Annotated in this window: 60 protein-coding genes (2 of these 60 only partly in view); 31 read left to right on the top strand and 29 right to left on the bottom strand. The window is 62.4% G+C overall.

Annotated features, from left to right (window positions below; genetic code table 11):
* A protein-coding gene (locus O3306_RS07810; RefSeq protein WP_272005342.1) for an oxidoreductase crosses the window boundary here: on the top strand, positions 1–1,315 show its 3' portion. 752 nt of this gene lie to the left of the window's left edge; 1,315 of the gene's 2,067 nt are visible here — the last part of the coding sequence; its start codon lies beyond the left edge, outside the window; it ends in the stop codon at positions 1,313–1,315.
* Positions 1,312–1,536 (top strand): hypothetical protein, encoded by a 225-nt coding sequence (locus tag O3306_RS07805; RefSeq protein WP_272005340.1) that lies wholly within the window; start codon positions 1,312–1,314, stop codon positions 1,534–1,536. The genes O3306_RS07810 and O3306_RS07805 overlap by 4 nt, the downstream gene beginning before the upstream one ends.
* Here the strand turns inward: O3306_RS07805 and O3306_RS07800 are convergent.
* The 6 genes from O3306_RS07800 to O3306_RS07775 all read right to left on the bottom strand — a co-directional run bounded on the left by O3306_RS07800 (position 1,533) and on the right by O3306_RS07775 (position 7,004).
* Positions 1,533–2,327 (bottom strand): LamB/YcsF family protein, encoded by a 795-nt coding sequence (locus tag O3306_RS07800; protein WP_272005338.1) that lies wholly within the window; start codon positions 2,325–2,327, stop codon positions 1,533–1,535. The genes O3306_RS07805 and O3306_RS07800 overlap by 4 nt on opposite strands.
* Positions 2,328–2,362: 35 nt before the next feature.
* Entirely contained in the window at positions 2,363–3,379 is a 1,017-nt protein-coding gene (locus O3306_RS07795) for a biotin-dependent carboxyltransferase family protein (protein ID WP_272005336.1), read from the bottom strand.
* Entirely contained in the window at positions 3,376–4,095 is a 720-nt protein-coding gene (locus O3306_RS07790) for a 5-oxoprolinase subunit B family protein (protein WP_272005568.1), read from the bottom strand. Before O3306_RS07790 ends, O3306_RS07795 begins: the two co-directional genes overlap by 4 nt.
* 20 nt (positions 4,096–4,115) lie before the next feature.
* Positions 4,116–5,411: a TRAP transporter large permease gene (locus O3306_RS07785; protein WP_272005331.1), complete on the bottom strand. Its 1,296-nt coding sequence runs from the start codon at positions 5,409–5,411 to the stop codon at positions 4,116–4,118.
* A gap of 10 nt (positions 5,412–5,421) precedes the next feature.
* Complete coding sequence (locus O3306_RS07780) at positions 5,422–5,970, bottom strand: TRAP transporter small permease (protein ID WP_272005328.1); 549 nt, start codon at positions 5,968–5,970, stop codon at positions 5,422–5,424.
* A gap of 62 nt (positions 5,971–6,032) precedes the next feature.
* A complete protein-coding gene (locus tag O3306_RS07775; protein ID WP_272005325.1) occupies positions 6,033–7,004 on the bottom strand; it encodes a TRAP transporter substrate-binding protein in 972 nt (323 codons plus the stop codon).
* Positions 7,005–7,247: 243 nt separating this feature from the next.
* Here O3306_RS07775 and O3306_RS07770 point away from each other — a divergent pair, with 243 nt between their 5' ends.
* Together O3306_RS07770 and O3306_RS07765 are read left to right on the top strand one after the other, a co-directional pair.
* A complete protein-coding gene (locus tag O3306_RS07770) occupies positions 7,248–7,781 on the top strand; it encodes a winged helix DNA-binding protein (RefSeq protein WP_272005323.1) in 534 nt (177 codons plus the stop codon).
* A 534-nt stretch (positions 7,782–8,315) separates the two neighbouring features.
* Complete coding sequence (locus O3306_RS07765; protein ID WP_272005320.1) at positions 8,316–9,023, top strand: VPLPA-CTERM sorting domain-containing protein; 708 nt, start codon at positions 8,316–8,318, stop codon at positions 9,021–9,023.
* 273 nt (positions 9,024–9,296) lie between these two features.
* Here O3306_RS07765 and O3306_RS07760 read toward each other — a convergent pair whose 3' ends face one another.
* Complete coding sequence (locus tag O3306_RS07760; protein ID WP_272005318.1) at positions 9,297–9,569, bottom strand: hypothetical protein; 273 nt, start codon at positions 9,567–9,569, stop codon at positions 9,297–9,299.
* On the opposite strand from O3306_RS07760, the gene O3306_RS07755 reads away from it, so the two are divergent.
* Complete coding sequence (locus O3306_RS07755; protein WP_272005315.1) at positions 9,531–10,244, top strand: type 1 glutamine amidotransferase; 714 nt, start codon at positions 9,531–9,533, stop codon at positions 10,242–10,244. The two genes, O3306_RS07760 and O3306_RS07755, sit on opposite strands and share 39 nt — an antisense overlap.
* Before the next feature lie 13 nt (positions 10,245–10,257).
* On the opposite strand, the gene O3306_RS07750 is transcribed toward O3306_RS07755, so the two are convergent.
* Positions 10,258–12,288: an oxidoreductase gene (locus O3306_RS07750; RefSeq protein WP_272005313.1), complete on the bottom strand. Its 2,031-nt coding sequence runs from the start codon at positions 12,286–12,288 to the stop codon at positions 10,258–10,260.
* A gap of 138 nt (positions 12,289–12,426) precedes the next feature.
* Between O3306_RS07750 and O3306_RS07745 the strand changes: the two genes are divergently transcribed.
* From O3306_RS07745 to O3306_RS07735, 3 genes are read left to right on the top strand one after another with little or no spacing between them, the layout of a single operon-like run.
* Positions 12,427–13,371, top strand: coding sequence for an ornithine cyclodeaminase family protein (locus O3306_RS07745; protein ID WP_272005309.1), 945 nt, complete (start codon positions 12,427–12,429; stop codon positions 13,369–13,371).
* A 60-nt stretch (positions 13,372–13,431) separates the two neighbouring features.
* Positions 13,432–14,346: an AAA family ATPase gene (locus O3306_RS07740; RefSeq protein ID WP_272005306.1), complete on the top strand. Its 915-nt coding sequence runs from the start codon at positions 13,432–13,434 to the stop codon at positions 14,344–14,346.
* A 1-nt stretch (position 14,347) separates the two neighbouring features.
* A complete protein-coding gene (locus O3306_RS07735; RefSeq protein ID WP_272005303.1) occupies positions 14,348–15,580 on the top strand; it encodes a vWA domain-containing protein in 1,233 nt (410 codons plus the stop codon).
* A gap of 14 nt (positions 15,581–15,594) precedes the next feature.
* On the opposite strand, the gene O3306_RS07730 is transcribed toward O3306_RS07735, so the two are convergent.
* From O3306_RS07730 to O3306_RS07680, 11 genes are all read right to left on the bottom strand, one after another.
* On the bottom strand, positions 15,595–16,434 hold the full coding sequence (locus tag O3306_RS07730; RefSeq protein WP_272005300.1) for a metal ABC transporter permease: 840 nt from the start codon (positions 16,432–16,434) through the stop codon (positions 15,595–15,597).
* Positions 16,434–17,315, bottom strand: coding sequence for a metal ABC transporter permease (locus O3306_RS07725; RefSeq protein ID WP_272005566.1), 882 nt, complete (start codon positions 17,313–17,315; stop codon positions 16,434–16,436). The genes O3306_RS07730 and O3306_RS07725 overlap by 1 nt, the downstream gene beginning before the upstream one ends.
* Positions 17,315–18,214: a manganese/iron ABC transporter ATP-binding protein gene (locus O3306_RS07720; protein ID WP_272005297.1), complete on the bottom strand. Its 900-nt coding sequence runs from the start codon at positions 18,212–18,214 to the stop codon at positions 17,315–17,317. Before O3306_RS07720 ends, O3306_RS07725 begins: the two co-directional genes overlap by 1 nt.
* Positions 18,215–18,242: 28 nt before the next feature.
* On the bottom strand, positions 18,243–19,142 hold the full coding sequence (locus O3306_RS07715; protein WP_272005294.1) for a metal ABC transporter substrate-binding protein: 900 nt from the start codon (positions 19,140–19,142) through the stop codon (positions 18,243–18,245).
* A gap of 637 nt (positions 19,143–19,779) precedes the next feature.
* Positions 19,780–19,920, bottom strand: coding sequence for a hypothetical protein (locus O3306_RS07710; protein ID WP_272005292.1), 141 nt, complete (start codon positions 19,918–19,920; stop codon positions 19,780–19,782).
* Positions 19,917–20,201, bottom strand: a complete 285-nt coding sequence (locus O3306_RS07705) for a cupin domain-containing protein (protein ID WP_272005288.1) — start codon at positions 20,199–20,201, stop codon at positions 19,917–19,919. The genes O3306_RS07710 and O3306_RS07705 overlap by 4 nt, the downstream gene beginning before the upstream one ends.
* Positions 20,198–20,605 (bottom strand): enolase C-terminal domain-like protein, encoded by a 408-nt coding sequence (locus tag O3306_RS07700; RefSeq protein ID WP_272005286.1) that lies wholly within the window; start codon positions 20,603–20,605, stop codon positions 20,198–20,200. Before O3306_RS07700 ends, O3306_RS07705 begins: the two co-directional genes overlap by 4 nt.
* Positions 20,589–21,245: a mandelate racemase/muconate lactonizing enzyme family protein gene (locus O3306_RS07695; RefSeq protein ID WP_272005283.1), complete on the bottom strand. Its 657-nt coding sequence runs from the start codon at positions 21,243–21,245 to the stop codon at positions 20,589–20,591. The genes O3306_RS07700 and O3306_RS07695 overlap by 17 nt, the downstream gene beginning before the upstream one ends.
* Before the next feature lie 15 nt (positions 21,246–21,260).
* Positions 21,261–21,863 carry a dimethylsulfonioproprionate lyase family protein gene (locus O3306_RS07690; RefSeq protein ID WP_272005280.1) on the bottom strand — a complete coding sequence of 201 codons (603 nt, stop codon included), beginning with the start codon at positions 21,861–21,863 and terminating at the stop codon, positions 21,261–21,263.
* Positions 21,860–22,945 carry a zinc-binding dehydrogenase gene (locus O3306_RS07685; RefSeq protein WP_272005277.1) on the bottom strand — a complete coding sequence of 362 codons (1,086 nt, stop codon included), beginning with the start codon at positions 22,943–22,945 and terminating at the stop codon, positions 21,860–21,862. The genes O3306_RS07690 and O3306_RS07685 overlap by 4 nt, the downstream gene beginning before the upstream one ends.
* A gap of 40 nt (positions 22,946–22,985) precedes the next feature.
* Entirely contained in the window at positions 22,986–23,195 is a 210-nt protein-coding gene (locus O3306_RS07680; protein ID WP_272005274.1) for a glycine cleavage T C-terminal barrel domain-containing protein, read from the bottom strand.
* Between the two features lie 271 nt (positions 23,196–23,466).
* Between O3306_RS07680 and O3306_RS07675 the strand changes: the two genes are divergently transcribed.
* From O3306_RS07675 to O3306_RS07650, 6 genes are all read left to right on the top strand, one after another.
* A complete protein-coding gene (locus tag O3306_RS07675; protein WP_272005271.1) occupies positions 23,467–23,595 on the top strand; it encodes a hypothetical protein in 129 nt (42 codons plus the stop codon).
* Positions 23,596–23,714: 119 nt separating this feature from the next.
* A complete protein-coding gene (locus O3306_RS07670; RefSeq protein ID WP_272005268.1) occupies positions 23,715–24,194 on the top strand; it encodes a hypothetical protein in 480 nt (159 codons plus the stop codon).
* Positions 24,195–24,390: 196 nt separating this feature from the next.
* The gene (gene gmd, locus O3306_RS07665) at positions 24,391–25,509 is read left to right on the top strand and encodes a GDP-mannose 4,6-dehydratase (RefSeq protein WP_272005265.1); all 1,119 of its coding nucleotides are present in this window, start codon (positions 24,391–24,393) and stop codon (positions 25,507–25,509) included.
* A gap of 14 nt (positions 25,510–25,523) precedes the next feature.
* A complete protein-coding gene (gene fcl, locus O3306_RS07660) occupies positions 25,524–26,489 on the top strand; it encodes a GDP-L-fucose synthase (RefSeq protein ID WP_272005262.1) in 966 nt (321 codons plus the stop codon).
* A gap of 36 nt (positions 26,490–26,525) precedes the next feature.
* On the top strand, positions 26,526–27,962 hold the full coding sequence (locus tag O3306_RS07655; RefSeq protein ID WP_272005260.1) for a mannose-1-phosphate guanylyltransferase/mannose-6-phosphate isomerase: 1,437 nt from the start codon (positions 26,526–26,528) through the stop codon (positions 27,960–27,962).
* Complete coding sequence (locus O3306_RS07650) at positions 27,949–28,836, top strand: NAD-dependent epimerase/dehydratase family protein (protein ID WP_272005257.1); 888 nt, start codon at positions 27,949–27,951, stop codon at positions 28,834–28,836. Before O3306_RS07655 ends, O3306_RS07650 begins: the two co-directional genes overlap by 14 nt.
* Before the next feature lie 113 nt (positions 28,837–28,949).
* Here the strand turns inward: O3306_RS07650 and O3306_RS07645 are convergent, their stop codons facing one another.
* The 4 genes from O3306_RS07645 to O3306_RS07630 all read right to left on the bottom strand — a co-directional run bounded on the left by O3306_RS07645 (position 28,950) and on the right by O3306_RS07630 (position 33,971).
* A complete protein-coding gene (locus tag O3306_RS07645) occupies positions 28,950–29,390 on the bottom strand; it encodes a universal stress protein (protein WP_272005254.1) in 441 nt (146 codons plus the stop codon).
* Entirely contained in the window at positions 29,387–31,996 is a 2,610-nt protein-coding gene (locus O3306_RS07640) for a TRAP transporter permease (RefSeq protein WP_272005251.1), read from the bottom strand. Before O3306_RS07640 ends, O3306_RS07645 begins: the two co-directional genes overlap by 4 nt.
* 124 nt (positions 31,997–32,120) lie before the next feature.
* The gene (locus tag O3306_RS07635) at positions 32,121–33,089 is read right to left on the bottom strand and encodes a TAXI family TRAP transporter solute-binding subunit (protein WP_272005248.1); all 969 of its coding nucleotides are present in this window, start codon (positions 33,087–33,089) and stop codon (positions 32,121–32,123) included.
* A gap of 27 nt (positions 33,090–33,116) precedes the next feature.
* Positions 33,117–33,971 (bottom strand): MurR/RpiR family transcriptional regulator, encoded by an 855-nt coding sequence (locus tag O3306_RS07630; RefSeq protein ID WP_272005245.1) that lies wholly within the window; start codon positions 33,969–33,971, stop codon positions 33,117–33,119.
* A 164-nt stretch (positions 33,972–34,135) separates the two neighbouring features.
* Between O3306_RS07630 and O3306_RS07625 the strand changes: the two genes are divergently transcribed.
* Both O3306_RS07625 and O3306_RS07620 read left to right on the top strand, forming a co-directional pair.
* Complete coding sequence (locus O3306_RS07625) at positions 34,136–35,458, top strand: aspartate aminotransferase family protein (RefSeq protein WP_272005242.1); 1,323 nt, start codon at positions 34,136–34,138, stop codon at positions 35,456–35,458.
* Positions 35,455–36,234 (top strand): 3-keto-5-aminohexanoate cleavage protein, encoded by a 780-nt coding sequence (locus O3306_RS07620; protein ID WP_272005239.1) that lies wholly within the window; start codon positions 35,455–35,457, stop codon positions 36,232–36,234. The genes O3306_RS07625 and O3306_RS07620 overlap by 4 nt, the downstream gene beginning before the upstream one ends.
* A gap of 45 nt (positions 36,235–36,279) precedes the next feature.
* Here the strand turns inward: O3306_RS07620 and O3306_RS07615 are convergent, their stop codons facing one another.
* Complete coding sequence (locus tag O3306_RS07615; RefSeq protein ID WP_272005236.1) at positions 36,280–36,666, bottom strand: RidA family protein; 387 nt, start codon at positions 36,664–36,666, stop codon at positions 36,280–36,282.
* Positions 36,667–36,846: 180 nt separating this feature from the next.
* Between O3306_RS07615 and O3306_RS07610 the strand changes: the two genes are divergently transcribed.
* The 8 genes from O3306_RS07610 (at position 36,847) to O3306_RS07575 (ending at position 44,475) form a co-directional block, all read left to right on the top strand.
* The gene (locus tag O3306_RS07610) at positions 36,847–37,383 is read left to right on the top strand and encodes a hypothetical protein (RefSeq protein WP_272005233.1); all 537 of its coding nucleotides are present in this window, start codon (positions 36,847–36,849) and stop codon (positions 37,381–37,383) included.
* A 130-nt stretch (positions 37,384–37,513) separates the two neighbouring features.
* A complete protein-coding gene (locus tag O3306_RS07605; RefSeq protein ID WP_272005231.1) occupies positions 37,514–38,806 on the top strand; it encodes an aspartate aminotransferase family protein in 1,293 nt (430 codons plus the stop codon).
* Entirely contained in the window at positions 38,803–39,588 is a 786-nt protein-coding gene (locus tag O3306_RS07600; RefSeq protein ID WP_272005228.1) for a GntR family transcriptional regulator, read from the top strand. Before O3306_RS07605 ends, O3306_RS07600 begins: the two co-directional genes overlap by 4 nt.
* Positions 39,589–39,700: 112 nt before the next feature.
* Positions 39,701–40,777 carry a hypothetical protein gene (locus O3306_RS07595; RefSeq protein ID WP_272005225.1) on the top strand — a complete coding sequence of 359 codons (1,077 nt, stop codon included), beginning with the start codon at positions 39,701–39,703 and terminating at the stop codon, positions 40,775–40,777.
* A 62-nt stretch (positions 40,778–40,839) separates the two neighbouring features.
* On the top strand, positions 40,840–41,964 hold the full coding sequence (locus O3306_RS07590; protein WP_272005222.1) for a hypothetical protein: 1,125 nt from the start codon (positions 40,840–40,842) through the stop codon (positions 41,962–41,964).
* A 73-nt stretch (positions 41,965–42,037) separates the two neighbouring features.
* Positions 42,038–43,972, top strand: a complete 1,935-nt coding sequence (locus O3306_RS07585) for an AAA family ATPase (RefSeq protein ID WP_272005219.1) — start codon at positions 42,038–42,040, stop codon at positions 43,970–43,972.
* A 124-nt stretch (positions 43,973–44,096) separates the two neighbouring features.
* A complete protein-coding gene (locus O3306_RS07580) occupies positions 44,097–44,309 on the top strand; it encodes a hypothetical protein (RefSeq protein WP_272005216.1) in 213 nt (70 codons plus the stop codon).
* Entirely contained in the window at positions 44,290–44,475 is a 186-nt protein-coding gene (locus tag O3306_RS07575; RefSeq protein WP_272005213.1) for a 2-hydroxymuconate tautomerase, read from the top strand. The genes O3306_RS07580 and O3306_RS07575 overlap by 20 nt, the downstream gene beginning before the upstream one ends.
* Before the next feature lie 138 nt (positions 44,476–44,613).
* Here the strand turns inward: O3306_RS07575 and O3306_RS07570 are convergent, their stop codons facing one another.
* A complete protein-coding gene (locus O3306_RS07570; protein ID WP_272005210.1) occupies positions 44,614–45,801 on the bottom strand; it encodes a M24 family metallopeptidase in 1,188 nt (395 codons plus the stop codon).
* A gap of 296 nt (positions 45,802–46,097) precedes the next feature.
* Between O3306_RS07570 and O3306_RS07565 the strand changes: the two genes are divergently transcribed.
* From O3306_RS07565 to O3306_RS07550, 4 genes are all read left to right on the top strand, one after another.
* A complete protein-coding gene (locus O3306_RS07565; protein ID WP_272005209.1) occupies positions 46,098–47,573 on the top strand; it encodes an NAD-dependent succinate-semialdehyde dehydrogenase in 1,476 nt (491 codons plus the stop codon).
* A gap of 803 nt (positions 47,574–48,376) precedes the next feature.
* Positions 48,377–48,925: a hypothetical protein gene (locus tag O3306_RS07560; protein WP_272005206.1), complete on the top strand. Its 549-nt coding sequence runs from the start codon at positions 48,377–48,379 to the stop codon at positions 48,923–48,925.
* Between the two features lie 64 nt (positions 48,926–48,989).
* Positions 48,990–49,571: a hypothetical protein gene (locus O3306_RS07555; RefSeq protein ID WP_272005203.1), complete on the top strand. Its 582-nt coding sequence runs from the start codon at positions 48,990–48,992 to the stop codon at positions 49,569–49,571.
* 21 nt (positions 49,572–49,592) lie between these two features.
* Positions 49,593–50,081: a DUF3592 domain-containing protein gene (locus tag O3306_RS07550; RefSeq protein ID WP_272005200.1), complete on the top strand. Its 489-nt coding sequence runs from the start codon at positions 49,593–49,595 to the stop codon at positions 50,079–50,081.
* Between the two features lie 36 nt (positions 50,082–50,117).
* Here O3306_RS07550 and O3306_RS07545 read toward each other — a convergent pair whose 3' ends face one another.
* Positions 50,118–50,444 (bottom strand): hypothetical protein, encoded by a 327-nt coding sequence (locus tag O3306_RS07545; RefSeq protein ID WP_272005197.1) that lies wholly within the window; start codon positions 50,442–50,444, stop codon positions 50,118–50,120.
* Between the two features lie 161 nt (positions 50,445–50,605).
* On the opposite strand from O3306_RS07545, the gene dusA reads away from it, so the two are divergent.
* From dusA to O3306_RS07530, 3 genes are all read left to right on the top strand, one after another.
* Positions 50,606–51,628 carry a tRNA dihydrouridine(20/20a) synthase DusA gene (dusA, locus tag O3306_RS07540; protein WP_272005194.1) on the top strand — a complete coding sequence of 341 codons (1,023 nt, stop codon included), beginning with the start codon at positions 50,606–50,608 and terminating at the stop codon, positions 51,626–51,628.
* 176 nt (positions 51,629–51,804) lie between these two features.
* Positions 51,805–52,629 (top strand): sulfite exporter TauE/SafE family protein, encoded by an 825-nt coding sequence (locus O3306_RS07535; protein ID WP_272005191.1) that lies wholly within the window; start codon positions 51,805–51,807, stop codon positions 52,627–52,629.
* A complete protein-coding gene (locus O3306_RS07530) occupies positions 52,623–53,411 on the top strand; it encodes a hypothetical protein (protein WP_272005188.1) in 789 nt (262 codons plus the stop codon). Before O3306_RS07535 ends, O3306_RS07530 begins: the two co-directional genes overlap by 7 nt.
* Before the next feature lie 40 nt (positions 53,412–53,451).
* On the opposite strand, the gene O3306_RS07525 is transcribed toward O3306_RS07530, so the two are convergent.
* The 3 genes in view from O3306_RS07525 to ccmI are tightly spaced (each overlapping or abutting the next) and all read right to left on the bottom strand, a layout consistent with a single transcriptional unit that may run on beyond the window.
* Complete coding sequence (locus O3306_RS07525) at positions 53,452–53,718, bottom strand: DUF1289 domain-containing protein (RefSeq protein ID WP_272005186.1); 267 nt, start codon at positions 53,716–53,718, stop codon at positions 53,452–53,454.
* Positions 53,715–54,191, bottom strand: coding sequence for a Holliday junction resolvase RuvX (gene ruvX / locus O3306_RS07520; protein WP_272005183.1), 477 nt, complete (start codon positions 54,189–54,191; stop codon positions 53,715–53,717). Before ruvX ends, O3306_RS07525 begins: the two co-directional genes overlap by 4 nt.
* Positions 54,188–55,099, bottom strand: the 3' portion of a protein-coding gene (gene ccmI / locus O3306_RS07515) for a c-type cytochrome biogenesis protein CcmI (RefSeq protein ID WP_272005180.1). The gene runs 318 nt beyond the window's last position; 912 of the gene's 1,230 nt are visible here — the last part of the coding sequence; its start codon lies beyond the right edge, outside the window — the gene reads right to left on this strand; its stop codon occupies positions 54,188–54,190. Before ccmI ends, ruvX begins: the two co-directional genes overlap by 4 nt.

Here is a 55,099-nt window from a genome sequence, read left to right as displayed (position 1 = left end):
GCCGGACCTGTGGGACATCAATATCGCTGATTATTCCCTGGAAATGGGCGTCTCGCGCTTCGTCAAGGAGGCTCCGCTGGAACCCTACATGTCATGGGTAAAGTCCGTCACGGACAAGCCTGTGGTGACGGTGGGCCGTTTTACCTCGCCTGATACGATGGTGTCCCAAATCCGGCGTGGCGTCACCGATTTTATCGGCGCGGCGCGCCCGTCCATCGCTGACCCGTTCCTGCCGCGCAAGATCGAAGAGGGCCGCCCGGAGGACATACGCGAATGCATCGGCTGCAACATTTGCTATGCCGGTGACAGTCTGAGCGCCCCGATCCGTTGCACCCAGAATCCGACAATGGGCGAGGAATGGCGACGCGGCTGGCACCCCGAGATCATTGCCGAGAAGCCGACCGAGGGCCGGGTGCTGGTGGTCGGCGCCGGCCCCGCGGGGCTGGAGGCCGCGCGCGCACTTGGCCAGCGCGGCTACGAGGTGATGCTGGCCGAAGCAGGCCGCGAGATCGGTGGGCGGGTGACGCGCGAAGCGGCGCTGCCGGGGATGTCCGAGTATATCCGCGTACGCGACTACCGCGAACAGCAACTGCTGGTCATGCCTAACGTGGATATCTTCCGCGAAAGCGTGATGGGCGTGGCCGATGTGATGGCGGTCGAGGCCGATCACGTGGCTATCGCCACGGGCGCGCGCTGGCGCAAGGAGATGTTCGATGACGAGGTGTTCCATCAGATTGCCACGGGGGACGCGGCCACCCGGGTGCTGACGCCCGACGATATCATGGAGGGCACCCTGCCGGACGGGCCGACACTGGTTTATGACGGCGACGGCTATTACATGGGCGGCGTCATCGCCGAGAGGCTGCATCAGGCGGGGCTGGACGTGACCTATTGCACGCCGTCTGACAGCGTGTCGCGCTGGGCCGCGAATACCTCTGAGCGGTGGCGCATTCGCACCCACATGATGACCCTCGGGATCGGGATCGAAACGGCGCATGTCATCGCTGGTTTCGACGGGCAAGAGGTGCAACTGGCCTGCGCCTATACCGGTGCCGAACGCAGGCTGCCCGCTCGCCACGTGGTGATGGTGACCGCGCGCAGGCCAGTCGATACTCTCTTTCACGACCTGCGGGCGGGGGAAGGGGCCGAAGGGCTGCCATTCACCTTGCACCGTATCGGAGATTGCGAGGCGCCAGCGATCATCGCCTCGGCGGTCTATGCCGGGCATCGCTACGCGCGAGAATTGGGCACGGTGGTCGAGATGGACGAACCGCTGCGCCATGACCGGATTGATGTCGGATCGGAGGCGCGATGATGGGGTTTTTACTGGCGGCGTTGCTCGTGCTTGCAGAGCCGGTGGGCGGGCAGGGGACCATTCCTGACAGGCCCGAATGCGATGTCTGCGCCGCGCGCAAAGGCAGCATGCAGAAGATCCACGCGGCCCGAAAGGCCAAGGCATGCGAAGCGGCCCTGGCCAAGGGGGAGGCGCTGGACGGCTGTTCGCTGTTGCCGCCCGAACCCGCGCCCACGAATTAGGCAGAATAGGGCGCGTATCCCCCCGGTGCGCCCGAGAACTGCGCCAGCGTCACGCCGTTACCTTCCAGCGCGCGGCGCACTTCGCCTGCGATCTTCACTGCGGTGGGCGTGTCGCCATGCAGGCAGATCGTGTCGATGCGCGTCTCGATGCGTTTGCCGCTGGCTGTGATGATCGCTCCTTCACGGACCATCTCGGCTATGCGCGGGCCTGCCACGTCAGGGTCGTGGATCACCGCGCCGGGCAGGGAACGGTCCACCAGCGTTGCATCGTCGTTATAGGCGCGATCCGCGAAAATCTCGCAGGCCATGCCACAGCCCAGATCGGTCGCCGCGCGCTGTTGCGCGGTGCCTGCAAGCACCATGATGATGATATCCGGCGCCACCGACAGCGCCGCTTCGTAGCAGGCCCGCGCCATTGCCTCATCCTCGGACGTCATGTTGGCCAGCGCGCCGTGCAGTTTCAGATGACGCACCGCGCCGCCCGCTGCGCGGGCCATCGCCTGCGCTGCACCAACCTGATAGCGCACCAGGTTTTGCAGCGACGGCAGCGGCAGATTCATGCGGTTGCGGCCGAACCCGTGCAGATCGGGAAAGCCGGGATGCGCGCCGATCCCGACACCGTTCTGCACCGCGGCCGCCATGGTGCGCGCCATCACATTCCAGTCGCCCGCATGCATGCCGCAGGCGATGTTGGCCGAGGTGACGATTTTCAGCAGTGCGGCATCGTCGCCGATGTCCCACGCGCCATAGCCTTCGCCCATATCGGCGTTCAGGTCGACAGATCTGGTCATTTGAGGTCTCCTTCGTGGTCGTTCCAGAGGGTGTTTTACGGGTCGTCTTCGGTGCCACTGACGACACCGCTGATCAGTTGATAGGACAGCAGGTCGGTCATCATGTGCGGGTCGCGTATCAGCGCGCGCAGACGCTGCGGCAGCGTTGCCAGCATCTTGCGATCCGCGCGCTCCAGCTCGACGGCTTCCGCCAGCGTGACAAAGCGGAACCGTAGCCGCGCGCCGGGGGCTGCCTGTGCCACGCGGCGCAGATCGCAGGGCAGAACCGTGCCGATACGCGGATAGCCGCCCGTGGTCTGGCACTCGGTCATCAGCACGAAGGGCGTGCCATCGCCGGTGACCTGGATATCGCCGGGCATGACCACCTCTGATACGACAGTACGCCCGCTTTCCGCGTGAAAGCCGTCACCGTCAGGTTCCAGCCGGATGCCCATGCGGTTGCCGCGCGGGTCGCGGCGCAGCTCGGTGGCCTCCAGTCGGGTCAGTTCCTCTTGGGCAAAGAGCTTGGTCTGAAAACTGGCGACGATGCGGATCTCGCCACCGCCAAAGCGGTCCTCCACATCCAGCGTCATACCCGTGGCACCACCCCGGTCAGGGCCGATCTTCAGAACGGTGTCGGAGTCCAGTGCCGCACCGACGCCTGCTGCAATATGGGCCGAGCGCGCGCCCAGGTGCTCGGGCGTGTCGATGCCGCCACCGACATGCAGATATCCGTAATTGCCGGTCTGCGCCGCGCCGATGCTCAGCCGCGCGCCCGCGGGCAGAAGGTGGCTGGCATTCCAGGCCAAGCTTGTGCCAGCGATGCTGGCTTTCATCGGTGCGCCGGTCAGCGCGATGCGCATATCCTCTGACGCTTCGAACTCTCCGCCCATCGCGGCCATTTCAATGGCCGTATGCGTGCCCTTTTCGCCCAGCAGCGCCGCGCCCTCGGCCAGCGCCAGCATGTCGGCGGCCCCGCCGCGCGACAGGCCGAAATCGAGCCAGCCGGGGCGGCCTGCATCCTGCACCGTCATGCCCGGCCCGGCGCGGTGAATGGTCAACATGCGGGTCATTCGATTGCCTCTGACGTAGCGCCGCCCTGTGGGTCGCTGCGCATCTGTTCCAGCGCGCCGGGCTCGGTCGCGATGAATTGCACGTCGTCGCCGGGGCGCAGCAGAAAGGGTGTATCGGCCTCGGGCCGGAACAGCTGTGCCGAGATCTGCGCAACATGCAGCCACCCGGTGGGGGAAGGGCGTGAAAACACCACGAACTGCCGTATCGCGACGGCCACCGCACCGGCTGGCACGCGCGGCGTGATCGTGCTCTGGCGCGAGATGTCCCAGGCCTCCGGCAACTCGCCCAGATAGGGCTGTCCGGGGGCAAAGCCGATGGACTGGACCCGCACGCGCGCCCGGGTCAGGGAGGCGATCGCCTCGCTTTCGGTCATGCCTGCAGCCTGTGCCGCCTGTTCCAGTTGCGGCGCCATGTCGGTGCCAAAGACCGCCGGAATGCGCCACAACCGCCGGCCTTGGGGCAGATCTGCGGCATACCAGTCTTGGGATTTCAGCAGGGTCGCCAACTGTGCGCGCAGATCGTCATGGGACAAATGCAATGGATCGAAGCGCAGAAAGGTCGAAACGAGGGTAGAGGACGTTTCCTCGACCCCGTCCCAGCCAAGGCTTTCCACGGCGGCCCGGAATGCCAGCGCGGCGCGGTTGGCGGGCTCGCTCAGCCGGTCGGCGAACCGCACCAGCATTCCATCAACACCCGCAGTGACGATTTGCGGCATGGGATCGGACAGGGGCTGGGTCACATCTGCTCCGGAAGGTAGGTCACAATTGCGGGGAAAACGACGATGATTGCCAGCGCCAGCACCATCAGGAAGAAGAACGGCAGCGCCGCACGGGCCACGGTCAGGATGTCCCGCCCGGTCAGTGATTGAAGGACAAAGAGGTTGAAGCCAACCGGCGGGGTAATCTGGCTCATCTCGACCACGATCACTAGAAAGATGCCGAACCACAGCGGATCGATACCCGCCTCCAGCACCATCGGCATGATCACCGATGCGGTCAGCACGACCACGGAAATACCATCGAGGAAGCAGCCCAGAACGACAAAGAAGAGCGTGAGCGCGGCCAGCAGTGTAAAGGTCGACAGGCCCATGCCGCCGATCCATTCCGCCAGAACCCGTGGAATCCCCGTGAACCCCATGGCGACCGTCAGAAACGACGCCCCCGCCAGAATGAAGGCGATCATGCACGACGTCACGGTTGCCCCCATCAGCCCGTGGACGAAGCTCTTGCGCGTCAGCGTGCCGGTGCTCCACGACAGGACGAGCGCCAATACGACGCCAACGGCGGCGGCATCGGTGGGCGAGGCGATCCCGGCATAGATCGACCCGATGACCCCCGCGATCAGCCCCATCACCGGCAGCAGGCGGCGCGCCCGGTGCAGCTTTTCGCGAAAACCCACGCGCATGTCCTCGACCGGCAGCGACGCTCGGTTGAGCAGCGCCCAGACGATCACATAGCCGACAAAGAGCGTGACCAGCAGCACGCCGGGCAGCACGCCAGCCACAAACAGGCGGGCGATGGATTGTTCGGTTGCCACGCCATAGACGATCAGGATGATCGACGGCGGAATGAGCAGGCCCAGCGTGGCCGACCCGGCCAGCGTGCCGATCACCAGTTTCTCGGGATAGCCGCGCGCGCTGAGTTCGGGGATCGACAGCTTGCCGATTGTGGCGGCGGTTGCGGCGGAGGAGCCGGAGACCGCAGCAAATATCCCGCAGGCAAAGATGTTGACGTGCAGCAACTGCCCCGGGAGGCGGTTCATCCAGGGGCTGAGACCTGCGAACATGTCCTCGCTCAGGCGCGAGCGAAACAGGATCTCTCCCATCCAGATGAACAGCGGCAGCGCGGCCAGTGCCCAACTGTTGGAATGGCCCCACATGGTCGTGGCCATGACCAGCCCCAGCGGCGCGTCGGTAAAGAGCGCCATCGCGGCGATGCCGACGCCCAGCAGCGCGAAGGCGACCCAAAGCCCGGCCCCCAGAAAGGCAAAGAGCAAAACCAGCAGGATGAGGGAAAGGATGGCGATGGACATCGGCGTTCTCCTATTCGCTCAGCAGGTTTTCGCCCTTGCCATCCCAAGAGGCAGGGGCGCCGCGCGCGAGGCTGACCAGTTCATCGATCAGCGCGAGGGTAAGGATGCCAAGGCCGAGCGCCACAGGCAGTTGCGGTATCCAGATCGGGATCGACACCATGCCGGAACTGCGATCGCCGTATTCCAGCGACTCCGCGACCAGAAGGCCCATGTACCAGGTCGCGTAACCGGTCATCGCCAGCGCAATGGCCGTCACCAGCATCTCGAAGCCGCGCTGCGCCCGTTTGGGCAACTGCCCCAGCAACAGCGTCACCCGGATATGGCCACCCGCCCGCAGGCAATAGGCCAGGGCGAGAAAGGTCGCAGCGGCGAGGAAAAAGCCGGTGAAATCAGAGTAAGACGGGATTGTCAGGCCGATTGCCTGACCGGTGATCGCGGCCGAGACCTTGTCCGCAAGGTTCAGACAGACCTGCGCAAAGACCAGCGCGACGATCGCGACGATGAAGAAGGCGGCAAGCGCGCCCGCGGTATTGTAGATGAAATCAAGACTGCGCCGCATGACCGTCCCCCCTGGTCGATGAAAAAGGCCGGGCGATTATTCGCCCGGCCGCAGTCTCTCGGTTACTTCTGGTAGGCGTCCAGCAGCGCGGCTCCTTCGTCGCCGGCTTCGGCCTTCCAGTTCTCCAGCATCTGTGCGCCAATCTCGCGCAGCCCGCTCATCAACTCTTCCGAAGGTTCGACCACCGTGATGCCGTTCTCACGCAGGATAGCGACCTTTTCATCGGTCTCCTTCTTGCTCATTTCCAGGCCGCGGGCTTCTGCCGCCGCTGCCGCTTTGAGAACCGCGTTCTGGGTGGCCTCGTCAAGGCGGCGGAAGGACCGCTTGTTCACCACGATGATGTTCTTGGGCAGCCAGGCCTGAATGTCGGTGTAATGGCTCAGGAAATCCCACGCCTTCGAGTTGGCGCCGGTGGAAGGTGAGGTGATCATCGCCTCGACCCGTCCGGTCGAGAAGGCCTGCGGGATGTCCGGCACTTCGACCTGTGTCGGCGCGGCGCCCGCAAGGTTGGCGAATTCTTCGAGCGTGGCGTTATAGGTGCGGAATTTCAGCCCCGCCAGGTCCGCCACTGAATCGATCTGCTTGGTGGTGTAAAGGCCCTGCGGCGGCCATGGCACGGCGTAAAGCACCATCAGGCCCTGCGCATCCAGCAGCCCGTCGATAACACTCTTTTGCGCCGCCCACAGACGCTCGGCATCGTCGTAGCTGGTCGCTAGGAAAGGCAGTGAATCGGCACCGAACACCGGATTGTCATTGGCCAGCAGCGACAGGAAAAACTCGCCGATGGGCACCTGACCGCTGCGCACGGCCTTGCTGATCTCGGGGTGCTTGAACAGCGACCCGGCGGAATGCACCTTGATTTCGAGCGCGCCATCCGTCGCCTCCGCCACGTCCTTGGCGAACTGATGGATGTTTGCGGTGTGGAATGTCGCGTCCGGATAAGGGGTCGGCATATCCCATGTGTCGGCCTGTGCGGCAACGGCAAGCCCGGCCAGCGCGGCAATCGCGCCGCCAAAGTAACGTGATACGAACATCGTTGGTCTCCCTGAAGTTTATGGTTGCTTTTGTTGGCATTATGTTTGCGATTTGTATGTATTATGTCAATGTAAAACTGTAGCCGGGAAATGATCTCTGTATGCACCTGATTCAAAATGTAATTCTTGAAATCTGACGTGCAGGGATGCACAGGATGGCCCCGAATCCGCGTTGATTTCTGAAGTATATTGTGACAAAACACTGTCGAAACGTATGCGTTTTATCGCAGAGAAGGGCCGAGGATGACCGAGAACAGCGCTGATAGCCACCCGGAGAAACGCCGAATCGTCTCTTCCCGACATCTGGCAGAGGGCGAGGGGTGGGAGCTGTCCGAGCTGGAATTCGGCCTGATCATCGTGTTCAATGCCTTCTCGCGGTGGATGACACGCTGCATGGCTGCGGCGGGGCAGGCCGATCTCAGCCCGCTCGATATCCTGATCCTGCACAACGTCAATCATCGCGGCCGTGACAAGCGTCTGTCGGACATCTGTTTCCTGCTGAATATCGAGGACAGCCACACCGTCAACTACGCGCTGCGCAAACTTCTCAAGGCGGGCTTTCTTGTGTCGGAAAAACGCGGCAAAGAGGTGTTCTACCGAACCTCTGACGTCGGAAGCACGCTGTGCGAAGCCTACCGCGACGTGCGCCGCCAGTGCCTGCTGGAAGGGTTGCCTGCCTCCGATATGTCGGGGCCGGATCTGCGCGAATTTGCCAGCAAACTGCGCGCGTTGTCCGGGCAGTACGATCAGGCCAGCCGGGCTGCCGCGTCGCTCTGAAAACCGGGCAGGGCAGGTTCCGCTGGCGCACATCCCCTTTAAAGATGTTTTGATGGTCGCGATCTTCAAGAGGGCGAACGTCCGCTTCGAGTCCACTTTGACCGATGCTGCATTGTGTACGAATGGCCGTGTCACCAGTGAGGCCAAAACGTTCAACAACTTCTTGGGTTTTGAGCGGGGTTTCTGGCAGCTGAAATTGTTCTTTTTTTGTAGTTGTTACAAAAAGGAGCGTTTTTTGCGAACAAATATTGGCCAGTTTTTTTGCCCAGATGCCTGGCTTCTTCGTGACGGCCCGCAACCGCTGCGACACTCGAGTGATGGATGCCGAATTCCGTGATCTTTGGCTGACGCACTGCGGCCCGCCTCTCAAATCTCCGGCACCGCCTTCATTCATAGGCTTCTGCCGAAAGCTGCACTTAGATGACGCTACGTCAACATAAGTCTGGCTTTTGTTGCAGGCCTTCGTTACGCTTTTCCTAATATTTTTGGAGTGTTCAAATCGGGTCTTGCTCGCAAACCTTGGGGGAAGTGGTTATGGAAAAAAAACTTTTTGGCGGACTAACGCTCGCAACTATTGTCGCAATGTCATCTGCTGCACTTGCGGCAACTGTCACACCCGTCTTTACTGATGTAGGTATTGACACAAGCGGAACGGCACAATCCACAAGAATGTATCGCGCCGACCTAACTGGCTTAGGTCTTACAGAAATTGGTGCAATCACTGTGAACGACTCTAACTCCGGGGTAGGCGGCTCCGCAGGGATTTATTCCGGCTTTGACCTTGATGCGATTTTTCTTGATCTTGATGGATCCTTAGCAACATCTGCAGACAGGATTTTTGCAACGAGCTTCTTGTATAGCGCGGGAAGTGTTAGGGGCGGTGGAACGCCGACATCCACGTCGGGCGGGCCGTTTAACGGAGCATCATCCGCCACATCCGTTGATGAGGGATGGGCCACTTTGGGTGATATCGACGGCATCTTTTTCGGAACCGGTAGCCTCACACTTGGAGATGGTGGCAGCCTAACCGCTGTCTTTGCTCCCACAATCCCGATTGGTCCCTCACTCTATCTATTTGCAGGCGAAGTTAGCGGTGATGCAGGCGAAACTTTGAACGGTCTCGTACAGGTGGCGGATTTACCGCCACCCCTCACACCTGTGCCTCTGCCCGCAGGTTTGCCGCTCATGCTGTCGGGATTGCTCGGCCTCGGCTTTCTGAAGCGGCGCAAGAAAGTCGACTGAGCTTGTCACTGCCTAAAGTCCATGCCTTCGACCCAACTGTCGCCTTCGCACGGCCAATCAAGCGGCAAGCGCAGCCAGAATTCATGCGTTTCTGGACTGAAAAAAACCATCGTTTTTGGCACACTTTACGCACGCGGCCATAAGCACAGGCGCCGCGAAATGGCGCTAAGTCCGCACAACTGCCATCCGGGACGATGAAACCAAGCCCGCAGATTTTTGCGAGGGCATTGGCCTACCCCGAACCATATTGCGTTCGGGGTCTAACGTGGTCTTTCAACGCATCTGGTACAGGGCTGGATACTGGCGCGCATCCCCTCTTTTCAAATCCCGCGAATCCGGCGCAGACTGCTCCGGGATGAACGGAGACATATCCATGGCCACAGCCCCCCTGATCCGCGACGAAAACGCCAGATCCACCAATGTGCTGGTCACCGGGGTGCAGGTGCCCGCGAGCCCGTCATCGCGGCCCCGCAATTTATCCGGGACACTGAAATGCGGGGCCGGGCGATGCGTGTTCTGATCGTTCAGCACGATGAGGGCGTTCATGCGGGGCGCTTTCGTGGGCTGTTTGCTGCAAATGGCCTTGGCACAACGGCGATCATCGCGCCGGAGGTCACCGAATGGCCCGCGCAGGACAGCTTTGATGCGCTCTGGGTGATGGGCGGGGCGATGCAGGTCTGGGAGACGCAGGCGTACCCATGGCTCACCTCCGAGATTGCCTTTATCGCCGATGCGGTGAACGCCGGTAAGCCATATTTCGGCATCTGCTTCGGGCATCAACTGCTTGCGGCGGCCTGTGGCGGGCAGGTCGGCGCTGCGCGTTCGCGCGAATTGGGCTTGCTGCCGATCACCGGCGGCGATGCGGTATTGGGCGCAGGCGCCGAGGACGGCCGCGAAGTCTTTCAATGGCATAGCGCCGAGGTGAGTGTCGTGCCGCCTAGATTTCGTGCAGGCTGGAGCAGCCCGCTTTGCGCGCATCAGACGCTGCAGGGGCCAAGGGGCGTGTTTTCGGTGCAGTTCCACCCCGAGGTGGATCTTACGACCTTGCAGGACTGGTACGCCATACCGGGCGTGACCGATGATCTGGCGGCGATGGGAGGGCCGGACTTTCCGGATCGGCTGATCGCGGATTTCACCACGCGGGCCGGGCAGCAGGATGCGCTGGCGGCGGAACTGTTCGACAATTGGCTGCGGGCGGCGCGAACCACGATCGCAGGCTGACTGTTCAAACGATCTACATCCGCGAACACAGCCGCGCTGCTTCCAGAATGGCCGCGTGAATGTCGCGTGACGAAACCGCATCGCCAATCCGGTAGAGGTCATAACCATCGCCGCCGCGCTTTGGCTGGGGTTGCGCCTCCAGCAGTGCCTGTTGGTCGATGACCCCGCCATTGCGGGCGCCGGGTGCCAAGGCGTGATAGAGATCGTCAACCGGCAGCGTGCCGTGCTCATAGATCAACTGATCGCATTCGATCATCTGTGGCTCGCCGGTAAAGCTGTTCTCCAGCGTCAGTTGCAACCGGTTATCCTTGCGCTCCACCGCGCGCAGGCAAAGGTCGGGGCGCAACTCCACCTTGGCGCGATAGAGCGCGCGCATCGACAACGGGCGCTCTATCGGGCTCATCTCGGCGCCCGCGGTGCTGTCGGGGGTGACGTAGATCAGACGCCCGTTGCCTTTCGAGGCCAGCGTATGCGCCCCCGAGATGCCCGCAACCGTGCCGGTACCGTCGTAGAACACCGTCTCTCCCTCAAGCTGCGACGGCGATTCCAGCGCTTCCCATAGCGGCGTGCCCAGATCGGTGCCGGGGATGTCCTCCAGCCGGTCGGGCACGCCGCCGGTGGCGATGATCACCGTATCGGGGGCGGTCGCGGCAATCGTATCTTCGTCGGCAAGGCAGTTATAGCGGATCTGCACGCCCAGCCGCTCCAACTCGGACACGCGCCAATCGACGATGCCCGCCAGATCGCGGCGCTTGTCCATCGCGGCAGCAAGCAGCACCTGACCGCCGGCCTTCGGCGCCGCCTCCAGCAACGTGACAGCATGGCCGCGCTCGGCGCACAGGCGCGCCGCCTCCAGCCCGCCGGGGCCCGCGCCCACGACCGTCACCCGGCGCGGATGGGCGCTGCGCTCGGGGCGGTTCGGGATCGTGGCCTCGCGCCCGATTGCCGGATTGTGGATGCAACTGCCGTGCCACGAACAATAGGTGGCGCCGACGCAGGGGCGGATCTGCGGCTCGGCCCCGATCCCCAGTTTGCGTGCGATATGCGGATCGGCGATATGCGCGCGGGTCATGCCCACCAGATCCACATGACCCTCGCTGACGGCATGCCGGGCGGTGGCCATGTCGTTGATCCGTGCCGCGTGAAATACCGGCAGCCCCACATGCCGCCGGAACGCCGCCACCGGGCGCAGTTGCGGTGCCAGCCCCAGTGCCATGCCCGGCATGTACTGGGCCAGCCCGATCTCGGTGTCGATGCGCCCGTAGCCAAAGTTGAAAAAATCGATCAGGCCGGATTTTTCATGCAGCCGCGCCATTTCCAGGTATTCGTCATCGCTCATGAGGCCATTGTCGCCTTCGCCCACGACCATGCGGATTCCGACCAGGAACCGCGCACCGACCTGGCGGCGGATCTCCTCCAGCACCATCAGCCCGAACCGCGCGCGGTTCTCGATGCTGCCGCCGAAATCATCCGTGCGCCGGTTGATGCCTGGCGACCAGAACTGGCCGATCAGATGCCCGGTGACATGCAATTCGCACCCGTCCAGCCCGCCTTCGTAACACCGCCGCGCCGCCTGGCCGAAATCTTCGATCACGCGGGTGATGTCGGTGCGCTCCATTTCCTTGGAAACGCCGCGATGCAGTGGTTCGCGAAACCGCGAGGGCGACACGGTGGGCAGCCAGTTGTCGCCGCGCCAGACGCTGCGCCCGCCCAGATGGGTCAACTGGCACATGATCGCGCTGCCATGCCGGTGCACCCGGTCGGAAAACTCGCGGAAATAGGGGATCACGTCATCGCTGCGCGCATTCAGCTGGTCAAAGGTGTTGGCACTGTCGCGCGACACGTTGGTGGAACCGCCGAACATAGTCAGACCGATGCCACCCTTTGCCTTTTCCTCGTGATAGAGCTGATATCGCTGCGCTGGCATGCCGTGCTCGCCATAGCCGATGGCGTGGCTGGTGCTCATGATCCGGTTGCGCAGTTCCAGATGGCCGATCCGGAAGGGTTGCAACAGCGGGTCGGCCTGAGGGTTTGATGCGTCCATGATGCGCGCCTCCGGATCAGAGTTGATTACGTCCAAATCTGACCACAGCAGGCCGCGTGATCAAAGCAGAATTTCCGCTTGGCGGCGGAAGCGCGCGCGGTAGGGTAGGGGACAACCAACCTTGCAAGGAGGCTTCTCATGCAGATGATCGATGCCAATGAGGTCCACGCGCGCCTGCCTTACGATGCGCTGATCCCGGCGCTGACGCGCTTTCACGAAGGCAGGATGCCGGTGGCGGTCACGCATGTAGAGGATGATCCGGCCGGTTCGGCCAACCGCTTTGTCACGCTGCCGGGCTGGATGGCGGACACCTTGATCGTGGTCAAGATGGTCGGCGTGTTCCCGGGAAACCGCGACCGCAACCCGCCGCTGGGCACCGTTCTGGGCGCGGTGGCGGCGTTCGATGTGGATACCGGCGCGCCGGTGCTGGTCGCGGACGGAGAGGCGATGACGTATCGCAAGACGGCGGCGATCTCGGGCGTCGGTGCGTCACTTCTGGCACCGCCCGCGCCACGCGAATTGCTGGTGGTGGGTGCCGGCGGGCTGGCGTGGCACGCGGTCATGGCGCATCGCGCGGCGCGGCCCAGCCTCGCGCGAGTGCGGATCTGGAATCGCACCGCAGAGCGCGCCGAAGCATTGGCCGCCACGCTGCGCGACGAGGGGCTGGCAGCCGAGGTCGCGCCTGATCTCGACAGTGCGGTGGCAAGCGCGGATGTGATCAGCTGCGTGACCATGTCCACCGTGCCGCTGGTGCGGGGCGCGCTGCTGAAACCTGGCGCGCATCTCGACCTCATCGGGGCCTATCTGCCGCATATGCGCGAGGCCGATGACGATGCCATGCGGCGCGGGCGGCTCTACACCTGTTCGTCCCGCGAATGGGAGAATATCGGCGAATTGGCGCTGCCGGTCGCGTCCGGTGCGCTGAAATGGTCGGATATTCGCGGCGATCTGTTCCAACTGGTGCAAGGCAGTGCAGAGGGGCGCCAGTCGCGTGATGACATCACCGTGTTCAAGAATCTCGGTGGGGTGCATCAAGACATCTTTACCACCGTGTTTCTGCGTGATGTGCTGGCACAAGGTTGAAGGTCGGCGCGGCTGTGCTACGGTCAACACCAATGATTTTAGCGGAGGCTGCGGTGTTGTATGTCTGATGTTCCCCAAAGTATCGATGAGACGCTCAGCCTTCTGGCGGCACAGAACTATATCTGCGGGCGCGATCTCGGCACGGTGGCCTTTCTGGGGCTCAGCCTGGGCAAACCGCTCTTTCTCGAAGGCGAGGCCGGTGTCGGCAAGACCGAGATCGCCAAGGCGATTGCCGCGGGGCTGGGGCGGCGGCTGATCCGGCTGCAATGCTACGAGGGGCTGGATGCGGCATCCGCGATCTACGAATGGAACTTTGCCGCCCAGATGATTGCCATCCGGACCGCCGAGGCGTCAGGCGGGGCAGATCGTGGCGCGCTGCAGGCCGAGCTCTTTTCGGATGCCTACCTCATTCGGCGTCCGCTGCTGGAGGCGATGGAGCCGCATGCCAGTGGCCCGCCCGTACTGTTGATCGACGAGGTTGACCGCACCGATGCACCTTTCGAGGCGTTCTTGTTGGAGGCGCTGTCGGATTTTCAGGTCACCATCCCCGAACTGGGCACGGTCAAAGCCGTCGAGCCGCCCATCGTGATCCTGACCTCGAACCGGACGCGTGAGGTGCATGATGCCCTGAAGCGCCGCTGTCTCTATCACTGGGTCGATTATCCGGACTATGCCCGCGAGCTTGAGATCCTGACCGCCCGCGTGCCGGAATGCGAAGCCGTTCTGTCCGCCGAAATCGTGGCCTTCGTCCAGCGCCTGCGCGGGATGGACCTGTTCAAGAATCCCGGCGTGGCCGAAACCGTGGACTGGGCGCGCTGTCTCGTGGCGCTCGATGCGGTGGCGCTGTCGCCCGAGATGGTGTCGGACACGCTGGGGGCCGTGCTGAAATATCAGGATGACATCGCGAAAATCGCCGGGGCCGAGGCGTCGCGCATCCTCGACAGTGCCCGCGCGGATCTGGCGCGCGCGTCCTGATATGGGGGCGAGCCTGCCAGAAACGCATGGCCGCCTGGCGCAAAATATCGTGCATTTCGCCCGCGCCCTGCGCCGGGCAGGCGTCAATGTCGGGACAGCACAGGTGCATGTGGCCGTCGAGGCGGTCGAGCGGGCGGGTTTTACCAAGCGGCAGGATTTCTATCACACGCTGCGCGCCTGCCTGATCACCCGGCCCGAACATCTGCAGACCTTTCATCAGGTCTTTACCTTCTTCTGGCGCGATCCGGAGTATCTGGAGCGGATGATGAAGATGATGCTGCCGCTGGTCCAGGCCATGGGCGGCGAGGACGAGGCCAAGCCGGAGCCTGCCGAGCGCCGCGCCGCCGAAGCGCTGAGCGAAGCGCAGGGGCGTCCCGCGCAGGCGCCGGAACGCGAAGAGATCGAGCTTGACGCGACATTCAGCTGGTCGCAACACGAGCAGCTCCGCCAGATGGATTTCGAACAGATGAGCGCGGCCGAGATCGTACAGGCCGCCCGTACGATCCGTACATTGCGCCTGCCCATTGATCCGCTGATGACCCGCCGTTTTGTCGCCAGCGCGGCGGGCCGGGTGCCGGACACGCGGCAGATGCTGCGGCGCGCCATGCGGCGGGGGGGCGAAATGCACGCGATCCCCTTCAAGAAGCCGCGCATGCGCCCCCCGAACCTGGTGGTGCTTTGCGATATCTCAGGCTCGATGTCGGTCTATTCGCGTATGATGATGCATTTCCTCCATGCTCTCGTCTGGGCGCCAAATTCTGGCTGGGGCGATGTGCACGGCTTTACCTTTGGTACGCAACTGACGAACGTGACCCGCGCCCTGCATCTGAAGGATGTCGATCTGGCGCTGGAGGCCGCCGGGCAGGATGCGCCCGACTGGCAGGGCGGCACACGGATCGGAGATGCGCTGGCGCGGTTCAATCGGGACTGGTCGCGCCGTGTGCTGGGGCAGGGGGCGGCGGTGCTGCTGATCACCGACGGGCTGGAGCGTGGCGATACCACGCTGCTGGCGCGTGAAGCAGAACGGCTGGCGCTATCGTGCCGCAAGCTCATATGGCTCAACCCGCTGCTACGCTGGGACGGGTTCGCGCCAAAGGCGGGGGGCATCCGGGCGATCCTGCCGCATGTAGGCAGCTTTCACGCCTGTCATTCGCTGGATGCGATGTCGGATCTGGCCCGCGCGCTGGACGGCGCAGGCGAGAAACCGCGCCTGATGCGCGAGATGCAAGGCTGAGCGCCGGAGCGCGTTCAGACCAGACGCCGTGCTGCGCGCCGGGTCACCCAGATCCGGCGCAGGAAGGCCGCGATGAAGAGCGCGGTTAGGATCAGTATGATGGTGGGGGCCGGGGCGCTGTCGATGAAAAAGCTGGCATATGTGCCCGCCAGTATCGAAAAGAGGCAGACCGCCACCGCGACAATCAGCATCGTGCCGAACCGGCGCACCAGCAGAAACGCGATCGCCCCCGGCGCGATCAGCAGGCCGATGGCCAGGATCAGACCGGCAGCCGAGAGCGTCGCCACGATGGTAAGCGACAGCGCCGCCAGAAGGCCGTAATGCAGCAGGTTCACCGGCAAGCCCGTCGCACGTGCCTGCGCCGGGTCAAAGCTGTGCAACAACAGGTCCTTCCATTTCAGCAACAGCGCGGCCGAGACGACCAGCGCAATCAGGCCAGCCGTCCACAGCTCGTGGGCCTCCACCCCCAGCATGTTGCCAAAGAGGATGTGATCGAGATGCGCATTCGTCTCGATCGAGACGTAAAGCACCAGCCCGATCCCGAACATGCCAGAGAAGACGACGCCCATCACGGTGTCTTCCTTGACCCGGCTGTTGCCCGCCAAATAGCCGGTGGCGAGCGCGCAGGTCATGCCCGCCGCGAAGGCCCCGATGATCAGTGGAATGCCCAGGATATAGGCCAGCACGATCCCCGGCAGCACGGCATGGCTGACCGCATCTCCCATCAGCGCCCAGCCCTTGAGCACCAGAAAGCATGACAAGAGCGCCGTGGGCACCGCCACGAGCATCCCGATATAGAAAGCGTTCAGCATGAAATCAAAACGGAACGGCATCAACAGCGTTTCGATATCCATCACGCGCGCTCCTCCTCGGCCGTTGGTGGGCCTCCGTGGAGCGCCTGCGCCGCACGGCGTCGCGCCGCCAGCAGCCCGTGTTTCGGCGCCAAAAAGAACGCGACCAGGAACACGCATGTCTGGAGCGTCACGATGATGCCGCCGGTCGCGCCATCAAGAAAGAAGCTGATATAGGCCCCCAGGAAGCTGCTGATTGCGCCAATGGCGACGGATGTGGCGATCAGGCGAGGAAACCGGTCACAGAGCAGATAGGCCGTTGCCCCCGGCGTCACCACCATGGCGATCACCAGGAAAGCGCCGACCGTCTGCATCGCCGCCACGACCGAGGCCGACAGCAGCATGAAGAAAATCGCCTTGAGCAGACCGGGGCGTAACCCGATGGACCGCGCGTGGCTTTCATCGAAGAACACCACCATCAGATCCTTCCACTTGGCCAGCAGCACCGCCAGCGACACGAAGCCGATGATGGCCAATTGCCAAGTGTCTTCGGGCGTGATTGCCAGGATGTTGCCCATGGTGATCGTCTGGATGCTGACCGACATCGGATTGAGCGAGATCATGAACAGGCCCAGTCCGAAGAAAGAGGTAAAGATCAGCCCGATGATTACATCAACCTTCAGCCCTGAGCGCTCGGACAGAAACAGCATCGCCCCCGCCGCCAGCCCGCCTGCGACAAATGCCCCCAAGGCAAATGGCAGGCCAAGGATATAGGCCCCGGCCACTCCCGGCACGACCGAATGGCTGAGCGCGTCGCCGATCAGCGACCAGCCTTTGAGCATGAGATAGGCCGACAGGAACGCGCAGACCGCACCGACAAGGGCCGATACCCACATCGCATTGGTCATATACGCGTAGGCGAAGGGCTCCAGCAGGGTCTGCATCATGCACCCGGCTCCGTGGTGTGTGTCACGTCGCCATATTGGACCAGCGGGCGTTCATCGTCGGAAAAGATCGTGATGCTGCGGGCGTCCTCGTCATCGTGCAACTGATCGCCGCCGAGGGTGAAGTGGCGCAGCACGCCGCCGAACGCCGCCTCCAGGTTGGCGCGTGTGAACGTGGTCTCGGTCGGTCCGTAGGCCAGCACGGTGCCCTTGACCAGGATCGTGCGGTCGCAAAACTCCGGCACCGAGCCCAGGTTGTGGGTCGAGACCAGCATCACCCGGCCCTCGTCGCGCAGCTCGCGCAAGAGCGCCACGATCTGATCCTCTGTTTTCACGTCGACACCGGTAAAAGGTTCGTCCAGCAGGATAATCTGCCCATCCTGTGCCAACGCTCGGGCGAGAAAGACGCGCTTGCGCTGCCCGCCAGACAATTCGCCGATCTGGCGCAGGCGGAAGTCTTGCATGTTCACGCGCGTCAGCGCGGTGTCCACTGCGTCGCGGTCCGCCTTTGAGGGGCGGCGCAGGAATCCCATGTGACCATAGCGGCCCATCATCACGACGTCCTCGACCAGCACGGGAAAGGCCCAGTCCACCTCTTCGGATTGCGGCACATAGGCCACGAGGTTTTCGCGCAGCGCCTGTTTCACGGTGCGTCCCAGCAGACGAATCTCGCCCTTGGCGGCGGGAACGAACCCCATGATCGCCTTGAACAGCGTGGATTTTCCGGCACCGTTCACGCCGACCAATGCCGCCACCGTGCCGCGCGGGATCTCGAAACTCGCATCCCAGAGCGCGGTCATCCCGTTGCGATAGGTGACAGTGACGCCCTGAGCCGAGAGGCCCGGCTCATTGATGATTTCTCGTGTGGCCTGTGTCTGGCTTTGGGCTGGCTCTGACATGGCTCGATTTCCTTTGTTTTGCACAGGCTCAGTTTCCCGCGCCGGTCAGCCCGTCCACGACGGTCTGCGAGGTGACGCGCAACAGATCGAGATAGGTCGGCACCGGACCGTCCGCGGTACTGAGGCTGTCGACATAGAGCACACCGCCGTAACGCGCGCCAGTTTCGCGCGCGACCTGTTCGGCGGGGGCGGTGCGCACGGTGCTTTCGCAGAAGACCACGGGAATATCGTGTTCGCGGACCCCGTCAATCACCGAGCGGACCTGCTGGGGCGTGCCAACCTGATCGGCGTTCATCGGCCACAGATAGAGTTCTTGCAGCCCAAAGTCGCGGGCCAGATAGCTGAAGGCACCCTCGCAGGTGACAAGCCAGCGCTGCGCCTGCGGGATCGCGGCGATTTGTGCGCGCAGCGGCTCCATCACTTCGCGCAGTCTGGCCTTGTAGCGGTCAGCGTTGGCCGCGTAGGTGGCGGCGTTATCGGGGTCGTGCGTGGACAGGGCAGCGGTGATGTTGTCGATGTAGATCAGCGCGTTATCCAGCCCCATCCAGGCATGCGGGTTCGGTTGGCCCTGATAAGACCCCGACGAGATCGAGATCGGGTCGATCCCGTCGGTCAATGTGGCTGAGGGGATATCGCCCAGATGGCGGAGGAACTGTTCGAACCACAGTTCGAGGTTCATGCCGTTCCACAGGACCAGATCGGCATCCGAGGCGCGCACGATATCGCGCGGTGTCGGCTCGTAGCCGTGTATTTCAGCGCCGGGCTTGGTGATTGACACGACCTCGGCTGCGTCGCCGGCCACGTTCTGGGCCATGTCGGCCAGAACGGTGAAGGTGGTCACGACTTTCAACTTGTCTGCCGAAGCGACGGTGGCCGTGAGAGCAAGGATGAACGTCGCGGCAAGGTGGGTCAGTCGAATGACGGGCATGATGTCTCCGGAAAGGTGAGAGGGCGGGGGTATGGTAAGTTAGTTAGGTGTTGCAACTGTTAATGACAATCATTCTCAATTTGTCAAGTGAGATGAGAATGATTCTCAAGAAAATCTGCGCGGCGGCACCCTTGGCGGGCCTGCCGAGCCGGTCCGATGTGATGCCGAGGCCGGTATCGGTGTCCAGCCGGATGGGGCTGGTGATGACCGCGTCGCAGGGAGATGCGGGAAAGATTCATCGGCGTGTCTCTGGCAGGGATAGCGCCGCGCGGGCGCGCGTCGCCGGGGAAAGGGGGCCGTTGGCCCCCTCTTGGCCCAAGGGGGCCAATTCACCCCCAAAGGTATTTTTGGAAAGATGAAATGAAGTCCGATGCCCGGAGGCGCGTGTCTGTCATGGCGCAGACTCGTAACATGGCGACAGGCGTGCCCAGTTGATCCGGGTCCGGAATGATGCCGAGGTCTGGTGTGCTGGGTGGTTCGGCTTTAGCGAGCCGCCTTCGCAGACGTGTCCGCCGAAAAGCTGCCAGTGCGGCATCTGCGCGGATTGGCCGAGGATATCCCAGCAGGCGATGTCGAGGGGGGATTGGGCGTAGGCGTGGAAGGGCAGGTAGGTATGCCGACTGGAGCAGCCTTCTCCCTAACCGGGCAGACCCGCATCGGTATCAATGCGCACGAAACTGCTGTCGCGCGTATCGAAGCGCAGCCGCCCACCCGACAGGAAATTGGGATGGGTGAGCGGCAGGTCGAGCGCATAGACTGTTATGCGCGTGATTTTCACTTTATCTCGACTTCGACAAAGGCCATCGGCGCGTCGCCGCCGTTGATCACGTTATGCTCCACGCCTTCATTGCGGCGATAAACGGTGCCTGCGGGCACGGTGACGTCATTGACCTCGCCGCCGGGCAGTTCCAGCCGCATATGGCAATCGGTGAGCGCGGTGATCACGTAGTCAAACCCGTGGGTATGCCAGCCGGTCTGCTGTCCGGGCGCAAAGTCGAACCGGGTGACGCGTACGCGGGCGTCATCGATCATCTGGGTTGCGGTGCAGGTCATGGTCATATGGGGTCCTTCCAGGTTGAAAATGGTGCACCGAGGCAGGCGTGATCGGGTGTCACGCCGAGACCGGGGGTGACCGGGGCCTCGGCGCCGCCATTGTGGATCGGGGCATCGAAGGCTGCAACCGAGCCTTTGATCATCGCGCGGGTGTCGAGTGCGCAGCGAAACAGGTGACGCGGTGTCGACTGGGCCAGATGCAGGATCGCGGCAAAGCTGATTTCCGAGCCGACCGTGTCCTGCACCGACAACACCATGCCCGCCGCCGCCGCGATGCTGCGCTGGCGGATCATCGCGGTTATGCCGCCCTGTTTGGATAGTTTCAGGCCGACGCCGTCACAGCTGTCATTGGCGATGGCGTGGATCAGGTCGGCTTCGGACTGGATCAACTCGTCAAGCAGGATCGGCACCGGGCAGTGTGCGCAATGCATGTTCGGGCGTGAGGCCGTTATTGGCATCGGCGAGGAACCATTCGCCGGTTTGGCGATCAGCCAGGCAGGCGCGGATGCGCTCTGCATCCAGCCCCGGGCCGCCCTCGACCTCTGATGCGCCGATCTTGATCGAATGCCCCATGAACCCGTCGGCACGGTGGCGCGCGACGCTCGCGCGCATCGCTTCTGGCGTATCGCTGCCGATTGAGGATATCACCGGCACCGGGCCGGACACCCGCCCGCCCAGCAGATCGCACAGCGGCAAACCGGCGGCCTGCGCGGCAATGTCCCAACACGCCACATCAACCGTGCAACGCGCAGCGCGGTGGCCGCTCAGCGTCAGTTGCATCCGCTCCCACAGGCGGTCGTGGTGGGTCGGGTCCATGCCGATCAGCGCGGGCGCCAGCAGCGCCAGCCCGGCGCGCGCACTGCCCGCGTGAGCCGCGACATAGGTGGCGCCGAATGGCGTGCTTTCGCCCCAGCCGATGCGCCCGCAATCGGCGGTCACGCGAACGATCGTGGCATCATAACTGGTGTAGCTGCGCCCGCCCGACAGGCGGTAGTTCCCGCCGCTGACCGGCAGATCGACCTGGTAGGCGTCTATCCGTGCGATCCTCACGACGCATCCTGATCCTCACGACGCATCCTCCGGAACCATGCGCGGATCATCGGCCAGCCCGGCACCGCGCCAGATCACCAGCACCAGAATCGGGTCGTTTTGGGTGCGCAGGGCGTGCGGCTGGTTGCTCAGATGCAGGCGCGTGTCTCCGGGGCCGAGGATCAGGTCAGGCTGGTTGTCGACCATGAAGATGCCACTGCCCGAGACGACGGTGTAGAGTTCTTCGGGCTCGTGCCAGTGGCGCGCATAAAACAGGTTCCGCCCCCAATAGGCCACGGTGATCCGGCACTGATCGGTCACGAAATGCCCGTCCGGCCCGGCAAGCTCGAACCAGGCGAAGCGGTTCAGAAAGTCGCGGCCCACTTCTTCCTCGGTATAGGTCAGGCGCCATTCGGCATGAGGTGCTGCGGCCAGAAGTGCGGCCTGTAAGCGAGCGCTTTGCGGGCTGGCATGGCCCGGATCGCGCTCCATCAAGGGCAGAACTGGGCGGGACACCGGCGCGCGGGCGGCATAGCGCAGATCATCCGGCCAGTCCGTAAACGCGGCCATGGCTGGCAGTGCGGCGTGCCAGTCGCGTGCGGCATCGAGCGCTGAGTGAAAGGCTGCTCGTGCGGTCACGGCGTGACCACGATGTTGCCGGTGTGTTTCTTGGCGATAAAGGCGACCTGCGCTTCGCGGAGCTGCTCCAGCTTGTAGGTGGCGGCGAGCATCGGCTTGACCTCGCCGCGCTCGATATAGCCGACAAGATCGTGGAACACCTGCTGCGGAATGACGGTCGAGCCGGTAAAGGTAAGATCGCGCAGGTAGAGCGTGCGCAGATCGAGCGTGACCATCGGACCCGCGATGGCACCGGAGATCGTGTAGCGCCCGCCGCGTTCCAGTGTGTCAATGAGGGCGGGCCACTGATCGCCGCCCACCACGTCGGCCACGACTGTGATCCGCTCGTCCTTCAACGTGGCGTGCAGATCATCGGGCGCGCGCGGCAGGATGCGGTCAGGCCCCATGCGGGCGACATCCGCATGTTTGGCCTCTGACGCCATCGCGATCACCCGCGCGCCGCGCCGCTTTGCCAGCTGGATCAGCGCACCGCCAACGCCGCCCGACGCGCCGGGGACCAGCACCGTGTCGTCCGGGCCCACATTGGCGCGGGCCAGCATGCCCTCGGCTGTGGAGTAGCTGCACTGGAACGTCGCCAATTCGGCATCGGACAGATCGGACGAGATGGGAGCGACATCGCGCATGTCGGCCCGGGTGTACTCGGCATAGCCGCCATCGCATTCGCTGCCGAAATAGCCGGTCTTGTCCTTGTTGTCCGGATCGCTCCAGTCGCGCTGCCAGCCATCGACCAGCACGCGGCGGCCGATCAGCGAAGCGTCCGCCTCTGCGCCGACGGCGACGACATGACCCACAACATCGACCCCCTGAATGCGCGGAAAGGTAATGGGCGCGCCGCCCCAGGTCGGGTCGTCGGCGCCTACCGTGTCGTAACTGCCACCGGTGGTGGCCTCGCTGACGGCCTTGGAGTACCAGCCCGAGCGCGTGTTGACGTCGGTATTGTTCAGCCCGCAGGCAGCAACTTTGATGATCACATCCATCGGTCCCGGCTGTGGTGTCGGCCAATCCTCGTGCCATTCATAGGCGTCGAGATCACCGTGCCGCATGAGGACCATAGCGCGCATCCGGGGGGGCAGGTCGTTCATGTTTGTTCCTTCGTCTCTTGGGGGTAGCAAATCACGGGACTCAGTCCTCTGATCGGGGGCGCAGGCCGCTTGGATCATGGGCCGGGGCGGTCAGGATAAGCGCGGCGCGCGGTTGAGCGGCGATGGGGGTTAGGGCCACGTTTCCGGCCACATTGGCATGCGGTTTCACATAGGCAAAGGCCAAAATGTGCCCGACGCTATGTCCGCAGGTAAGCGAGGTCGTGGCCCTGACAACAGCATCGTCCAGCATCACGGCGCATCAGCTGGTCAGCGGGCAGGGCATCGCGCGTGTGATGGCCTGTTCTTACCACGCTTATACCTGTGAACCGGCTGGAGAGCCGGGGGCAGGGTTAAATCTGAATTCGTTCAATAAAATTGATAAATAAAAAGCTTTTCTGTTGAAATTCCGAATGTATCGCTAAATGAAATTGATTTTTGTAAATCATGATGCAGTCCCACGCCTCCGTGGGAGGGCGCTTTCCCGGCGCCCGTGACGCACTTTGGGAGTGGGCGCTGGCAACTTGGAGGTCTGGCGCGGCTGGCATTTGGTCGGCGGCGAGAACAATGAGGTGGACCCGCGCAATGGAGTGCAATCCGAACACTCGATCCTGCTTTTGCAACGCTGGATGGGAGAGGCGTTGGGTGGCTGAGGGCGCGGTGTCGCCGGAAACAGGGGATAGCTGAAGGGCGTCCCGCCAAAGCTATTGTTTGGTGGGTCGGTTGCGGCCTAGGCTTGTCTGGCCGGTGTGCGGCTGGAGGGGGCAAAAGGGTGGACGAAAGAGAATATGCATTGGAGGTCTACAAGGCTTTCCGCGAAAAGGTTGCGCATGAAGACGGGCTGGTCGGGCAAAGGACAATCTGGTTCGTGACGTTTCAAGCATTGCTTTTCACTTCATTCGCGCTGCTTACCCAGGCTGATGACAGATTCGAAGTCGGGATAATTGCCGCGATCATGACTGTTTTCGGGGTTCTTGGTATATCGTCGGCGGTTGTGACCTGGTTCAGCGTGCGGGCCGCTTACGAGTCGATTGAGGCAACCGCCCAGAAATGGCGAGGTGACACGGATGCAGGCGTCGTAGGGGTCATGCAAGAATTCGGGGGCGCAAAGCTCTTGCCCGGCTTGATCGGAGACGGTTTGGACAGCGGCACGGAGGTACGCGGGCGTTACACGGCGCTTGGGCCGCCGGTACTTGTCACGTTGGCCTGGGCCGTCATGATGGTCATCATCTGGTGCGAATTGGCGGGCTGAAGCGTTTTGGAATTGATCTGAACCGCAGGCCAGACGCAGAGCGCTTACATTATTGAAAGCGCCTTGGCAGCAGGACGCGGCAGGCAAATCGCGGCCTGCTTTCAGTTGCCCCCGAAACTCTCAACGTTTAGGAACCATATGGATGATCGGGCGCGCGCAAGAGCGGCCCGGACGCTAGGCGGCTGGAGTGACCGACATGAAACGTGCCCTTATCACCGGGATCACCGGGCAGGATGGTTCTTATCTGGCCGAACTGCTGTTGGAAAAGGGCTACGAGGTGCACGGGATCAAGCGGCGCGCGTCGTCGTTCAACACCCAGCGGATCGATCATATCTATCAGGACCCGCACGAGCCGAACCCGAAGCTGAAACTGCATTACGGTGATTTGACCGATACCTCGAACCTGACGCGCCTGATTGCCGAGATCAAACCCGATGAGGTCTATAACCTTGGTGCGCAGAGCCATGTGGCGGTCAGCTTCGAGTCCCCGGAATATACGGCGGATGTCGATGCGATGGGCACGCTGCGCCTGCTGGAAGCGATCCGGTTTCTGGGCATGGAAAAGACCTGTCGGTTCTATCAGGCTTCGACGTCCGAGCTTTACGGTTTGGTGCAGGAAACCCCGCAATCCGAGACCACCCCGTTCTACCCGCGTTCACCCTATGCGGTGGCCAAGCTCTATTCCTACTGGATCTGCGTGAATTACCGCGAATCCTACGGCATGTATGCCTGCAACGGCATCCTGTTTAACCACGAGAGCCCGCGCCGGGGCGAAACCTTCGTCACCCGCAAGATCACCCGCGGGCTGGCCAACATCTCTCAGGGGCTGGATGATTGCCTGCATATGGGCAATATCGACGCGTTGCGCGACTGGGGTCACGCGAAGGACTATGTGCGCATGCAGTGGATGATGCTGCAACAGGACAAGCCGGACGATTTCGTGATTGCCACGGGCAAGCAGTATTCGGTGCGTGATTTCATCATCATGTCGGCGGCGGAACTGGGTATCGAACTGGAATTTTCCGGCACCGGGCTGGACGAGACCGGCACCGTTACTCGCGTCACTTCGGACATGGCTCCGGCGGTCAAGCCCGGCGACGTGATCGTGCGCATTGACCCGCGTTATTTCCGCCCCGCCGAGGTCGAGACGTTGTTGGGCGATCCCAGCAAGGCGCGCGATGTGCTGGGCTGGGAGCCGCAGATCACCGCTCAGGAAATGTGTGCCGAGATGGTCGCTGAGGATTTGCGCACCGCGCGGCGGCATGCGCTGCTGAAGGAACACGGCTATGATCTGCCCGTGAGTTCCGAGAATTGATGGGCGAGGGCGCCATGAAAATCTACCTGGCAGGGCATCGCGGCATGGTGGGCGGTGCGATCCATCGGCAGTTGCTGGCGCGTGGCATGGATGGGAGCGCCATCGTGACCCGTACCCATGCGGAGCTGGACCTGACAGATCAGGCGGCGGTACGTGCATTCATGCAAAGCGAGCGGCCCGATGCGGTTATTCTGGCGGCGGCGAGAGTGGGGGGCATTCATGCCAACAACACTTATCCTGCCGATTTCATTTACGACAACCTGATGATCGAATGTAATGTCATCCATCAGGCTTTCGCGGCGGGCGTCACACGCCTGCTACAACTAGGGTCCAGCTGCATCTACCCGCGCGCGGTGGCGCAGCCGATGCGCGAGGACGCGCTGCTGACCGGTGTGCTGGAGCCGACGAACGAGCCCTATGCGGTGGCCAAGATCGCGGGCATCAAGCTGTGCGAGAGCTATAACCGGCAGCATGGTACGGATTACCGCAGCGTCATGCCGACCAACCTTTACGGGCCGGGCGACAATTTCCATCCCGAGAACAGCCATGTGCTGCCCGCGATGCTACGGCGGTTTCACGAGGCGGTGAGGGACGGTGCGCCCGAGGTGGTGATCTGGGGCACCGGCACGCCGCGCCGCGAGTTCCTGCATGTCGACGACATGGCCGAAGCGAGCCTGTTTGTCATGGATCTGGACCATGCGACATACGCCGCCAACACTGATCCGATGCTGAGCCATATCAATGTCGGCACCGGCACCGACGTTTCGATCGCGGAACTGGCGCAGATGGTGGCGGAGATCACCGGGTTCAAAGGTCGGATCACGTATGACACGTCCAAACCCGACGGTACCAAGCGCAAGCTGATGGATGTGAGCCGTCTGGCAGATATGGGCTGGCGGGCACGCACAGGATTGAAAGAGGGCATAGCCGAGACATATGAATGGTTTCAACGCCATGCCGACACTGTGAGGGAGAAGTGAATTGCAAATCCGGCCCCGAACCGTGACATGCAGAGCATGACTGAAACCTCGCTTATCCATCCGGTGATCCTCTGCGGCGGGTCCGGCACACGGCTTTGGCCGCTGTCGCGCCGCAGCTTCCCCAAGCAGTTCACGCCCCTTATTGGCGACGAGACGCTGTTTCAGGCGTCGGTCCGCCGTTTGACAGGGGATGCGTTCGCCGCGCCGGTGATCCTGACCGGCGAGCCATTCCGCTTTATCGTGCTGGAGCAGCTGGCGGCGGCGCAGACCCAGCCGCAAGGCGTGCTGATCGAGCCCGAAGGGCGCAATACCGCTCCTGCCGTGCTGGTAGCGGCGCTGTGGTTGGCGGCGCGCGATGCGGATGCGCTGATGCTGGTGGCGCCGTCCGATCATGTGATCCCGGATGGTGCAGCATTCCGCGCCGCGGTGGCGGCAGCGGCGCCGCGTGCGGCGGCAGGCGATCTGGTCACATTCGGCATCCGGCCCACACGGGCGGAAACCGGCTATGGCTGGCTGGAGTTGGCGGAGGGGGCCGATGCGGCGGCAACGACGCCGCAATCACTGGCGCGGTTCGTCGAAAAGCCCGACATGGCCCGCGCCGAGGCAATGCTGGCAGAGGGCAGCTATCTTTGGAATGCCGGCATCTTTCTGTTGTCGGCGCGCGCAGTGATCGCGGCGTTCGAGGCGCACGCGCCCGACATGATCCCGCCTGTCCGCGCCGCGCTGGACGGGGCCAAGGACGATCTGGGCTTTACCCGGCTGGACGCGGCTGCCTGGACGGATGTGGCCGAAAACTCGATTGATTACGCCATCATGGAGCACGCAGATAACCTTGCGGTCATGCCGTTTGGCGCAGGCTGGTCCGATCTGGGCGACTGGAACGCGGTCTGGGCCGAAAGCGGGCCTGACGCGGAGGGCAATGTGCTGTCGGACCATGCCACGGCGCTGGACTGCGCAGGCACGTTGCTGCGCTCGGAGCATGGCGCGCAGGAACTGGTCGGCATCGGGCTGCAGGACATGATCGCCGTGGCGATGCCGGATGCGGTTATCGTTGCCCCGCGCAGTGACAGCCAGCGGGTGAAAGAGGCGGTGACAGCGCTCAAGGCGCGCGGCGCGAAACAGGCAACGGAGTTTCCGGTCGACCACCGCCCCTGGGGCTGGTTCGAGAGCCTGGTTATCGGCGAGCGGTTTCAGGTCAAGCGTATCGTGGTCAAACCGGGGGCGGCGCTGAGCCTGCAAAGCCATCATCACCGCTCTGAACACTGGATTGTCGTGCAAGGCACAGCCAAGGTTACGGTGGATGGTGACGTGCGGCTGATTGGCGAAAACGAAAGCGTTTATATCCCGCTCGGTGCGGTGCACCGCATGGAAAACCCCGGCAAACTGGAAATGGTCCTGATCGAGGTCCAGACCGGCAGCTATCTGGGCGAAGACGATATCATCCGCTACGAGGACGTGTATGCCCGGACTTGACCTGACAGCAGCGGATTGGCTTATGGTCGGCGCGTCGGGCAAGGTGGGTCGCATGGTGCGGCGCGCCTGGGTCGATGATCCGGAGATCGCCATGCGGCTGGTGCCGCAGTTGCGCCGTGGTCCCGCCGATCCCGGCGACCGTGTGCTCTACTGGGCGCCACTGGACGGGCCCGAACCGTTCGAGCGCTATGTGCGCTATGATGGCACACCCGCCGCGCTGATCATGGTCGCAGGGGTGATCCCCGGACCGGATGCGGATTTTTCCACAAATGTCGGCCTCGCCGTGGCCTGCCTCGAAGCGGCCAAGGCTGCCGGCTGCGAGCGGGTGCTGATCGCGTCTTCCGCGGCGGTCTACGACCACAGCAGCGATATGCCACTGACAGAGGATGCGCCTTGCCGGCCCTCGACGCTTTACGGTGCGTCGAAGCTCGCGATGGAGCAGGCCTGCAAACCCTACCGCGACCAGGGGATTGATGTGTGCTGTCTGCGGATCGGCAATGTTGTCGGCGCGGATGCGTTGATGCGCAACGCCCAGGCGGGGGGCGCGTTATGGATCGATCGCTTTGCAGACGGGCAGGGGCCGAGCCGGCCTTATATCGGCCCCGAAAGCTTGGCCCGGATCATTGAGACGCTCGCGACATGGCCCGAGCGGCTGCCCGATTACCTGAATGTCGCGGCCCCCGGAGGCGGCAACATGAGCGATCTGGCACAAGCGGCCGGGCTGACATGGGACTGGTCCGACGCGCCTGATGGAGCGGTGCAGCATATCGCGCTGGATACGACGCGGCTGCGGCAGTTTTACACGTTCTCGCCCGAAGAATGCTCGGAGGCGGGGATGATGGCACAGTTCCGGCACGTAGAGCAGGCCGTTTGAGGCGATTGAAGCTGCGATCCGAAGCCGGGTAAGTACCCGTCGGGCGGAAGTTGGCGGACCCAAAAAAGGGCGCACCGAAATGCGCCCTTTCAATGGATCACGAATGACTCGGCTTACCGGACCACATAGACTGAACAGTTGGCGTGGCGGACCACGCGCGATGCGTTCGGGCCGATCAGGAAATCGTGCAGATCGGGCTTTTGCGCACCGATGACGATCAGGCCGCTATCGGCCGCCTTGGCCGCCTTGAGGATTTCCTCATAGGCGCTGCCGGTGGCCACCAAATGGCGGATGGATGCGTTTGCTTCCGGCCCCAGCGCTTCCTCGATCATTTCGCGCATTAGCGCGCTGGCCTGTGCCAGCGCCTTTTCGTGATGATCCTTGTCAAAGTAACCGCCGACGATGCTCATGCCCAGATCCGGCAGCACGGTGATCACATCGAGCTGCGCATCGTTCATCTTGGCCATGCGCGCGGCTTCCTGCAACACGTTGGCGTCGAGCCCCTTGTTGCTGACGTCGATGGCGCACAGGACAGGTTTTCCACTCCGGCTCATGCGGGCACTCCTTCCTTGGACATGCGGCCACGTTGCAACATGGCGATCAGCGCCAGCAGCAACAGGGCCGGGATAAAGACAAGCTCCTTGGGCATCTGATCTGCCGAGGCCTTGACCGTGGTTAGCGTAACGGGGGTATCGCCGTAGAAGTCGAAGCCCTGAAGATTGTCAGCAAAAGGTGTGCCGAACATCGGTTCGTCCAGCTTCACAACGCCGTCCTCTACCATCACCAGTAGGCCGAATGCCTCCAGTCGCTCGGCACCGGTGCCTTCGCCCTCAATGGACATCTGCAGCGCGGTTTCCGCCGGCTGGCCGGTGTCGAAATCGGGGCCCGTGACGATTACCCGAACCTCGTCACCGGGCTGCGCGGCATCAAGGGCCTGCTCCAATGCGGTTGGTTCGAGGAATTTGAACGGTGGTTGAATGCGGTCCATCACATAGTCGGGTCTGAACAGCAGGAACGCCACCAGGATAAGAGCCACGCTTTCGTAGATGCGGTTCTTGACCAGGAAGTAGTTCATCGTGCCCGCGGTAAAGACCAGGATCGCAATGGTCGCCGATATGGCCACCAATATCCCCTGTGTCCATGTCACATCGATCAGCAACAGGTCGGTGTTGAAGATGAACACGAAAGGCAGTGCCACGGTCCGCAAGCTGTAGAAGAATGCGATGAACCCGGTCTTGATCGCGTCCCCGCCCGACACGGCGGCAGCGGCAAAGCTGGCCAGCCCCACGGGTGGCGTCACGTCCGCCATGATGCCGAAGTAGAACACGAACAAGTGGACCGCGATCAGCGGCACGATCAGGCCCGACTGAGCACCCAGTTGCACCACGACCCCGGCCATCAGCGAACTGACGACGATGTAGTTGGCCGTGGTCGGCAGGCCCATCCCCAGGATGAGGCTGAGAAGCCCGACCATGATCAGCATCAGGATCAGATTGCCACCCGACAGGAACTCGACCAGATCGGCCATGACTTGGCCCACGCCGGTCAGCGTCACGGTGCCCACGATCACGCCGGCCGTGGCCGTGGCCAGGCCGATACCGATCATGTTGCGCGCCCCGTCGATAAGGCCCTGCCAAAGATCAAGCGCACCCTCTTTCAGATGATCGCCCATTTCACCCGCACCGCGGAACATCGCCTTGAGCGGGCGCTGGGTCAGCAGGATCACGAACAGCAGCATCGTCGCCCAGAAGGCAGAGAGGCCGGGTGATTTCTGCTCGATCATCAGGAAGTAGACCAGCACGATGATCGGCAGAAGGAAGTAAAGCCCGGATTTGTAGATCTCGCCCACGACGGGCAGTTCGACCTCGGGGGCGTTGGGGTCGTCAGGTTCCAGATCGGGCCCCTTGGACGCAAGCCAAAGCAGCGCGATATAGGCCAACACGATCAGCGCCGACAGGACGATGCCGGAATTATCGGTCATCGCCACGACCCAGCCGACCGGGTACTGCACGCCATAGCAGAGCGCTGCGAAGGCGACGAAGAAGATGGCCATGCCGCCGATGGTCTTGCCCATCGACACGACGCGGTTGCCCAGCGTCGGCATATTGTTCTTCACCGCCTCAAGATGGACGATATAGACCAGCGCGACATAAGAGATCGCAGCCGGCAGGAAGGCATGGGTGATCACCTCGACATAGGAAATGCCGACATATTCCACCATCAGGAAGGCCGCAGCGCCCATCACGGGCGGCATGATCTGCCCGTTGACCGAGGATGCGACCTCGACCGCACCGGCCTTTTCAGAGCTGAAGCCCACACGCTTCATCAGCGGGATGGTGAAGGTACCCGTGGTGACAACGTTCGCGATGGAAGAGCCCGAGATCAGGCCGGTCGCGGCAGAGCCGACAACCGCAGCCTTGGCCGGGCCGCCGCGCAGGTGACCCAGCGCGCCGAATGCCATCTTGATAAAGTAGTTGCCCGCTCCGGCCTTCTCCAGCAATGCGCCGAAGAGGACGAAGAGGAACACGAACTTGGTCGACACGCCCAATGCGATGCCGAACACTCCCTCGGAGGTGATCCACATGTGGCTCATCGCCTTCTGCAGCGACGCCCCCTTCCAGCGGATGACTTCGGGTACCCAGGGGGAAGCGCCGAAAAAGACGTAGGCGAGGAAGATCGTGGCGATGATCGCCATTGCGGGACCCAGCGCGCGGCGCGCGCCCTCGAACAGCAGGATCAGACCGATCAGCGCCACCCATTTGTCGGTGTCGTCGGCCAGCCCGCCGTTGCTGACGATCTTGTCATACACGATGTAGCCGTAGAGCGCGATTACCGCTCCGATGAGCCCCATGACCCAATCCTGAATGGGCACATAGTTGCGGGGGCTGGATTTTAGCGCAGGGTAAGCCATGAAGGCGAGGAAAACGGCAAAGGCCAAGTGAATCTGGCGCGAGTTGTTGATCACGTCGCCCGGTAGCACATAATTCGAAACAGGCGATGCCAGCAGCACCTGAAAGACCGACCAGACCACGGCCACAATGGCCAGCAGCATCGCGACGCTGGAATTGGACGGGTTGCGTCCCCCCGCGTCGGAGGAGGCGACCAGCTCCTGTAGTTCCGCTTCACTCAGAGGGCCCTTGCCCTGCTTGTCGTCGACCATTCCATCGTCTCCCTGTCCCGCTGCGCATTTTGATCACGCGGCTGATTTTTGTTATTTTTCAGGCTTCTCATCGGTTGGCAGGGGCCGCTCGGGCCGCCCCTGCCAGATGTGTGCTCAGATCGATTTACTCGATCCAGCCTTTTTCACGATAGTACTTTGCCGCGCCGTCATGCAGAGGCGCCGACAGACCGGCGGTTGCCATTTCCTCGGCCTTGAGGTTCGCAAAGGCCGGGTGCAGGCCCTGGAATGCATCGAAATTTTCGAAGACGGCGCTGACGAGAGCATAGACCGCATCTTCGCTCACATCTGTCGAGCTGACCAGCGTGGCGCCGACGCCGAATGTCGCGGTGTCCTCGTCCGAACCGCGATACATGCCGCCGGGAACGATGGCTGTCCGGTAGAACGGGTTATCGGCGATCAGGGCGTCGATTTCGGGGCCGGTCACGCTGACCAGAACCGAGTCGCAGGCGGTGGTTGCTTCCTGAATGGTGCCCGACGGGTGGCCGACGGTAAAGACGATGGCATCCACCTGGTTGTCGCACAGTGCCGCGGATTGCTCAGCCGGCTTCAGCTCGGCTGCGAGGGCGAAATCGTCAGTGGTCCAGCCCTTCTTTTCCATCACGACTTCAAAAGTGCCGCGTGCACCCGATCCGGGGTTGCCGAGGTTGACGCGCTTGCCCTTGAGATCGTCGAACGTCTTGATCCCGCTATCGGCACGCGCCACGACGGTGAACGGCTCGGGATGGATCGAGAAGACCGCGCGCAGCCCTTCGAAGGCACCGTCTTCCTCAAACAGTGAGGAACCATTGTAGGCGTGGTACTGCCAGTCGGACTGCACGACGCCGAATTCCAGCTCGCCTGCGCGGATGGTCTTGATGTTGTAGACCGAACCGCCGGTCGATTCGACCGAACAGCGGATGCCGTGTTCCTTGCGGCCCTTGTTTACCAGTCGGCAGATCGCGCCGCCGGTGGGATAGTAGACACCGGTGACGCCCCCTGTGCCGATGGTGATGAACTCCTCGGCATAGGCAGCCGGGGCCATCAGCGTGGCCATCGCGGCACCTGCTATTGTGAACTTGAACTTGGAAAACATCATTTTCTCCCTTTGTTACTGATGTTCTTAGGTTTCGTGACGATCGCTCGCTTCTTCAAGCTTGCGATTGCGTCTTTCGACTTCGGCGATGCGGGCCGTGGCCTCTGCACCGCTGCGCCCTGCGAGCATGCCGATCATCGTCTCGACCAGAAAGAGTGTCGCGACGTAAGACGAGAAGAAATGCGGGCTGCTGGTGGGGACCAGCAGACCGGCATCGGCCTTGGCCAGCGCCGGGCAGGTATGGCTGTCGGTGATCACCACCAAAAAGACACCCTGTTCCTTGGCCTGATTGGCGGCGAGGATGGATTTGCGGGCGAAGGGCGGCTTGGTCACGATGACCAGCGAATCTTCTGGGCCCAGTCCGGTCAAGGCGCTGCCGACTGACGCGCCCATGCGTCCGGCCATGTGCCAGTTGTCGGTCAGGAAGTTCGCCATATATGACATATGTTCCACTATCCCCGTCGATCCCAATGCGCCCAGCAACAGGACCCGTCGCGACCGATGCAGACGCTCGACAGTCCATTCCAGCAGGGCGTGATCCACACCCGCTGCGAGGGTTTGCACATTTGCCAGACAAGCGTCGCGATGCGCGCCGAAAAAGTCAAGCGCGCCGGTCGAGCTATCCTGCTGAAGACGCCGTGCCCGGTCGGCAAAGCTGTGGCTGTGCGAGTCGATCTGGCGGTCGATTCGCGAGCGCATCTCGTCGCGCAACAGTTCGAACGAAGTGTATCCCAGCCGTCGCGCCATGCGCGAGAAAGTGGCGGGTGGCAGCGCTGCTTCGGCCGCGATGGACCGCAGGCTACGCGTGGCGGTGTTGAGTGGGTTGGCCATGACGTAATCACCGGCCTGACGTAGCCGATCGCTCAGTTGGTCATACTCCATCGCCAACCGTTGCGCGAATGTGCCGTACAACAAATACCACCTCCACATGTGCCAGAAGGGGAGTGTTTCAAGTGTTTCATATCTTGTCAAGCGATGAATCATATGTTTCATTTCGACGGTCGCGGAAGCGCGCGACTCATCCCTCTCAAGGATAGCGATTTGCCATGAGCCATGTCTTTCCCCGCCATTCCAAATCTCCTCCACGCCTCGCCACGCGTGGTGAGGGGCCGTATCTCTTTGACACTGATGGTCGCGCCTATCTCGATGGATCGGGGGGCGCGGCGGTGTCGTGTCTGGGGCATTCAGACCCGGATGTGATTGCCGCGATACAGGCGCAGGTGGGCCGCATGGCCTATGCGCATACATCCTTCTTCACCTCTGAACCCGCCGAAGAGCTGGCCGATCTGCTCATTGCGCATGCGCCAGAAGGGATTGACCGGGTTTACTTTGTCTCGGGCGGGTCCGAGGCGGTTGAGGCTGCGTTGAAACTGGCGCGGCAATACATGCTGGAGATCGGCCAGCCAGAGCGCGATCGGTTCATCGCCCGCCGTCAGAGCTATCATGGCAACACGCTGGCGGCGCTGGCTACCGGCGGTAATGCCTGGCGCAAGGAGCCATTTGCGCCACTGATGATCGGTACCAGCCATATCGCGCCTTGCTACGCCTACCGTGATCAGCGCGAGGACGAGAGCGCCGAGGCATATGGCATCCGCGTCGCGGACGAGTTGGAAGCGGAACTGCAGCGTGTTGGTCCCGAAACGGTGATCGGCTTCGTTGCCGAACCTGTCGTCGGCGCGACGCTGGGCGCGGTGCCGCCGGTTCCGGGATATTTCAAGCGTATCCGCGAGATTTGCGACCGCCACGGCATTCTGCTGATTCTCGACGAGGTGATGTGCGGCATGGGCCGGACCGGGACGCTCTTTGCCTGCGAGCAGGAGGGCGTGCGCCCTGATATCGTGACGATCGCCAAGGGGTTGGGGGCCGGCTATCAGCCGATCGGCGCGACGCTGTGTTCGGCTGCGATCCATGATGCGATTGCTGATGGGACGGGCTTTTTCCAGCACGGGCATACATATATCGGCCACCCGACAGCCTGCGCGGCGGGGTTGGCAGTGGTCCGGAAGCTAACGGATGGCGGGCTGACGGCGCGTGCGGCGGAACTGGGCCACGTGCTCGACGCCAAGCTGCGCGCGGCGTTCGGGCAGCATCCGCATATCGGCGACATTCGCGGGCGCGGCATGTTCTACGGGCTGGAAGTGGTTGAGGACCGCGAGACCAAGGCCCCGTTCGATCCCGCGCGCGGCGTCAACAAGGCGCTGAAAAAGGCGGCCTTCGACGCGGGCCTGCTGTGCTACCCGATGGGCGGCACGATCGACGGGCGGAGAGGGGATCACGTGTTGCTGGCCCCGCCCTTTATCCTGACCGAGGCCCAGATCGATGAGTTGGTGGATAAACTGGGCACCGCCTTCAGGACCGTGCTGGGATGACGCCATTGCCAAGGCTGATGGTCGCGCCGAACGGTGCGCGGCACGGCAAGGCGTATCACCCCGCATTGCCGGTCACGCTGACCGAAACGGTCGAAGTGGCGCGCGCCTGCCATGCGGCGGGGGCGGATGGGCTGCATTTGCATCTGCGTGACGCAGACGGCGCGCATCTGCTCGACGCCGTGCGCTATCGCGATGCTCTGGCGCTGTTGGCCGAGGCGGTGCCCGGCATGGCGGTGCAGATCACCACCGAGGCGGCGGGGCGATACGAGGCAGCGCATCAGCGCGCCGTGGCACTGGCGGCAGGCGCGCGCCTTGTGTCAATGTCGATCCGCGAAATTCGCAGTGGAACGCGCGCCACCGAAGCGCGGGATTTTTACGAAACCTGCGCGGCGCAGGGAATCGCGGTGCAACATATCCTCTATGATCCGCAGGATCTGGCGCTGCTGGCCGAAACCCTTGCTCCGCAGATGCTGACCGATCCTGCGTTGCAAGTGATCTTCGTGCTCGGGCGTTACACTGAGGCGCGCGAGAGCACACCGGATGATCTGAAGCCCTTCATCGAGGCCACGCACGCATATGGCATGACGCCTGACTGGGGGCTCTGCGCCTTTGGCCGCCACGAGAGCGATTGCCTGCTGGCGGCGCACCGGGCGGGCGGCAAGCTGCGCGTGGGATTCGAGAACAACATCACGATGCGCGACGGCAGCATCGCGGCGGACAACGCCGCGCGGGTGGCCGAGGTTGCCGCGTTGATCGCCGGATGCGCTTCGGGGTAGCGATCTGGCTGGTCCGTTCGCCTTGCGTTTTTGCAGGGCTGCCCGCTATCCCCGCCAGGCCACTGCGCGAATTTCCACCAGCGCCCTGGGGTGCATGAGTTCGGTGACGCCAATCGCGGACCAGGCGGGGTAGGGCTCGCCGATATACTGATCTTTCACCGCTGCGAACGTGTCGGCGTGTTTGCGCATGTCGACGTGAAAGGTGGTGATTTCGACCACATCGGCGAATCCCAGTCCGGCCTCGGCCAGATATGCGCCCAGCTTGGCGAAGGCGTCGTGAAACTGTGCTTCGGGGTCGTCCGGCATGTCCTTGTCGGGGTGCGACGCGGTGCAGCCCGAAAGATACACCATCGGCCCGGCGTCAACCGCGGCGGAAAAATGCCAATCGTCGTAGTAATGTCGAAATTTTTCGGGGATATGGACGGTTTTCATGTGTGTTCTCCTCTGGGATTCTTGCCCGCGGCGACTTCCGGGCAAGTCGACGATTTTCAATTCCACTATTTCATGGATGCTCGGGCGCGCTATGTCTATGTTGTAACAAGCAAGACCCAGGCCGGACCGCCGGAGACGGTGGCAGGCCGGGGCCCTCAAATCGCGACAGGACCGAATTCCATGCTGGAGACCCAAACATACGAGATTGACGTCAAATCCGTGGATGTGACGGAAAACGCCGATGGCTCGGGACGTGTGACCATCACTTACCAAGGCCGCGCCGAGGAAAAGACGGTCACCGAACAGTTTCCTTCGGCCGAGTTTCGGGACGTGTTCGAATGCTGCCAGAACATCGCAAGATCAGTCATGACCAGCGAATTTCGCCCCAATTCCGGGGTGAGCTTTGAATTCAAGTTGGTCGACGAGAAAGGGATCTCGGTCTGGCACACCGCGCCTAACAACTTCCTGAAGATACCTTTGCGGATGAACATGGACTGGACCTGCAATCACCTGCAGACCAATTTCAAATCCTATACCACGCTCGGTGTTGTCGAGGTGCCCGAGGAGTTCTACTTGGTCGATGGACGTGTGCCGACGCCCAAGGTGGTGGAATTGTTGATGGATTCGATGGTCTCGGGGCTGGAGTTCATTGGGTTGATGTTCCTGCAGCGCGAGACCATGGGCAAGGCGCACGAGGACGTCCAGCACGGCGTCTGACGACGCGCCGAAGATTTAATATCACAGGATTTTCCTGATTTCAGCCTCGTTAAAGGGCTGGAGTAATACATCTATTACAAATAAAGGTATTATAGATAGAACATTATGATGACCCGAGGTGCTAACCCACATGATTCCAGACCCCGCCAGCTTTGAAGTCGCGAAATCCTATCGCGCACGCGCTCTGAAAACGCTCAGCTACGGTGTCTCTTCGACGCCGCGCGGGCGGCAATTGCCGGCACCGATCGTGGCGGACCGGGCGGCAAACGCCCATGTCTGGGACAAGGCGGGCAGCCGGTTCATCGACTACGCGGCAGGGTACGGGCCTCTGATCCTGGGGCATTCCCCGTCATGCGTGATCGACGCGGTCAAGGCCGAGATGGATCGCGGCCTGCGCACCGCCAGCGTACATGCCGGTGAAGCGGCTCTGGCAGAACTGATTTGCGAAACTCTGCCTGCCGCACAGAAATGCGCCTTTGTCAGCTCCGGTTCCGAAGCGATCCAACTGGCGCTGCGCATCGCGCGGGCGGCGACGGGCCGGACGCGGGTGGTCAAGTTTCGCGGCAATTACCACGGCTGGATGGACGGAGTGCAGGTCGCCGGTGCGTATGGCAATGACGGGCCGGGCACCATTGGTCAGGATCCGGGTGCCGCGGCATCGCTGACGATTCTGGATTGGGGCGATGCCACCGCGCTGGCCGAAGTGCTGACCTCTGATTTTGCCGCCGTGATCCTGGAGCCGGTGGCCGTGAATGGCGGCTGTTTCACGCCGCCTGACGGGTTTCTGGCCGAAGTGCGGGCATTGACCGAACGCCATGGCGTTGTGCTGATCTTTGACGAGGTGATAACCGGCTACCGGTTGTCGCTGGGCGGCGCACAGCAGCTGCACGGGGTAACGCCTGATCTGGCGGTGATCGGCAAGGCGATGGGGGGCGGGCTGCCGATCGGCGCGGTCGCGGGCTCTGACGCGGTGATGGAACCGGTCAGCAGCGGGCGGCTGTTTCATCGCGGCACGTTCAACGGCAATCCGGTCTCTGTCGCGGCCTCCATTGCCTGCATTTCTCACCTGAAGGCCAATGCCCAGACGCTCTATCCGCTTATTGACGGGTTGGCGGCGCAGTTGGAGACGGGCTTGCGCGAGGCGGCAGCGCGCCATGATACGGTCTGTGCGGTCAACCGCACTGGATCGGCGCTGCAACTGGCGCTTGGCGTGGCTGAAATGCGCTCGCTGGCGGATACCGCGCAGGCCGATTTCCCGGCAACGGCGCGCTTTGCCGGTCATTTGCTGCAGGCGGGCGTGCAGATCATCGGGCGCGGCCTGTCCTATACCACTGCCGCCCATACTGCGGCGGATATTGCCGAGACCATCGCAGCCTATGACATGGCGTTCGCCGCCATGGCGCGCGAGGGTGGCGGGAAATGAACGGGGTCGACCGCAGTGCGGGCCATGACGCGATGCAGGCCATGCCGCTGTATTTCAAGATATTCATGGTGCTGGAACGTGAAATCAGGACCGGGCACTATCCCACCGATACGCCCATGCCCAGCGAAGACGCCTTGGCAGCCCGTTTTGATGTGTCTCGCGTCACGATCCGGCATGCGATGTCCTTGCTGGCCGAGCGGAACCTTGTGGCCCGTCAACGCGGGCGCGGCACGTTCGCGACCTGTCCACCCAGCGCACGCGCGGCACCGGACAGCTTTGACGGGTTGAACCAGAATATCGCCGATTTCGAGGCCGGGACCTCTGTTACGCTGATCGAGGTGGCATCGGATCGTCTGCCTGACTGGACAGGCGACGCGGTGACTGCGGGTGGCGTGTTGCGCATTGTCCGGGTGCGGCGCGATGAAACGGGCCCGATATCCTACTCTGCCTGTTACCTGCCGCCCTTGTCTGCGGGCTATATAGACACGTTCACGCTGGGCAACCGGACGGTTATCGGTGTGCTGGAGGCGGCAGGGCTGCGGGCTGCGCAGGTCGAGCAGCGCCTGACGGCTGTGGCCGCACCGCCCGAAATCGCACCGCATCTGGGCGTCGCGGTGGGCGGGCCTCTGACCCTGATGCGGCGCGTCATGCGCGGCGCGGATGGCACGGCGTTCGAGTATCTCGAAACCTATTACCGACCCGACCGCTACGAATACAGCGTCAACCTGACCCGCGACACTGGCGCCTCCGGCCCGCCGCATTGGACACCGAAACGCGGCTGATCCCCGCCGTGCCACTGCGGTTTTCATTGGACTCCGGCCTGCGTGATATTTCAAATGGGGCAACGGTCCCGTATATTGGGGGCAGCGCAGAAAAATCGGGGATCAGGCTGACATGGCAAATCTGGACGCACAGGTACGGGACTCACAGGCAGAGGTAAGCGCGGCTCAGGCCAAGATTGCCGAAGTGACCAGCCAGATCGAAGCCGCGCGCGCCAAGATCAAGGGCGGCGAGGATGCGGTTCTGGATATCGAGAACGCCTCGCTGGAGGATGTTCACGCCCATACCGAGGTGATGAACGCCAACATCGCCGAGCTGATCATGGGGCTGGATGATATCACCGCTGCCTTCAGCCGCGATTTCGACGAGATGCGCAACAAGACCGGCTGGGAAAGCTTCGTCGGTTTCTTCAGCCAATCGCGCTCGGACGCGATGCGGCAGGACCGGGTGCGCAGTGCGAGCATCGACGACAAACTGCAGGATCTCATCTCGAAATCCGATGTGATCGTGAAACTTTTGCAAAGCCAGCTGGCCACGCTGGAGACCCACAAGGCCAAGGTCAGCGAGAACCTGACCGAAACGCTGGACGAACGGGAATTCACCGTGGGCGAGCTGGAGGATATCCGCGCACAGATCACGGCAATGGATCCCGATATCATCGCTCTGGAAAACAAGATCGCCAATGAAACGGATGCCGCGGCCCGCACCAAGCTGGAAACGCAGCTGGCCGAAATGAACGCGAAATACAACGAGCTGGTGCAGTCCGAGCAGGTCAAGCTGAGCAAATCCCAGACGCTGGAGCGCTATATCGAAAAGGGCAAGACATGGGTCGACAGCCTGCAAAATCAGGCGGCGACCCAGATGGTGCTGATCAACAAGCTGCAGACAGACACCAAGCAGCGCGTGGTGCTCTATGATGCGCTGACCAAGTCCCTGAAAACCGCGCAACAGCAAGACGTGGCGCACCGGATCAACGAGATCGGTGTCGAGACCGACAAAGAGGCGCAACAGGCGATGGCGGGAATCGGTGCCGCGACCAACAAGAAAATGGCCGAGATGATGGAGAGCCACGAAGAGCACATGGTGTTCGCCCGCGACGTGCTGGAGGCCAAGGCCAAGGCCGACGAGCGGTTTGCCCGCCGCTTTCAGGCGATCATCGAGAAGCACGACAAGAACCTGTATGGGGCCTGAACCTTGTTCAGTCGACGTCACGTGATGTGCTGTTCCGCCGCCGTGCAGGGCAGGCAGGTACAATGACGGATCGCGCGCCGAAATCCGACCATGTCAGGCTGGCAGATCTTGCGGCCAGCCGCCGCTATTTCACCAAGTTCGAGCGGATCACCGGGCATCTGGCCCGTGTTGCGGCGGTGATGCATGCCGAAGACTCCCTGTCCAGGGATGAGGTCGAGATCCTGACCGGCTACATGCAGGGCATCGCCTATAGTTTCCGCGCGCTGGGGATGAAATACCTGTTCGCGGGACGTGACGCGGGCCAATCATTTGGCACGCTTCAGATGGACAACCACGAGAGCGGCTTTCCGGTGTTCAACGAGTTGCTGGTCATGGCCAACGACGCGCAGCAGGCGGCGCGGCATCTGGACGGAATGCCGAGTGCCGATCAGCTCAAGGCGCAGATGGTCGAGCAGATCATCGGCGCGCGGCAGATCCCGACGCGGCTACAATTCGCGCTGTCGCAGCGGCTCTACTACGAAGAACTGCGGCGCGGGCATCTATTCTGGGCGCGGAACGATCCGCAGATCATCTGGCAAAGCGGGCTGGGAGAGCGGCGGCGCTATCTGCTGCACTGGGCGGTCTATGACAGCCAGATCAACCTGCCGACGATCTATGTGATGGAGGTCGAGGATACCGGGCGCTACGCGCTGGCCAAGGATGAGGAGCGTTGGCCCGCGTGCCAGACACACCTGATGGGCCAGGCGCTGGGCGGGCTGAAACTGCTGACCATCGCGCGTGGCGTCGACGAGGCATTCTCGGACCTGCATCCCAAGCGTTTGCGCCGGTTCCATGTCGGACCGATGTATTCGCACAGCTATACGCAGCAGATCGGGCCGCTGCGCGACGTTCTGCGCGATGCAGATGCACCCGAGGGGCAGGACTGGGCCCTGGCCTGGACCGATGAAGTGCTGGAGAGCGAACGAACCAAGCTAGAACGCACTGGCTGGTTCGGCTCGGTGGAACGCGAGATTTTCGCGCTCGACCCGTTTTCCGGGCGCGGGGCCGAGACCGGCGCGACCCGCCAGAGCCGCAGTATCATTCTGCCCGAGCGCCCCTATCAGGTGCTGGCCGAAAAGAACCCGCCGGGTTTTGCCAGCGTCACGAAATACGTGGTCAGCGCCGGGGGACGGGTGTTGCGATATTGAACCGTTGCCGGGCTGACGCCCGGCCTGCGACAAACTGCTAGGCCGGACTTCAGCCCGGCAGGGGGAGAAAAAGATGAGCCTGACAGCCGACATGATGGAACTGCGCGAAGCAGACGTGATCAAACATTACGACGCCGCGACGCGCATGTTGCAGGGCTTCGATCATACACCCCGGATCGGTAAATCGGCAGACACGCCGCAAGACGAACGGTCATCGGGCGTCGGCACGCGGCGGCGGTTCCGTAGCACCACGCCGGGGCTGGTCACACGCAGCACCGCGCGGGCCGAAGGCGTGCAGCTGATTGCGCGGATCAAAGGCGCGGATGGAGACGACCCGCTGGTGTCGCCCCTGCAGGCCACGGTGATGCACGCCCTGCGGCGCGCACTCGCCATCGCGCTGGCGGTGGGCGAAACCTATGCCGAGGCCACCGGGCTGGTTGAACTGCGCCGGATCAATCTCGCAGGTTCATTGCCCGCCAACCGCAAGACCGAATTCAGCGAGCTTCTGAGCGCCGAGGCGTTGGCGGTGGCTTATGTCTTTGGCAATGCCGCCGCCTTTCTGCTGGGTTCGCATGGCAGCGAAGTGTCGGTTGAGGTGGGCGAAGCCGAAGAGGTTCTGACCGACAACGCCCAGATCGCCCTGCACGGCGCGCTGTGGGAACTGGACAAGACCATTGCCGCCCATGCCACGGATGACGCGCGGCTGGTGGCTTGCGTCACCGGCTACGCCGAGGCGCTGATGGAGAAGATCGCGCTAAGGGCGCAGAATGCCGGGCGGCTGGGGGCCTTTACCGGCGCCAGTTGGCGGGTAGAGGCGGATGACTTCACCATTCGCGGCTTCTCGCCATCGTCCAAGGCGAAATCCACCACGCTGACCATGACCTTCAAGAAACCCAACGAGGTGGTCGGCAACCATATCGCCAAGTATCAGGCGCTGAAGCTGGCAAAGATGCTGATGGCCTATGATTTCGAGCGGCGGCTGAACCCCTTCGCCGATCTGGGCGGGTTCATCTTTACCTTCATGGGCGATGGTAAGCCGGGCACGGGCAAGACGACGCTGATTCAGATGATGGCGGGCCTGATTCACGGCTATTGCGAGACCGCCGGGTATCCGTTTCGATACCAGAACCTGAGCACCGACAGCATCGACAGCTATCAGGGCAAATCGGGGCAGAACGCCAAGGCGTTCATCAATTCGATCATTGATCCGGGTGTGATCGGGTTCGGTACGATCGACGATATCGACCAGTTGGCGGGCAAACGGGGTGACCGGCAATCGTCGTCCGGTCAGCTGGAAATCACCGCCGTGCTGATGGAGAGCTTTGCCGGCGCCAATACGGTCGTGCGTGGCAATTGCACCTTTGGCATGTTTTCGAACTTCCCCGAGAATGTGGACGATGCGTTGCGCCAGCGCGCGGGCGCGCGGTTTCTGGTGGACGGGCCGATCACCCGCGAGGATTACATCGACATTCTGAACCTGTTGATGGGGCGAAATCACGACATTCCGCTCGGCGATCATGAGGCCTTTGCCGCGCAGGAAATCAAGAAGGCGGTCGCAGCCAGTTTCGCATCGCATTCGAAACCACATGAGGAAGGGCTGCTGCGGGTCTACGAGGCCGTGGATGCCAAGATCGGCAAGCTCGACACGATTGCCAAGCTGGGCACATATCTGAAGGGTATCCAGGAAGTCGATGACCGCTTTACGGGGCGGGCGATCAAGAACATCACCGATGCCGTTAAGGTGCGCGCGATGGATTTTGAACTTCCCGACGAGTGGATGGAGGAGCCGGAGCTTTTCCTCTTCAAGGACTACGAGACCAAGAAGGGCATGATCGAGGAGTTACGCCAGCCGATCACGGTCGAGATGGTGATCCAGGAGATCAACCGATACGCCGACAGCGAATTCCGATATGCCGATAAATCCGATGAAGTGGCGATCGAAAATGCCGTGCGTGAAATGCGCCGGATGGAAGAGGCAAAGCGGCTGTTCCTGGCGCAAAAGGGGTAGGGCGACCCTGCAACAGCCTCAAACACTCGGTCAAGTGCGGGCTGCACATCCAGACCACGCCGCAATCGAGAGGCGGTGATCTGTTTGCATAGCGATGCGACGCCTTTCACCGGGTGCGGGCAGAGTGATCGACCGCCTTGGCGCCTATGCTGAAGTCCGGATTGACGAAATGATCTTGAACTTCAGTATCGGCGCAAGCCAGAATGAGACACTTGAGGCGATGCGGAGATTTGCCGAAGAGGTCATGCCGTATTTCACGGGCCGCCCCGCGCCGCGGGGGATGGCTCCCCAATTATCCCAACAGAAGGAAATTCATCATGCCCATGATCCGGGTTGAAATGTTCGCTGGACGCGATGCCGATCAAAAGCGCGCGCTGGCGCGCGAACTGACCGATGCGTTCATCAAGACCTGTGGTGGCACGCCGGAGTCGGTCCAGATCGTCATCACCGATGTCGAAAAATCCCACTGGGCGAGTGGGGGAACACTCTATAGCGACCAGTGACGCAACCGCGCTGCACGGGAATTGTATCCGCGCTGTCCTGGCTTGATCTGCGGGCGCAAACCGATGATGCGGTCTGCGCCCGTCGGAGCATGGTGCGTCACACCCTACAGCCAAACAACGCCTTGGCGGGCGGGCACGTCAGTTCTTGACGTAGAGTTGTCGTGGCACCGAGGCCAGGCATTCCGCAGGGCCATCCGCGCGGATCGCGATGGTTTCGGTGATCTCGAGGCCCCAGTCATCCATCCATAGCCCCGGCATGAAATGAAAGGTCATGCCCGGCTCCAGAATCGTGTCGTCATCCTCGCGCAGAGAAATCGTGCGCTCGCCCCAATCGGGTGGGTATGACAGCCCGATGGGATAGCCGACGCGCCCCTGGCGTTCGATCCCTGCCTTGCGCAATTCCGCCTTGAGCGCGATCGACACATCGGCCGCGCGGTTGCCCGCTCTGGCCGCGTCCACCCCTGCCTCCAGCCCGGCAACCAGCGCCTGTTCGGCATGGATCAGATCCGTAGGCGGCTTCCCCAGAAAGATCGTGCGCGACATCGGGGCGTGATAGCGGCGGTAACACCCAGACACTTCAAAGAATGTGGCCTCGCCATCTGCAAACGGTTTGCCGTCCCATGTCAGATGCGGAGCCGAAGCATTCGGGCCGTCTGCCAGCAACGGAACGATAGCCGGGTAATCCCCCCAGTCATCGTCGATGCCCTCGATTCCGTCTGCCAGAATTTGCGCAGCCAGCTTGTTCTTGGGCAGGCCCGGCTCGATCCGCGCGACAGCATTGGCGATGATCTTTTCGGTGATGCGTGCCGCCTTGCGCATGAAGCCCAGCTCTTCGTCGGACTTCACCGCGCGCGCCCAGTTCACCAGCAGGTTTGCATCCAGAACCTCGGTTTGGGGTAACTCCGCGCGCAGCGTATCCAGTGCCTTGCCGGAAAAATAATAGTTGTCCATTTCGACGCCAAGGCGGCGATGTGGCAGGCCAAGATCGCTCAGCTTGCGGGCCAGATCCTGCATCGGGTGAGACACCGTCGATTGGATCATGGATTCGTCGTAAGAGGTGACGCAGCCATCTTCCATCCAGACCGTGCGCCTTGCCCCGTTGGCATCGATGGCGCGACCCCACCAGAGCGGATCACCGGACATGGACAGAATGACGGCCTGATGGACATAGAAAGACCAGCCATCATAGCCCGTGAGCCATGCCATATTGGACGGATCAGAAACGATGAGCGTTTCCAGCCCCATGGCCTGCATCGCTGTACGGCATTTCGCAATCCGGCGATCGTACTCGGATCTGGTAAATGGAATATCTTTAGATTTCGGCACGATACACCCCTTTTGATTGGTCAGACGTTGTTCTGCTGGCATCTGGTTGGCTGCTAATTAGCCCTGCCGCAACCCTTTTTGGGGCGTCGAGCGAAAATTCCGGCCATCGCGCGTCACCATCCGGCGCAAGCCCGTCGGCGGCGAAGGCAGGGGCGGCGCATCGCACAGCGGCTGGCATTGATCTTGGCTGAAAAGCGCGCCTTTGGCAGCGGTTCTTTCTGCGCGGGGCGGATTCTTCGGGCACATCCTCTTTGCAGCATCGGCAGGATATCTGCGGAATCTGGAGTATATAACCCATGCATGAAACTGCCCTATCCGCCCGCAATGACATCCAGGACAAGACGCTGGTGCGTTGTTTTTCCTACATTGGAGGCAAATGGTGCGCCGCTGCGTCGGCCGAGACATTCAGCGTCCATGATCCCGCGACCGGCGCATCGCTGGGCGAGGTCGCATCGCTCTCGGCAGAGGAATCCACTGCCGCCGTGGATGCGGCACAGGATGCGTTTGCGGCGTGGTCACAGTTCTTGCCGCAAGAGCGGTCTGCCGTTTTGCGGCGCTGGTTCGACCTGATGTTGACGCATAAGGAGGATCTGGCACGCATCATGGTGCTGGAGCAGGGTAAGCCGATTTCCGAGGCCCGTGGCGAGATTGATTATGCTGCGGCCTTCGTGGAATTCTATGCAGAAGAGGCCAAGCGCCCCAATATCGAAAGCGTGACCAGCCACTTGCCCGATGCCGAGGTCGAAGTCTGGCTGGAGCCGGTGGGCGTTGCTGCCCTGATCACACCTTGGAACTTTCCCTGCGCCATGCTGACCCGCAAGGCGGCGGCAGCCATGGCGGCAGGCTGCACGATTGTCGCGCACCCGTCCGGGGAAACGCCGTTTTCGGCGCTGGCGCTAGCGGAGCTGGCCGAACGCGCCGGAGTACCGGCGGGTGTCTTCAACGTGGTGACGGGGCAGGCGGCTACTGTCGTCGAGCCGTGGACCAAAGATACGCGCGTCAGGGCTCTGTCCTTTACCGGCTCGACCGAGATTGGGCGACTTTTGTACCGGCAATCGGCGGCTACGATCAAGCGGCTGGTGCTGGAGCTTGGTGGTCACGCCCCCGTCATCGTCTTCAAAGGGGCCGATATCGAGACGGCCGTGTCCGAGGCGATCAAGGCCAAATTTGCCACTTCCGGGCAGGATTGCCTGGGTGCCAACCGGATTTTCGTTGAACGCACGGCCTATCCCGAGTTTTGCGAGAAGTTCACCAAGGCCGCCAGTGCGCTGCGCGTTGGCTTGGGGCTGGATGACCCCGATATTGGTCCCTTGATGAATGAAAATGCGGTGAAAAAGCAGGAAGAACACGTGGCGGACGCTCTTGCCAAAGGCGCAAGGCTGGCCTGTGGTGGCAAACGCCACGCGCTTGGGCCATTGTTCTACGAGCCCACGGTTCTGGTGGATGTCCCGCAAGACGCGTTGATTTTGCACCAGGAAACATTCGGGCCAGTCGCCGCCATCGCCCCTTTCGATACCGAAGAGGAGGTCGTTCGGCGTGCCAATGACACTGAATACGGGCTGGTTGCCTATCTGCACACCCATGATCCGCGCCGGATCTACCGCCTCAGCCGCGCGTTGCAATTTGGCATGGTCGCGGTCAACCGTACCAAGGTCACCGGCGCACCCATCCCGTTCGGCGGTACCAAGCAATCGGGCCTTGGCCGGGAAGGCGCACGGCGCGGGATGGAAGAGTTCATGGAAATCAAATACGTCTGCCGCGACTGGGCCTGAGATACCCGCGGGACCGGTCGATTTGATCCATCAGGGGGCGGGATGCTGGCACATTCGCCCCGTCGCGCCCAACCACGCCGGGCCGCTCCGGTGGAGTGGTCCAAGAGGGTGCTCGCACGGGCAGACGGCCCGCGCCGCGTGCTTGCCGCCCCCGAGGCGAACGGTGGGCGGGCCGCCGGGGGATTTGCCCCATCAGGTACCGTTACTTATGTTGGGCGGTGCGAGACATGGTCAAACCTCCGATGATGCCCAACGGGGGTTTGATGTCACTCCCTTCTGGCCAGAAACCACCAGAATAGGCAAAGCCGTAGCCTAGGCGGATTCGTGTGGTAAACCTGACCGGGACGGAGGTCGGACTCTCGTGTGAGGGCTTGGCCGCGCGTTGCTACCGGGTAGCGAGTGGCAGGAAACGGACGTTCTCTCCTGTCTTGCTATGCTCGGTCGCCATCTTCAAAGCGGACCTTGCCGGATGGTCGCTACATGGATTTTAAGGGGAGCCGTCCAATTCAGTTCCGCCACCTGCTCCACCCTTATTTTGAAATGGGTTGAATAGACCTTGCAGGGGGAACAGTTTGTCTGTTTCGGAAGAGCCCGCAGCCGTTTAGTTCTATCCAAAGTCTTTCTCCGGGCCATATCGCCGTTTTGACGGCGATCATTGACGGATAGAACTATTCAGGCATAGTTGCGACCGAGGCTGTGAAGACGAGGCGTGGCGGCCATATTTTAAGTGGATATTACGCGGTTTTTACATGCTCGCGTTGTTTTACAACGGTCTATCGCTTTCCCCTTTTACTGGAGGTTCAATGTCACATTTTATGTTTCGTGATATCGCTTTAGCTGCAGCACTCTTCCTTGCGCCAACCTTTTGTTATGCTCAAGATGTCTTCGGCACTCTGACAGCCACCATTGAGGGCGCCGAACGCAGTTGGTTTCTGACGTCAGACGGGGGACAGAGCCAAAGCCATGGCCTGAAAATCGCGGTCGCAAATATGCAGAGTTTCAGTCTTTGGGGGCAACCGACGGCGGACACTGTCGCTGAGGCCAAAGACAGCCTGCTGCTCAAGTTTGATATCATGGCGGTTGGTGGCACCACGATGCCGTTGAACGTGTCGCTGACCTATCTCGCTGACGGTTGGGCGTCGGGCTGGCTGGCCAATGAGGAGGGTCAAACCGTCTTTACCCTGTCGACGCTTGAGGAGGTCGACGGTGGCCTTTTCCTGGAAGGGAGTTTTGCCTCCACGGCCTATTACAGCGATAATTTGGTGAGCGGGCAGGTCGACCCGTCGCAGACGATGCAGATCGACGGGAGGTTTAGTGCAACCTTGCCCGAGGCCTTGTTGCAGGACCAATGAAGCGGCGCATCCTCATGGCGTCAAAAACGCGAACGCAACCCGCCAACGACAAGCGAGTGAGACAATGACCAAGGCTTTTTCATTGATCTGCTGCATCGCATCCGCTTTGTTGGCGTCATCCGCTGCGCAGGCGGAGCCGAATGTCGCCTGCAACTACGGTTCACCCAAAGCCTGGGACAAGATCAGCCTCATGTATGTCGGCCCTTGGCAGATTACGCATCATGCGGGCTATGTGATTTCAGGCCCAATGACGATGCCTTTTCCTGCAAGTGGTGACGTTGAAACGATGCAAATCGAGATGTCGCCAAATGGCGGGCTTGTGGGCACGCACCCGGAGGCACAGCAGCCCGTTGTGTTTAACTGGGCAGACGAGCCTCCCTGGAGCTTTGAGGCTCACGCGAGCAAAGACGGCGTTCCTGCTCCGATGCTGTCGTCATCTGACGTTGAGACGTTGATGGGATGTGGCGTTGAAAACCTTGCCCGCCTGATCGGTCGGACACAGGCCACAATTGATGGCACTACGATGGATATGACCCTGCGCTTGATGGTCGTCGGCCCTGATCAAATGTATGGGATTTTTCATACGTCAGCCATCGTGAAGGGGATGCCGGTGAAGAGTTGGCGCGCTGTGACCCTGACGCGCTGACATGGTGCAAAGGACATTATGATGGACGGACAGAAACAGACAGTGACCGGCGTGATGTGGCGTCAACAAATATGGGTCTACCCATTGCTTATCATTGCGGGCATCGGGCTTGGGATGCTCAAGATGTCCGACTATCGGACAGCGGCCGCATTCTCGGACAGCGGCATCAAGGTGGTCGGTGAAGTCACCAATTTGCACGAGACCATAACGAACAAGCCAAATACCTACGATGTCGCCTACATCTTCGCCACCGAAGCCGATCCGTATAACCGTGGGAATCAACGTGTCAGAGAACAGCTTTTCGACACTCTGAGCGAGGGCGGCCCGATTGACGTTTGGTATCTGCCAGACGACCCCAAGCAAAGCGCGGTCGATTTGGGCTATCTTACACGTTACTTCTGGCTCTCACTGTTTTGTTCGGCGGGCCTGATCTTTACCGGTCTTGTTGGCGGTTGGTTTGCGGTCAAACGGGCACGTGCGACTGTTCTCGCACGTCAAGCCGATAGCTAACCCCAAGCTTCTGCCACACGAGTCCCATCACCGTGGTCAGTCTGCTGTGACCGTCAGCGAGCCTGCACCCAGGACAACGCCATCTTGGCCTGAAAAATATCGGGCTTCATAATCGCCTACGTCGTCAGGCAATGAGACCGTCAAAGGATTGCCCTTGTTTGTATAGGTATAGCTGACGAACGGCAGCAATGGGCCGAGGCTGTGTGAAAACTCAGATTCCCCGCTTCCGACAAGAACAGAATTCCGTGAGGAGGGCTGGTACCCATTCGGGCCTCCTTCCGGAAAATTGTTGCCGATGTTCGGGAGATCGAACCGGGCGGCGGGCGCCGGTTGGAACTTTGTCCAGGGTTCGATATCTCTCACCGGCGCTTCCGGCGGAGACCTCGCCTTCGCATTGAGGCGGCGAGGCTCCGGAGGAGTTGGAGAGCGGTGCAACAATTCGGGCCCGGTGCAACATTTTGTTGCACCACCCCCAAAAACGGGGTCAAAAGGCCCCGAAATAGAGGGAAGTGGGTCAGGTGACCATGAGCGTAGATCCAGCAAAACAAGGGATTTCGGGCGTCCGGCGGGCTTCTCGTCTCTCCGTCGCACCCATGATGGATTGGACCGACCGGCACTGCCGCGTGCTGCACCGGCTGCTGAGCAGCGAGACGCTGCTTTATACGGAAATGGTCACGGCGCCGGCTCTGGTGCGGGGCGGGGCGCTGCATTTGCTGGACCATTCTGCGCGCGAGCATCCTGTTGCGTTGCAGCTGGGTGGTTCCGACCCAGAGGAGTTGGCAGCGGCCGCGCGGTTGGGGCAGACGGCCGGCTACGCCGAGATCAATCTGAATGTCGGGTGCCCCTCGGACCGGGTCCAGTCCGGCACATTCGGCGCCGTGCTGATGAAATCGCCCGCGCTGGTGGCTGAATGCTGTGCTGCGATGATCGACGCGGTGGATGTGGAAGTGACCGTCAAGTGCCGGATCGGTGTTGATGATCAGGTGCCCGAAGAGGTCTTGCCGGAGTTCATTGCACAGGTCGGGGCCGTGGGCGTGGAGCGCTTTGCGATCCATGCGCGCATGGCGTGGCTCGATGGGCTGAGCCCCAAGGAAAACCGCGATATCCCACCGCTGAACTATCCATTGGTGATGCAGATGAAGCAGCTTTTTCCGGCGCTGCATCTGTCCGTCAACGGCGGGGTCGACAGCCTTGATCAGGCCGAGGCGTTTCTGGAGGCGGGGCTGGACGGGGTCATGATCGGGCGGGCCGCCTATCATCAGCCTGCCGATATGCTGTGCGCCGCGGACCGGCGGATTTTCGGCGGGACGGCACCCGATACCACCCCCGAGGGTGCGGTGCAGGCCATGCTGCCCTATATCGAGGCGCATCTGGCGGCTGGCGGGCGGTTGCATCAGGTCACGCGGCACATGCTGGGCCTGTTCGCTGGCCGGCCCGGCGCGCGCGGCTGGCGGCGCGCCATATCCGAGGGCGCATCAAAACCCGGCGCAGGGCCGGAACTGGTCGAGGCGGCCCTGCTGCACGTGACGGAACGCTGCGCGGCATAATTACCCGTTGCCCGGTGGCGCGATTCCCGGTCTATAGCGTGGTGCGTCTCGCAAGGTTCGAGAATTCGCCCGTGGCCGTGCGCAAGCCTTTGCAAGGCAAATGCGCTCGCGGTGACGGGTGAAGTCGAATTGACGCGACTTGCTCTAACGCGCCAACGGCCGGAGGACTGCAGAATATGACGGACATGACATTGCTGCTGAGCATGGGCGCGATGCTGCTGGCCATCGGGGCCTTTGCGGGCGTGCTGGCGGGCCTTTTGGGGGTGGGTGGCGGCATCATCCTTGTGCCGTCGTTTTTCTATGCATTCCAGGTGCTTGGTTATGATGGGCCACAATTGATGCAAATGTGTCTGGCGACCTCTTTGGCGACGATCATCGTGACGTCGGTCCGCTCGGTCCTCGGCCATCATGCGAAGGGGGCCGTGGATTGGGGTATCCTGCGAAGCTGGGCGCCGGGGATCGCGATCGGTGCGATCCTAGGGGTCGCGGTTGCGGCGGGGTTGCGGTCCGGCACTTTGCAGGCGATCTTTGGCATTCTGGCATTGATCGTAGGGCTTTACATGGCATTCGGCAGGTCGGAATGGCAGCTGGCAGATGCGATGCCCGTCGGGCTGCGGCGCGCTGTCCTGTCGCCGGCTGTCGGGTTCCTGTCGGTTTTGATGGGGATCGGCGGAGGCAGCTTCGGGGTGCCGCTGATGGCGCTTCATGCGGTGCCCATTCACCGCGCGGTGGCAACGGCGGCGGGCTTTGGCGTGACCATTGCGGTGCCGTCGGTGGCGGGGTTCCTGTTCTTCGAGATCGCCCCGGCGCATCGGCCCCCCCTGACCGTGGGCGCGGTCAACCTTGTGGCCTTTGCCATCGTGATTGCGATGACTCTGATCACTGCCCCCTGGGGGGTAAAGTTGGCGCATGCGATGGACCCCAAGCCGCTGAAGCGGGCCTTTGGAGTGTTCTTGACGCTGGTGGCGCTGAACATGCTGCGCAAGGCTGCGGGATGGTAGAGGGGTTTCTGCGCCGGGGCTGGGCGCGTTTTGCCTGCACTCCCGAGGTTGCCGATTGGGCCGCCGCAGCGCGCGAGGCCGCACTGGTGGCGGTTGCCGATCCGGTCCTCCGCGCGGAATGGCTGCAATGCGCCGGTACGTGGTTCGTGGGTGTCGATGCGCTGCCAAACGCAGCGGATGGATCGCTTGACGGGTCGGGGCCGCTGGTTGGGCCGGGCTATGAGCAAGCGGTTGATCTCTACGGCAGGCTGCCCCTGCACCTTGGCCAGGTTTCGGTCACATATCCCGGCTACCCCAAACCGCGAGAGGGCGAGGGCGAAGGCGCGGCGCGCTACAGGTTCCGGCGCGATGCGGCGCATGTGGACGGGTTACTGGCGATCGGGCCAGAGCGACGACGGATGCTGAAAGAGCGGCACGCCTATATCCTCGGACTACCGTTGACGCAGACCAGTGCCGAGGCCAGCCCGCTGGTGGTCTGGGAAGGCAGCCACGAGATCATGCGCGGCGCGTTTGCCCGCGCTTTGCGCCACACACCGCCAGAGCGTTGGGGCGAGGTCGATCTGACCGAAATCTACACCTATACCCGCGCGCAGGTCTTTGAGATCTGCCGCAGGGTCGAACTGCCTGCGAGACCGGGCGAGGCGACGCTCGTGCACCGTTTGGCGTTGCATGGTGTCGCGCCTTGGGGCGCGGGGGCCGAGGCGCCCGAGGAAGGCCGGATGATCGCCTATTTCAGGCCGGAACTGTCGGGGTCGGATGATGGGTGGCTGACGCTTCCATAAGCGGCGCGGGCCGTCTTGGTTCAGCGCGTCATGCGCGAGGTTATCCCTCGCGCCCCGCCATACGCGCCGCACGCCCGCCGCGACGTTTGCGCAACAGCGCCGTGCGCCCCGGCAATTCCGCGGTGATCCGGGCGCGCTCTTCATCGGTCATCTTCGACCAGCGGCTGATCTCGTCGATGCTCCGGTTGCAGCCGGTACAAATCCGCGCCTCGGGATGCACCACGCAGATGCGGATGCAAGGGCTCTCGACTTCGTTGCGGCTCCAGATATTCGCACCGTCGGATTTGTCGTTTGTCTCGTCTCTCACAGCGCGTCCTTCATATGATGCAAACGGTCCAACACACCTTGAAGGATATAGGAAGCGGCTATGTTGTCGATCACCTCTGCGCGACGTTTACGTGACGCATCCGCCTCCAACAGCGCTTTTTCGGCAGCAACCGTGGATAATCTCTCGTCCCAGTAGCCGATGGGCAGGTCGGTAAGCCGCGTCAGATTACGGGCGAAAGCGCGGGTGGATTGGCAACGCGGACCTTCCGAGCCGTCCATGTTGCGCGGCAGACCAAGGATGATACCGCCGACCTCACGGCCTGTGGCGATCTCCAGCAGGCGCGCGGCATCAAGGCCGAATTTGCGGCGGCGGATCGTCTCGAATGGGCTTGCGACCGACAGTGAGCGGTCCGAGATGGCCACGCCGATAGTCTTGTCCCCCAGATCAAGGCCGATCAGCGCGCGCATCGGAGGCAGTACCTGCACGAAGCCCTCGATATCCTCGAAGATCATTGCGCCACCCCGGCGCGGATCGCGCCCGCCCGCACCGTTTCAAGGTCCTCGGGACGGGTGGCAAAGACTTCCTGCGCCTCGCCCCAGATGGCCTTGGCGCGCTCTGTCTCTCCAAGAACGCCGTATGCGGAAATCAGTTGTGCCCATTCTTCGGCCGTGCCGCCCTCGTTGGCCAGCCGGTCCGACAGCCCCGCGACCATGCCGCGGATCATCTCCATCCGGTCCGCGGCACTCATCGCGCCCGCCGCTTTGACATCGGCGGCACTGGGGCCGGCTGTATCGCCTGGCGGCGGCAATTGGTATTTCACCCCCGCCATGGACGCCAGTTCGGGCAGGGCATCGCGAATGAGCGGCACCCAGGGCGCGTCTGCCGGGCTATCCTTCAGCAACCCGTCCCAGAGGCGGAATGCGGCATCGGGCCTGTCCACCTGAGCAAGGTAAAGGCCAAGGTAGTACCGCGCGGTCTGATTGCCCGGATCGCGCTCCAGCGCCGTGCGCAGGGTGGTTTCGGCCTCGGCCGAGACATAGCCATTCGCCGCCGTCACCATCAGATCGGCAAGAAAGGCGTAGTCATCCGCGCGCGCGGCAGGACCGCTGACCTCGATCAGGCGGCTCTGGGCGGCGATGGCGGCGCTTGTGTTGCCCAACATGGCCTCGTTGCGTGCCAGCAGTTGCAACCCGCGCGGATCGTCGGGGTTTTCCTGCATCGCGGCGCGCAGTTTGTCCATCAGTTCGGCAAATTCCGGGGCGGGTTCGGGTTGTGCCGGGGCGGGCAGGGCGCGGGCTTCTGCCTCGGCCTGGCTCAGGCGTGCGGAGCGCGCCTCGTCCGACGCCGCAAGCCGCGCCTCGCGTGGCAGGTCGGGATAGCCGGGTGCCCCGATCCGGCTGTAGAGCGCGAGCGACCCGCC

Origin of the sequence: Roseovarius sp. ZX-A-9 (assembly GCF_028369135.1) — a bacterium.
Lineage (GTDB): Bacteria > Pseudomonadota > Alphaproteobacteria > Rhodobacterales > Rhodobacteraceae > Roseovarius.
Note: the sequence above shows the minus strand (reverse complement) of the source record. Positions and strands in the feature narration are given on the sequence as shown.

Excerpts from the sequence above, each read along its gene's own strand:
- O3306_RS07725 (WP_272005566.1), bottom strand. The coding sequence starts at position 17,315 with ATGCAGACCCTGCTGGAGCCCTTCGCCTACGCGTATATGACCAATGCG.
- O3306_RS07615 (WP_272005236.1), bottom strand. The coding sequence starts at position 36,666 with ATGAAAACCGTCCATATCCCCGAAAAATTTCGACATTACTACGACGAT.
- ruvX (WP_272005183.1), bottom strand. The coding sequence starts at position 54,191 with ATGATCTTCGAGGATATCGAGGGCTTCGTGCAGGTACTGCCTCCGATG.
- O3306_RS07760 (WP_272005318.1), bottom strand. The coding sequence starts at position 9,569 with ATGAACGCCCTCATCGTGCTGAACGATCAGAACACGCATCGCCCGGCC.
- fcl (WP_272005262.1), top strand. The coding sequence starts at position 25,524 with ATGAAAATCTACCTGGCAGGGCATCGCGGCATGGTGGGCGGTGCGATC.
- O3306_RS07735 (WP_272005303.1), top strand. The coding sequence starts at position 14,348 with ATGGGGGCGAGCCTGCCAGAAACGCATGGCCGCCTGGCGCAAAATATC.
- O3306_RS07620 (WP_272005239.1), top strand. The coding sequence starts at position 35,455 with ATGACGCCATTGCCAAGGCTGATGGTCGCGCCGAACGGTGCGCGGCAC.
- O3306_RS07650 (WP_272005257.1), top strand. The coding sequence starts at position 27,949 with ATGCCCGGACTTGACCTGACAGCAGCGGATTGGCTTATGGTCGGCGCG.
- O3306_RS07765 (WP_272005320.1), top strand. The coding sequence starts at position 8,316 with ATGGAAAAAAAACTTTTTGGCGGACTAACGCTCGCAACTATTGTCGCA.
- O3306_RS07705 (WP_272005288.1), bottom strand. The coding sequence starts at position 20,201 with ATGACCATGACCTGCACCGCAACCCAGATGATCGATGACGCCCGCGTA.
- O3306_RS07590 (WP_272005222.1), top strand. The coding sequence starts at position 40,840 with ATGACGGATCGCGCGCCGAAATCCGACCATGTCAGGCTGGCAGATCTT.
- O3306_RS07630 (WP_272005245.1), bottom strand. The coding sequence starts at position 33,971 with ATGGAGTATGACCAACTGAGCGATCGGCTACGTCAGGCCGGTGATTAC.
- O3306_RS07750 (WP_272005313.1), bottom strand. The coding sequence starts at position 12,288 with ATGGACGCATCAAACCCTCAGGCCGACCCGCTGTTGCAACCCTTCCGG.
- O3306_RS07790 (WP_272005568.1), bottom strand. The coding sequence starts at position 4,095 with ATGCCGCAAATCGTCACTGCGGGTGTTGATGGAATGCTGGTGCGGTTC.
- O3306_RS07655 (WP_272005260.1), top strand. The coding sequence starts at position 26,526 with ATGACTGAAACCTCGCTTATCCATCCGGTGATCCTCTGCGGCGGGTCC.
- O3306_RS07530 (WP_272005188.1), top strand. The coding sequence starts at position 52,623 with ATGGTAGAGGGGTTTCTGCGCCGGGGCTGGGCGCGTTTTGCCTGCACT.
- O3306_RS07640 (WP_272005251.1), bottom strand. The coding sequence starts at position 31,996 with ATGGTCGACGACAAGCAGGGCAAGGGCCCTCTGAGTGAAGCGGAACTA.
- O3306_RS07605 (WP_272005231.1), top strand. The coding sequence starts at position 37,514 with ATGATTCCAGACCCCGCCAGCTTTGAAGTCGCGAAATCCTATCGCGCA.
- O3306_RS07610 (WP_272005233.1), top strand. The coding sequence starts at position 36,847 with ATGCTGGAGACCCAAACATACGAGATTGACGTCAAATCCGTGGATGTG.
- O3306_RS07715 (WP_272005294.1), bottom strand. The coding sequence starts at position 19,142 with ATGCCCGTCATTCGACTGACCCACCTTGCCGCGACGTTCATCCTTGCT.
- O3306_RS07795 (WP_272005336.1), bottom strand. The coding sequence starts at position 3,379 with ATGACCCGCATGTTGACCATTCACCGCGCCGGGCCGGGCATGACGGTG.
- O3306_RS07770 (WP_272005323.1), top strand. The coding sequence starts at position 7,248 with ATGACCGAGAACAGCGCTGATAGCCACCCGGAGAAACGCCGAATCGTC.
- O3306_RS07730 (WP_272005300.1), bottom strand. The coding sequence starts at position 16,434 with ATGGATATCGAAACGCTGTTGATGCCGTTCCGTTTTGATTTCATGCTG.
- O3306_RS07745 (WP_272005309.1), top strand. The coding sequence starts at position 12,427 with ATGCAGATGATCGATGCCAATGAGGTCCACGCGCGCCTGCCTTACGAT.
- O3306_RS07740 (WP_272005306.1), top strand. The coding sequence starts at position 13,432 with ATGTCTGATGTTCCCCAAAGTATCGATGAGACGCTCAGCCTTCTGGCG.
- O3306_RS07680 (WP_272005274.1), bottom strand. The coding sequence starts at position 23,195 with ATGCTGGACGATGCTGTTGTCAGGGCCACGACCTCGCTTACCTGCGGA.
- O3306_RS07595 (WP_272005225.1), top strand. The coding sequence starts at position 39,701 with ATGGCAAATCTGGACGCACAGGTACGGGACTCACAGGCAGAGGTAAGC.
- O3306_RS07645 (WP_272005254.1), bottom strand. The coding sequence starts at position 29,390 with ATGAGCCGGAGTGGAAAACCTGTCCTGTGCGCCATCGACGTCAGCAAC.
- O3306_RS07780 (WP_272005328.1), bottom strand. The coding sequence starts at position 5,970 with ATGCGGCGCAGTCTTGATTTCATCTACAATACCGCGGGCGCGCTTGCC.
- O3306_RS07800 (WP_272005338.1), bottom strand. The coding sequence starts at position 2,327 with ATGACCAGATCTGTCGACCTGAACGCCGATATGGGCGAAGGCTATGGC.
- O3306_RS07775 (WP_272005325.1), bottom strand. The coding sequence starts at position 7,004 with ATGTTCGTATCACGTTACTTTGGCGGCGCGATTGCCGCGCTGGCCGGG.
- dusA (WP_272005194.1), top strand. The coding sequence starts at position 50,606 with ATGAGCGTAGATCCAGCAAAACAAGGGATTTCGGGCGTCCGGCGGGCT.
- O3306_RS07755 (WP_272005315.1), top strand. The coding sequence starts at position 9,531 with ATGCGTGTTCTGATCGTTCAGCACGATGAGGGCGTTCATGCGGGGCGC.
- O3306_RS07720 (WP_272005297.1), bottom strand. The coding sequence starts at position 18,214 with ATGTCAGAGCCAGCCCAAAGCCAGACACAGGCCACACGAGAAATCATC.
- O3306_RS07785 (WP_272005331.1), bottom strand. The coding sequence starts at position 5,411 with ATGTCCATCGCCATCCTTTCCCTCATCCTGCTGGTTTTGCTCTTTGCC.
- O3306_RS07685 (WP_272005277.1), bottom strand. The coding sequence starts at position 22,945 with ATGAACGACCTGCCCCCCCGGATGCGCGCTATGGTCCTCATGCGGCAC.
- O3306_RS07805 (WP_272005340.1), top strand. The coding sequence starts at position 1,312 with ATGATGGGGTTTTTACTGGCGGCGTTGCTCGTGCTTGCAGAGCCGGTG.
- O3306_RS07555 (WP_272005203.1), top strand. The coding sequence starts at position 48,990 with ATGACCAAGGCTTTTTCATTGATCTGCTGCATCGCATCCGCTTTGTTG.
- O3306_RS07600 (WP_272005228.1), top strand. The coding sequence starts at position 38,803 with ATGAACGGGGTCGACCGCAGTGCGGGCCATGACGCGATGCAGGCCATG.
- O3306_RS07560 (WP_272005206.1), top strand. The coding sequence starts at position 48,377 with ATGTCACATTTTATGTTTCGTGATATCGCTTTAGCTGCAGCACTCTTC.
- O3306_RS07565 (WP_272005209.1), top strand. The coding sequence starts at position 46,098 with ATGCATGAAACTGCCCTATCCGCCCGCAATGACATCCAGGACAAGACG.
- O3306_RS07625 (WP_272005242.1), top strand. The coding sequence starts at position 34,136 with ATGAGCCATGTCTTTCCCCGCCATTCCAAATCTCCTCCACGCCTCGCC.
- O3306_RS07535 (WP_272005191.1), top strand. The coding sequence starts at position 51,805 with ATGACGGACATGACATTGCTGCTGAGCATGGGCGCGATGCTGCTGGCC.
- O3306_RS07635 (WP_272005248.1), bottom strand. The coding sequence starts at position 33,089 with ATGTTTTCCAAGTTCAAGTTCACAATAGCAGGTGCCGCGATGGCCACG.
- O3306_RS07550 (WP_272005200.1), top strand. The coding sequence starts at position 49,593 with ATGGACGGACAGAAACAGACAGTGACCGGCGTGATGTGGCGTCAACAA.
- O3306_RS07575 (WP_272005213.1), top strand. The coding sequence starts at position 44,290 with ATGCCCATGATCCGGGTTGAAATGTTCGCTGGACGCGATGCCGATCAA.
- O3306_RS07585 (WP_272005219.1), top strand. The coding sequence starts at position 42,038 with ATGAGCCTGACAGCCGACATGATGGAACTGCGCGAAGCAGACGTGATC.
- gmd (WP_272005265.1), top strand. The coding sequence starts at position 24,391 with ATGAAACGTGCCCTTATCACCGGGATCACCGGGCAGGATGGTTCTTAT.